The sequence below is a fragment of the Pseudomonas sp. IPO3774 genome, from assembly GCF_013386835.1.
Taxonomy (GTDB): Bacteria; Pseudomonadota; Gammaproteobacteria; order Pseudomonadales; family Pseudomonadaceae; genus Aquipseudomonas.
On record NZ_JACAQY010000067.1, the window covers coordinates 55,438 to 105,918 of the forward strand.

The 50,481-nt window shown below is 59.8% G+C and carries 51 protein-coding genes and 1 pseudogene (1 of these 52 only partly in view); 27 read left to right on the forward strand and 25 right to left on the reverse strand.

Translation table 11 applies throughout. The annotated features are described in order from the left end of the window. From HYE77_RS29770 to HYE77_RS29845, 16 genes are all read right to left on the reverse strand, one after another. Positions 1 to 76 carry the beginning of a phage tail protein gene (locus HYE77_RS29770; RefSeq protein WP_177028944.1) on the reverse strand. 308 nt of this gene lie to the left of the window's left edge, so 76 of the gene's 384 nt are visible here — the first part of the coding sequence; the start codon lies at positions 74 to 76; its stop codon lies beyond the left edge, outside the window. Continuing rightward, on the reverse strand, positions 76 to 2,274 hold the full coding sequence (locus HYE77_RS29775; RefSeq protein ID WP_177070245.1) for a phage tail tape measure protein: 2,199 nt from the start codon (positions 2,272 to 2,274) through the stop codon (positions 76 to 78). Before HYE77_RS29775 ends, HYE77_RS29770 begins: the two co-directional genes overlap by 1 nt. A gap of 127 nt (positions 2,275 to 2,401) precedes the next feature. Next, positions 2,402 to 2,983 (reverse strand): phage tail assembly protein, encoded by a 582-nt coding sequence (locus HYE77_RS29780; RefSeq protein ID WP_008433541.1) that lies wholly within the window; start codon positions 2,981 to 2,983, stop codon positions 2,402 to 2,404. Positions 2,984 to 3,034: 51 nt separating this feature from the next. Continuing rightward, positions 3,035 to 3,541: a phage major tail tube protein gene (locus tag HYE77_RS29785; RefSeq protein WP_003208662.1), complete on the reverse strand. Its 507-nt coding sequence runs from the start codon at positions 3,539 to 3,541 to the stop codon at positions 3,035 to 3,037. After that, entirely contained in the window at positions 3,541 to 4,707 is a 1,167-nt protein-coding gene (locus HYE77_RS29790; protein WP_003208663.1) for a tail protein, read from the reverse strand. Before HYE77_RS29790 ends, HYE77_RS29785 begins: the two co-directional genes overlap by 1 nt. Positions 4,708 to 4,709: 2 nt before the next feature. Beyond that, on the reverse strand, positions 4,710 to 4,883 hold the full coding sequence (locus HYE77_RS29795; RefSeq protein WP_003208665.1) for a hypothetical protein: 174 nt from the start codon (positions 4,881 to 4,883) through the stop codon (positions 4,710 to 4,712). A gap of 86 nt (positions 4,884 to 4,969) precedes the next feature. Continuing rightward, positions 4,970 to 5,272 (reverse strand): hypothetical protein, encoded by a 303-nt coding sequence (locus HYE77_RS29800; protein ID WP_256344671.1) that lies wholly within the window; start codon positions 5,270 to 5,272, stop codon positions 4,970 to 4,972. Positions 5,273 to 5,274: 2 nt separating this feature from the next. Beyond that, on the reverse strand, positions 5,275 to 6,057 hold the full coding sequence (locus HYE77_RS29805) for a phage tail protein (protein WP_087695289.1): 783 nt from the start codon (positions 6,055 to 6,057) through the stop codon (positions 5,275 to 5,277). Positions 6,058 to 6,103: 46 nt separating this feature from the next. Next, entirely contained in the window at positions 6,104 to 6,637 is a 534-nt protein-coding gene (locus HYE77_RS29810; protein ID WP_087695288.1) for a phage tail protein, read from the reverse strand. Then, positions 6,634 to 7,362, reverse strand: coding sequence for a phage tail protein I (locus HYE77_RS29815; protein ID WP_177009852.1), 729 nt, complete (start codon positions 7,360 to 7,362; stop codon positions 6,634 to 6,636). The genes HYE77_RS29810 and HYE77_RS29815 overlap by 4 nt, the downstream gene beginning before the upstream one ends. Continuing rightward, complete coding sequence (locus tag HYE77_RS29820; protein WP_102604886.1) at positions 7,359 to 8,354, reverse strand: baseplate J/gp47 family protein; 996 nt, start codon at positions 8,352 to 8,354, stop codon at positions 7,359 to 7,361. The genes HYE77_RS29815 and HYE77_RS29820 overlap by 4 nt, the downstream gene beginning before the upstream one ends. Beyond that, positions 8,351 to 8,683, reverse strand: coding sequence for a phage baseplate protein (locus HYE77_RS29825; RefSeq protein ID WP_003208675.1), 333 nt, complete (start codon positions 8,681 to 8,683; stop codon positions 8,351 to 8,353). Before HYE77_RS29825 ends, HYE77_RS29820 begins: the two co-directional genes overlap by 4 nt. A 12-nt stretch (positions 8,684 to 8,695) precedes the next feature. Then, the gene (locus HYE77_RS29830) at positions 8,696 to 9,304 is read right to left on the reverse strand and encodes a phage baseplate assembly protein V (RefSeq protein ID WP_102604888.1); all 609 of its coding nucleotides are present in this window, start codon (positions 9,302 to 9,304) and stop codon (positions 8,696 to 8,698) included. A gap of 3 nt (positions 9,305 to 9,307) precedes the next feature. Next, positions 9,308 to 9,823 (reverse strand): hypothetical protein, encoded by a 516-nt coding sequence (locus tag HYE77_RS29835; protein ID WP_177041851.1) that lies wholly within the window; start codon positions 9,821 to 9,823, stop codon positions 9,308 to 9,310. A 22-nt stretch (positions 9,824 to 9,845) separates the two neighbouring features. Then, positions 9,846 to 10,184 carry a phage holin family protein gene (locus HYE77_RS29840; protein WP_003208680.1) on the reverse strand — a complete coding sequence of 113 codons (339 nt, stop codon included), beginning with the start codon at positions 10,182 to 10,184 and terminating at the stop codon, positions 9,846 to 9,848. A 610-nt stretch (positions 10,185 to 10,794) separates the two neighbouring features. Next, entirely contained in the window at positions 10,795 to 11,529 is a 735-nt protein-coding gene (locus HYE77_RS29845; protein WP_023659216.1) for an XRE family transcriptional regulator, read from the reverse strand. A gap of 142 nt (positions 11,530 to 11,671) precedes the next feature. On the opposite strand from HYE77_RS29845, the gene HYE77_RS29850 reads away from it, so the two are divergent. From HYE77_RS29850 to fdxA, 4 genes are all read left to right on the forward strand, one after another. Then, positions 11,672 to 12,424: a zeta toxin family protein gene (locus HYE77_RS29850; RefSeq protein ID WP_256344341.1), complete on the forward strand. Its 753-nt coding sequence runs from the start codon at positions 11,672 to 11,674 to the stop codon at positions 12,422 to 12,424. A 2-nt stretch (positions 12,425 to 12,426) separates the two neighbouring features. Then, the gene (locus HYE77_RS29855; protein WP_177070247.1) at positions 12,427 to 12,594 is read left to right on the forward strand and encodes a hypothetical protein; all 168 of its coding nucleotides are present in this window, start codon (positions 12,427 to 12,429) and stop codon (positions 12,592 to 12,594) included. 232 nt (positions 12,595 to 12,826) lie between these two features. Next, complete coding sequence (mutS, locus tag HYE77_RS29860) at positions 12,827 to 15,406, forward strand: DNA mismatch repair protein MutS (protein WP_087695283.1); 2,580 nt, start codon at positions 12,827 to 12,829, stop codon at positions 15,404 to 15,406. A 142-nt stretch (positions 15,407 to 15,548) separates the two neighbouring features. Next, positions 15,549 to 15,872, forward strand: a complete 324-nt coding sequence (gene fdxA, locus HYE77_RS29865) for a ferredoxin FdxA (RefSeq protein ID WP_003208688.1) — start codon at positions 15,549 to 15,551, stop codon at positions 15,870 to 15,872. A 496-nt stretch (positions 15,873 to 16,368) separates the two neighbouring features. Here fdxA and apbC read toward each other — a convergent pair whose 3' ends face one another. Next, on the reverse strand, positions 16,369 to 17,463 hold the full coding sequence (gene apbC / locus HYE77_RS29870; RefSeq protein ID WP_087695282.1) for an iron-sulfur cluster carrier protein ApbC: 1,095 nt from the start codon (positions 17,461 to 17,463) through the stop codon (positions 16,369 to 16,371). Positions 17,464 to 17,635: 172 nt separating this feature from the next. On the opposite strand from apbC, the gene metG reads away from it, so the two are divergent. From metG to HYE77_RS29895, 5 genes and pseudogenes are all read left to right on the forward strand, one after another. Next, entirely contained in the window at positions 17,636 to 19,687 is a 2,052-nt protein-coding gene (gene metG / locus HYE77_RS29875) for a methionine--tRNA ligase (RefSeq protein ID WP_003208690.1), read from the forward strand. A gap of 121 nt (positions 19,688 to 19,808) precedes the next feature. Next, positions 19,809 to 20,222: pseudogene (gene rsxB, locus HYE77_RS33080) on the forward strand (electron transport complex subunit RsxB); the annotation flags it as partial. Between the two features lie 418 nt (positions 20,223 to 20,640). Continuing rightward, positions 20,641 to 20,784, forward strand: coding sequence for a hypothetical protein (locus HYE77_RS29885; RefSeq protein WP_177070251.1), 144 nt, complete (start codon positions 20,641 to 20,643; stop codon positions 20,782 to 20,784). After that, positions 20,781 to 21,419, forward strand: coding sequence for an endonuclease III (gene nth / locus HYE77_RS29890; RefSeq protein WP_010170146.1), 639 nt, complete (start codon positions 20,781 to 20,783; stop codon positions 21,417 to 21,419). The genes HYE77_RS29885 and nth overlap by 4 nt, the downstream gene beginning before the upstream one ends. Before the next feature lie 107 nt (positions 21,420 to 21,526). Next, positions 21,527 to 21,712 carry a PA3496 family putative envelope integrity protein gene (locus HYE77_RS29895; RefSeq protein ID WP_003208696.1) on the forward strand — a complete coding sequence of 62 codons (186 nt, stop codon included), beginning with the start codon at positions 21,527 to 21,529 and terminating at the stop codon, positions 21,710 to 21,712. 71 nt (positions 21,713 to 21,783) lie between these two features. Here the strand turns inward: HYE77_RS29895 and HYE77_RS29900 are convergent, their stop codons facing one another. From HYE77_RS29900 to HYE77_RS29910, 3 genes are all read right to left on the reverse strand, one after another. Continuing rightward, positions 21,784 to 22,416, reverse strand: coding sequence for a response regulator transcription factor (locus HYE77_RS29900; protein WP_003208698.1), 633 nt, complete (start codon positions 22,414 to 22,416; stop codon positions 21,784 to 21,786). Between the two features lie 656 nt (positions 22,417 to 23,072). Beyond that, a complete protein-coding gene (locus tag HYE77_RS29905; protein ID WP_003208700.1) occupies positions 23,073 to 24,290 on the reverse strand; it encodes an argininosuccinate synthase in 1,218 nt (405 codons plus the stop codon). A 129-nt stretch (positions 24,291 to 24,419) separates the two neighbouring features. Further along, the gene (locus HYE77_RS29910; RefSeq protein WP_177044498.1) at positions 24,420 to 25,328 is read right to left on the reverse strand and encodes an OmpA family protein; all 909 of its coding nucleotides are present in this window, start codon (positions 25,326 to 25,328) and stop codon (positions 24,420 to 24,422) included. A gap of 156 nt (positions 25,329 to 25,484) precedes the next feature. On the opposite strand from HYE77_RS29910, the gene pyrC reads away from it, so the two are divergent. Both pyrC and rnt read left to right on the forward strand, forming a co-directional pair. After that, the gene (gene pyrC, locus HYE77_RS29915) at positions 25,485 to 26,531 is read left to right on the forward strand and encodes a dihydroorotase (RefSeq protein WP_003208703.1); all 1,047 of its coding nucleotides are present in this window, start codon (positions 25,485 to 25,487) and stop codon (positions 26,529 to 26,531) included. After that, complete coding sequence (rnt, locus tag HYE77_RS29920; protein ID WP_003208704.1) at positions 26,528 to 27,205, forward strand: ribonuclease T; 678 nt, start codon at positions 26,528 to 26,530, stop codon at positions 27,203 to 27,205. The genes pyrC and rnt overlap by 4 nt, the downstream gene beginning before the upstream one ends. A 64-nt stretch (positions 27,206 to 27,269) precedes the next feature. On the opposite strand, the gene HYE77_RS29925 is transcribed toward rnt, so the two are convergent. Then, the gene (locus tag HYE77_RS29925) at positions 27,270 to 27,872 is read right to left on the reverse strand and encodes a peroxiredoxin (RefSeq protein ID WP_003172097.1); all 603 of its coding nucleotides are present in this window, start codon (positions 27,870 to 27,872) and stop codon (positions 27,270 to 27,272) included. Between the two features lie 237 nt (positions 27,873 to 28,109). On the opposite strand from HYE77_RS29925, the gene HYE77_RS29930 reads away from it, so the two are divergent. Continuing rightward, positions 28,110 to 28,328, forward strand: a complete 219-nt coding sequence (locus HYE77_RS29930; RefSeq protein WP_177070253.1) for a bacterioferritin-associated ferredoxin — start codon at positions 28,110 to 28,112, stop codon at positions 28,326 to 28,328. Between the two features lie 200 nt (positions 28,329 to 28,528). Further along, entirely contained in the window at positions 28,529 to 28,999 is a 471-nt protein-coding gene (gene bfr, locus HYE77_RS29935) for a bacterioferritin (RefSeq protein WP_008433502.1), read from the forward strand. A 78-nt stretch (positions 29,000 to 29,077) separates the two neighbouring features. Here the strand turns inward: bfr and grxD are convergent, their stop codons facing one another. Further along, positions 29,078 to 29,416 carry a Grx4 family monothiol glutaredoxin gene (grxD, locus tag HYE77_RS29940; RefSeq protein WP_003208710.1) on the reverse strand — a complete coding sequence of 113 codons (339 nt, stop codon included), beginning with the start codon at positions 29,414 to 29,416 and terminating at the stop codon, positions 29,078 to 29,080. A 99-nt stretch (positions 29,417 to 29,515) separates the two neighbouring features. Beyond that, positions 29,516 to 31,612, reverse strand: coding sequence for a molybdopterin oxidoreductase family protein (locus HYE77_RS29945; RefSeq protein ID WP_087695279.1), 2,097 nt, complete (start codon positions 31,610 to 31,612; stop codon positions 29,516 to 29,518). Between the two features lie 445 nt (positions 31,613 to 32,057). Between HYE77_RS29945 and argF the strand changes: the two genes are divergently transcribed. Then, complete coding sequence (argF, locus tag HYE77_RS29950) at positions 32,058 to 32,978, forward strand: ornithine carbamoyltransferase (RefSeq protein ID WP_177070255.1); 921 nt, start codon at positions 32,058 to 32,060, stop codon at positions 32,976 to 32,978. Beyond that, complete coding sequence (locus HYE77_RS29955) at positions 32,975 to 34,084, forward strand: ABC transporter ATP-binding protein (RefSeq protein ID WP_177070256.1); 1,110 nt, start codon at positions 32,975 to 32,977, stop codon at positions 34,082 to 34,084. The genes argF and HYE77_RS29955 overlap by 4 nt, the downstream gene beginning before the upstream one ends. Before the next feature lie 10 nt (positions 34,085 to 34,094). Here the strand turns inward: HYE77_RS29955 and ybaK are convergent, their stop codons facing one another. Next, positions 34,095 to 34,565: a Cys-tRNA(Pro) deacylase gene (gene ybaK / locus HYE77_RS29960; RefSeq protein WP_003208718.1), complete on the reverse strand. Its 471-nt coding sequence runs from the start codon at positions 34,563 to 34,565 to the stop codon at positions 34,095 to 34,097. 360 nt (positions 34,566 to 34,925) lie between these two features. Here ybaK and HYE77_RS29965 point away from each other — a divergent pair, with 360 nt between their 5' ends. The 4 genes from HYE77_RS29965 to glpD all read left to right on the forward strand — a co-directional run bounded on the left by HYE77_RS29965 (position 34,926) and on the right by glpD (position 39,928). After that, positions 34,926 to 35,780, forward strand: a complete 855-nt coding sequence (locus tag HYE77_RS29965) for an MIP/aquaporin family protein (RefSeq protein ID WP_008433490.1) — start codon at positions 34,926 to 34,928, stop codon at positions 35,778 to 35,780. An 80-nt stretch (positions 35,781 to 35,860) separates the two neighbouring features. Beyond that, a complete protein-coding gene (gene glpK, locus HYE77_RS29970) occupies positions 35,861 to 37,366 on the forward strand; it encodes a glycerol kinase GlpK (protein ID WP_003208721.1) in 1,506 nt (501 codons plus the stop codon). Positions 37,367 to 37,460: 94 nt separating this feature from the next. Further along, entirely contained in the window at positions 37,461 to 38,216 is a 756-nt protein-coding gene (locus tag HYE77_RS29975) for a DeoR/GlpR family transcriptional regulator (RefSeq protein ID WP_003208723.1), read from the forward strand. A gap of 173 nt (positions 38,217 to 38,389) precedes the next feature. Further along, positions 38,390 to 39,928, forward strand: a complete 1,539-nt coding sequence (gene glpD / locus HYE77_RS29980) for a glycerol-3-phosphate dehydrogenase (RefSeq protein WP_008433488.1) — start codon at positions 38,390 to 38,392, stop codon at positions 39,926 to 39,928. 48 nt (positions 39,929 to 39,976) lie between these two features. Here glpD and HYE77_RS29985 read toward each other — a convergent pair whose 3' ends face one another. Beyond that, positions 39,977 to 40,699, reverse strand: a complete 723-nt coding sequence (locus tag HYE77_RS29985; protein WP_003208726.1) for a tetratricopeptide repeat protein — start codon at positions 40,697 to 40,699, stop codon at positions 39,977 to 39,979. Positions 40,700 to 40,824: 125 nt separating this feature from the next. On the opposite strand from HYE77_RS29985, the gene HYE77_RS29990 reads away from it, so the two are divergent. The 8 genes from HYE77_RS29990 (at position 40,825) to HYE77_RS30025 (ending at position 50,410) form a co-directional block, all read left to right on the forward strand. Further along, positions 40,825 to 43,149 carry a TonB-dependent siderophore receptor gene (locus HYE77_RS29990; RefSeq protein ID WP_177028932.1) on the forward strand — a complete coding sequence of 775 codons (2,325 nt, stop codon included), beginning with the start codon at positions 40,825 to 40,827 and terminating at the stop codon, positions 43,147 to 43,149. 336 nt (positions 43,150 to 43,485) lie between these two features. Continuing rightward, positions 43,486 to 44,412, forward strand: a complete 927-nt coding sequence (locus HYE77_RS29995) for a glutamate/aspartate ABC transporter substrate-binding protein (RefSeq protein WP_008433481.1) — start codon at positions 43,486 to 43,488, stop codon at positions 44,410 to 44,412. A 195-nt stretch (positions 44,413 to 44,607) separates the two neighbouring features. Then, positions 44,608 to 45,354: an amino acid ABC transporter permease gene (locus HYE77_RS30000; protein WP_003208731.1), complete on the forward strand. Its 747-nt coding sequence runs from the start codon at positions 44,608 to 44,610 to the stop codon at positions 45,352 to 45,354. Further along, on the forward strand, positions 45,354 to 46,025 hold the full coding sequence (locus HYE77_RS30005; protein WP_003208733.1) for an amino acid ABC transporter permease: 672 nt from the start codon (positions 45,354 to 45,356) through the stop codon (positions 46,023 to 46,025). The genes HYE77_RS30000 and HYE77_RS30005 overlap by 1 nt, the downstream gene beginning before the upstream one ends. Next, positions 46,022 to 46,756 carry an amino acid ABC transporter ATP-binding protein gene (locus HYE77_RS30010; RefSeq protein WP_003208734.1) on the forward strand — a complete coding sequence of 245 codons (735 nt, stop codon included), beginning with the start codon at positions 46,022 to 46,024 and terminating at the stop codon, positions 46,754 to 46,756. Before HYE77_RS30005 ends, HYE77_RS30010 begins: the two co-directional genes overlap by 4 nt. A 67-nt stretch (positions 46,757 to 46,823) precedes the next feature. Then, the gene (locus tag HYE77_RS30015; protein ID WP_003208735.1) at positions 46,824 to 48,725 is read left to right on the forward strand and encodes a sensor histidine kinase; all 1,902 of its coding nucleotides are present in this window, start codon (positions 46,824 to 46,826) and stop codon (positions 48,723 to 48,725) included. Further along, positions 48,722 to 50,062, forward strand: a complete 1,341-nt coding sequence (locus HYE77_RS30020) for a sigma-54 dependent transcriptional regulator (RefSeq protein WP_003208736.1) — start codon at positions 48,722 to 48,724, stop codon at positions 50,060 to 50,062. Before HYE77_RS30015 ends, HYE77_RS30020 begins: the two co-directional genes overlap by 4 nt. An 18-nt stretch (positions 50,063 to 50,080) precedes the next feature. Further along, on the forward strand, positions 50,081 to 50,410 hold the full coding sequence (locus tag HYE77_RS30025) for a GlpM family protein (protein ID WP_172834602.1): 330 nt from the start codon (positions 50,081 to 50,083) through the stop codon (positions 50,408 to 50,410). Positions 50,411 to 50,481: the final 71 nt, after the last annotated feature.

Sequence of the window (50,481 nt, forward strand, 5' to 3'; positions counted from 1 at the left end):
TACGGTCGAGGGTCGCGTAGGCAAACCCGCGCGACAGCCCGAAAATAAAGCTGCCCAACACCATTTGTTGTCGCATTAAACCGCTCCATCGGTGAGTGCCGCGTCGCGTCGCGTCGCCAGCAGGTTGTCCATCGACAGCGGCGTGAACTGCGCCTCGATCTGTTGCACGACGAGCGCCGCCAGCGCCTGGTAACTGGTCTGCTCGGGTGCGGTAATGTTGATCTGCGGGGCGAAGTTGATTTGCCGGTTGTCTGTTTGAGCGTTGGGAAGGCTTTGGCTGACTTGTTCGGGTGGCGGGAGACGGTCGTCGCTGCTCATGACTTTCTCGCCCAGGCTCGCCCCGACGTCGCTGCCGACGAACGTGCCGACGACGCCGCCCACCACCTTACCGATTGCACCGCCGGCAAAGCCGCCGATCACACCGCCCAACACTGTGCCGGCGCCCGGAATAATCGAACCCAGCGCCGCCCCGGCGAGCGTGCCAACGGCTCGCCCAATGGCCAGCCCTGCAACCTCGCCGGCCACACCACCCGCGACGCCACCGCCTATCGACCCCACACTGGCGCCAACGGACTCTTTCAGGGTGCCATTGCTCGCGCCCTTGATGAGATTGATACCCGCGTCTGCCACCACCAACGCCAACGAACCGCGCTTCGCGATTCGGCTGGCTCTGTTGGTTTTCGTGGGCGCATCAGGGCCTGAGTTTTTGCCTGGCGTGCGCTCGCCCTGGCGTGTGTCGTTGCCTTGTGACTTCCCTTTGCTGCCGGACGGGTCGGGCTTGTTGCCACCGGCATCGCGGGGCGCGTCACCCTCGCCCAGGACTTTCCCGGCGACCTTGTCGAAGACTTTGTCCACGACAGTGCCGCCGAGCTTCTTCGCCAGCGGCACCATCACCACCGCGGCCAATGTGAGGGCGGCCGTGGCTTTGGGCAGCGATTCAGCCAGCCAGCCCAAGCCATTGACCACTGAGGTCAGCACCGTCAGTGCGCCGTTTTTCAGGGGGGCAATCGCCGTATCGGAAGCTGTCTCCAGGCGGGTGGTGCTGGCCTGGAAGGCTTGTTCATGAGCTTGTGTGGAGTCTGCCCGTCCGGTGGCCGAACGCATGACCGAGCCCTGGTCTCCCAGGACCGAAGTCGCGTAAGTCGACTTGTCGGCCACCGCCGTAAAGGCCTGCTTCAGCGTGTCGATCACCGGCACCAGGCTCAGAATCGAGCGGTTACCGTCGAACAACTGCGTGGCCAGTGCCGCCTGCCTTTCCTGGGGCTGCGCCTTGAGCGCCTCGAGGACCGTCAGCACTGTTTGCGGTGCATCCTGCTTCATGCCTGCCGCAAGCACCTTCGGGTCAAGCTTGAGCTCTGCCCAGGCAGCACGCTGCCCCTCGGACGCACCGTCACCCTTGGCCAGCGCGGCGCCGACTTTTTCCACCGCAAGCCCGGCAGACGCCCGGTTGTTACCAACCGTCAGCAACGCCGCCGAAAACGCCGCTACCTGCTCGGGGCTCATGCCCGACGTTCTCGCCGCAGTGCTCTGGCGCACAATCGAACCAATATCCACCGCATCGGCCTTGAGCGAAGCGTGGGAACCCAGCACGTTGGTGGCGTCAGCCAGATCCAGCGCCTGCGGGCGATCCAGCTTCATCGACCCACGCCAGCCGCCCATCATCTCGCCGGCCGTCTTGATATCGGTCTGAAAGGCCGCGGCGATGAGCGCGCTATCGCGGGCGAACTGCAGCAAATCAGCCTGGCGAGTTTCAAGGTCCTTGCCTACGCCGGACCGGGCCCCCACCTGCTCCACCCTTGCCAGGTCGACAGCATCTGCGCCACTCGCGGCAACCATCGGGTCGGACGCCAAGGCCAGGTTGGCTTCGCGCAGTTGTGTGCGCTCATACCCGGCAAACCCCACCACTTCATGCAGGTCGGTCATCGCCGTGTCCAGCGCCTGCGAGGGTTTGACGGTATCGGATGAGGCGCCGCCCGTGCTATTGCCCTTGCCGGTTTTCAGGGCACCCATCACATCGAGCAATGAGCCGTTGAACCTCTCCAGCGTGTCGATGAGCCGGGTCTGCCCCGTGACCAGTTGCGTCAGTTGCGCACCGACATTCGCCAGTTCCTGGCCCGGTACGTCCTTGGGTACGGCATCAAGCAAGGACGGGCCGGCAAGCATCGGCGCAATCGGCTGGATGCTGGCGCCTGCCCCGGCCGTTTCAAGCGAGCCGTAAATCGCCTCGCCGTCCCTGGCGATGAGCGACCTCAATCCAAATTTACTGTCTGCCATCCGCTCTACTCCTGTTTGACGCCAAGGCGAGTGATCGCGATGTCGTAGCGGCGCAATGCTTTTCCGGCGTCCCAGTCCAGGATTTCCGCTTCATTTACCGAGTAAATGAGCGGCACGATGTCGAGAATTACTTCGATGTCGCGCTCCGAAAGAAGTCCGCCGGTTTGTTTAAAAAATCGTCGATGCGCCCCTGCAGTTCGGTCCAGTCGGGCACGCTGAGGTCGGCGAGATCCGGGATCATCAGGCCGGTGCAGTGGGCAGTGATGAACTCGGCGCGCTCTTTGTTGGTGGCGAGTTTTTTCATCGCCTTGGTGGCGCGCAAGGCGGGCATTTCCAGGGTCAGGCTGGTGAGACGGCGGCCGCCGGTGTCAAGCGGCAACAGCAGCGAGACGTGCTCACTGGTCGCCGATTCGCGGGGCTGCTCGTCGGCGTCGAGGAAGTACGAGGCAGGCCGGGTCGACATGTCGTGCACGTACTGGGCGATGCTCACATAGTCCGGACGCTTGAGTTGGTCGAGTTCTTTTTCCGACAGGCCGGTGGCGAGTTTGGCCAGTTCGAAGAACTGATCGTCCTCGTCATCACCGGCCCGGGCCAGCGCGTCTTTTTGCGCGGCGTAGAACAACGGCTTGAGTTGAATCTGCTCGATCAGCGCGCCGGTATCAGCGGTGATCGGCGACAGCAGGATGTGCAGCGGAGGCATCCAGGCCATGAATCAATTCCTTGGTGAAGTATGGGAGCGGGAAAACCCGCTCCCGGGGGCTTAAGGCATCAGTACCGCGCGGCGGGCATCGCCGAGGATGTCGACGCCGTTGAGCACAAACTTCTGGGTACGCACGTCGATGTCGATCACCGGGATGCCGTTTTCCAGGCGGTTGTAGGTGCGGCAGGAGAACTCCAGGGTGATGGCGGGTTTATCGCCCATCTTCAGGGTTGTCTCGGTCAGGGTTTTCAGCTTGCCGCCGATGGTGTGGTAGGTGAAGTAAGTCTTGCCGTCCTGGTCCTGGCCGGCTTCACGCACGTTCAGCAAAATGTCATCGCCCAGGCGCACCCCCAAGGCAAGCATGATTTCCGGACCCGCGCCTTGCAGCTCCAATGTGGCGTTGAGCACTTTGGCGCTCTTGGCCATTTCTTCGGCGATGAAACGTCCGCCGGTCATCTGCTCCATGTCGAAGTCGATCTTCGGCGGTGCGAACGAGGTGACCGTCGCCGACAACGGCAGGCCTTGAAGGGTGGCCGCCATGGCCTGTCTGATTCGGTTGGTAAACATTAGAGAACGTCCTCCAGGAACTGCTCGATGATTTCATCGCGGGCGTTGAGTTGATAAATCATGTGTTCGTTCGGCGCGTAGCGGCCGTAGTCGATGACGATGAACCAGGTGCCGTTCTTGTATTTCTCGACACTGTTCAATTCCGGGTGCAGGTACACGCTGCCGCCGGGAATGGTCTCGTCGGCCACCAGGGTTTGCAGCCAGTCGTTGATGCGCTTGACCTCCTGGTCCATGAACGACTTGGTCAGGTTCTTGGCCATGGCTTTCTGGCCGGCCTTGACCAGCTTGCGGCTGATCGCATCTTCCAGGCCCACGTAGCTGATGAACTTGCCGGTGATGGAGCGGTTACCCAGCAGCGAGAAGCCGCCGAGGATGGTGCGGGCGTAGTAGCTCACACCGTAGCGGTTGAGCAGGTCGCCTTCGGTGGAGGTGTCGAGGATGTTGTACTCAACCACGCGGGACACGTCTTCGGCGAAGGTCACCTGATTGCCCGGGCTTTCCCATTGCTTGACCTTGGCCAGCGCGGCGATGGCCAGGGACGACGGCGCCAGGAACACGTTTTTCTTCGCGGCCTTGGAGTACACCGACGGCATGTTGTGCACCAGCAGGCAACGGTCGAAACCGAGATCGGCACCGCCCAGTTCGCCGCTGTAGGTCACCTGGTCGGCGACGGTTGCGTCCTTGCCGTCCAGCACCACACGGGCCTTGATGCGCTTGCCGAAGGAGGCGAATTCGCCGGCCACGGCCTTGGTGCCGGTGAAGCCCGGGGCGCCGATGATGGTCAGGTCTTCGGGGACGCTGGCCAGGGCGGCGAGGCCCAGTTTGCGGCCGGTGACCGGCTCTTCACCGCCGATTACGTTATTGATGGTGTCGGCCGGGGTGGTGCCCTCGTCGACGATCACAACGTAGACCGGCACCTTGACCACTTTGAGGATCTGGTAAACGGCGTGGAACAGCGTGCCGGTTTCAGCGCCGGTAGGGTCCAGCAGCGCCTGGGTGGTGAAGCTGTTGATGCGGAACGGGGCGTTTTTCGGAATCGACGCATGGGCGTTGGGGGCAGTGCCCACCAGGCCGATGACGTTATCGCCCAGGCCACCCATGGCCTCGGGGGATTCGGTGGCGTTCACGGTGATGCCGTTGTGTTCGAAGTTCAAAACCTCAGCCATGATCAGTCAGCCTTCTTCGGGGTGGAGTTGAGGACGCTGGTCAGTTCCAGGCGGCCAGCGGTGCGCAGGGCGGATGCTTCGACGTCCAGCAGTTCCAGTTCCTCGCCGGCGGTAGACCAGTGGCCGTTGCCGGTGGGGAATGGAATGAGGACGGTGTAGGTTTGGCGGTTAAACATGAGTGGGATTCTCCGGGTGGAAAACGCCAAAGCCCCTGCGAGAGGGGCTTTGGGCGGGCGAAAAAAAACCGCTTTCGCGGTGGGGTTCAGTCGCGGTCAGGCAAGGGATAAAGCGCCTTGATTTCGGCTACTTTGTCGCGCCAAGCCTTTTCCTTTTCAGGAGTTTCGTCGTATTGCCACTCGAGAAACAGCGGGTCAGCTTGAGTTTCATAAAGCGTGCGACGCGCAGCGATGGTGCTTTCCAACTTTTCAGCTCGTATCGTTTCTTCGCAGAGTTCGTCGGCGCGGGCTTCGCTGAACCCCAGTGAGATAAGTGTAGGGCGATCAGCCGGAACATTGATGAGCGTTTCGCCAGAGTCGAGCAGTAGTGTTTTAATAGACCCAACCATATTCATACTCCTTTAACTGCATAGCGCTGATCGTTATCCAACGTATACGCCATCCTACTTTCAGGGTAAGTAGCTCCCAGCTCTGACGCTGTGATTGCGAAAGGCTTGACCTTCCACGAAATTTCATACTCAGCTGTAACGGCTTGGCTCAATTCGACCTCGGCGTCTGAACGACTAAATTTAACAGGGGCTTCAAAGCTTTTGGTAATGATGTAACTCAACCCGCCCCGCAAGTAGCATCCCGACTCTTGTGGAGAACCAACCAAAGTGCCCACAGCCTGATTCAACCAAATAGGCTTCAGCCCAGTGACAGGACGAACATAAGAAAGCATCCCAAACTGCGCGCACCGAACAGTTTCTCGGTATGTTTGGGATATACGCTTGATTGTCAAAAAGTTCGCATCACCATTCCACGGAATCCCACACCCTTCCATTTGCAGGTTTAGGCCCGCAACGTGCGGTTCAAAATTATTATTGAACGGATTAAGCTCGGCATTCGTGGCGTAGTTTCTAGAAATCACGATCTCAGACATGCCTTGCTCGTTACCCGGCATGCGCCACCATACGGGATAAAAGATGTTGGTGGACAGCCCAGTCAGATCAATAGTCTGGGAGTAAGAGGCACGCCCGTTAATATCCTTGGCCTGTACACTGCCGCGCCACGCGTTGAACTGACCCAAGGCAACATCCATTCGAGAATCTATTTTGCCAACCTGATTCGTCACCGTATCCGTCAGTTTGTTACATGCGTCCACAACTTTTGTGATCGTCGTTTCAATCCCCATAATCAACTCCCTAGTAAAAATTATCTTTTCAGCACTTTTGCAAGCGCTATTGCTTAGCTTCTAATTGCATAACCCGAAACATCAAATCAACATGCCTCGACATATTGCCAACCGAAGCCGCCGCCATGATTGCGATTTCTTCAGCCATCAATACATTCAAATTCTCGCTCCCCACCACAATCGTCACGCTATCCGCCGGCAACGGCGAAATATCCAACGTGAACTTCTGCAGTACCCGAGCCGCCGCCGCTTTGTACGTGAGCAGCTTCCCCTCCACGGAATACACCGCCAACAACGTGCCACTGGCGAGGTAAAAACCAAACTCGCCGATCTCATACTCGGCCTCGCCATCAAACAGCGCGGCCATCCGGAGTTGCCGGTCGCCCAGATCCTCGTAGTCCACAATGGCGACCCGCTGGCGCTCGTCACGCAGGGCCACTTCGGTGCCGTCGGGGTTGTAGCGGCCAGTACCGGCGCCAATGTGGGTGATCTCGCCTTTCAAGCCCTGGTTCTTTGCCTGCAGCACTTCATCCAATCCCTTGGAGGTGAAGCGCACCAGGCGTGTAATTTCATCTGTCATGGCTGCGCCCTGAGGTCGTAGTCGTTAATGGTGTAGTGCCGGGCAACCCCGGCACTGTTTAGCCGGGCCGCCAGCCCGAGTTCAGGCAGTACGCCGCACAACTGCAACTCGCCATCGCTGAGCGGTGTGTGCGCCACGCTGCTGCAAGCAAGTACCCCGTGCAGCTTCACTTCGGGCAACGCCCCGGGCTGGCCCTCATCACCGATGCTCAACCCTGGATCAGCGGCTGCAGCAACACGTAAACCCTGGGAGGTCTCGTGCACGATGGTGATGGTGGCCAGGTCCCGCTCGCTCTTGGCCGCGTTGATGCGGCGGATCAAACGGTTGTGATCGCCACTGGACCAACTGCGACCGATGATTGCCTGCACATCAAAGGTGTAAGGCAGGCCGGTTGGCCGCTGTTGATACCAGGCACTGATATTGGGGGTGAATCCCAGGGATTCGACGGCGTAGCTCAGCGCCTTGGGCGTACCGGCCTGACGCTGGATTTGCCAGGACAAGGCCACGGTGAGGCGCTTCTCCGACTCGCTGGCAGCGGCGTCCCATTCACTGACGCCGCGATCAGCGGCCAGGTAGGGAAGGAATTCAGCCGGCGTCTGCAGCGGGTTCATCAAGGCCGGGAATGGCGGAGTGACCCGATCGAGCAATTGCCCGAAACCCAGGTCCAGCGCCTTCTCCAACGGCGAACTGTTGGCGGGCAGCAAACTGCCTTTTGGCTCACTCATAACGTGTGCACCTCCACCTCGACACCCGTGCAATACGGAGCCTGAAACGCCGTGGTGACGATCGGCTCCAGCGGCTCAAGGATCTGCAGTTGCGCAGCGCCTGCCGAGTGGATGGCGTAGTCGATCCAGCTCGGGTCCACCCGCCCTTCCAGGCGATGACAAGACTCGGCGTAGGTTTGCAGCAGTCGCTGCGCGGCTACCTGGGTCAATCCGGAATCCGGACCGGCGTTGATCTTGGCCACCACCCGAATTTTGTAGCGCAGGATCTGCGCCCCCTGCACCGTGACGAGATCCGTTTCCGGTCGCACGTCAGGCCGGGCGAAATGCCGGCGTACACCGTCGAGTAGATCCGCAGAAGGTGTACCATCCCCGTCTCGGGACAGGACCGTGACCATCACTTCGCCGGGCGCGGTTCGACGGCCGTTACCATCCTTGACCCGTGCCGCGTAGCCGTCCGGGTCGAAGGTATAAGTGACCGTCACCACACCCGGCGTAGCACTTTGCACTTTCACCGATGGACGCTCACCGAGGGTGAAAACCTCCCGCCGATACTGCATCCGCGAGCCTGCCGCCGGAGCGTGAGGCGCGAGGTAATAACGCAACCGGGCGTCATCGTCGCTCTCCAATGTTGGCGGTACCGGCGGGAAAGCCGCCGGGTCACCAGGGTCGAGCACCTGGCGCTCAAGGCCCATGTCCGCCAGGCGCGCATCGAGGTTGCTGCCGGTAGCCCACCACGCCAGCATCTGCTTGATGCGGGCGTTGTATTTGCGCTCGTGGGTTTGCAGGCGAACGCAAAAAGCTTCCAGCGCCAACGTCAGCAACTCGCTCTCGTTCTCCAGGCTGACCTTCAGCTTGGCGGCATTTTCTGGTGCACGAGTAGCGACGTAATCAACGACAAACGCCTTGAACTCCGCCAATAGTGGCTCGAACTCATCGACGGCAATGATCGCTGGCTCAGCCAACTGGTTCTGGCCGGGTATCAGCATGCTCATGTCACCACCTCGAAGGATTGCTTGCGGTTTTTCCAGGTGCCGGCGAAGCGCAGCAACAGGCCGGCGCCCTGGCGGTTGGCGACGATGACTTGCGGTTCGAAGTCGGCGATGCCGTTCTGCGGGTTATAGAACGCCTGGGCGGCATGGCTCTGGGCGAGAATCAGCAGGTCATCGCCGAGGTTTTGCCCGAGCAACTGCGGGATCATCGAGCCGTACAGCGGGCGCTTCTGGCGAGTGCCCAAGGGCGTGGTCAGCGCTCGGGTAGCGCGCTGCACAAATTGCAGCCAGTCATCGACCGCCGCCCCGGTGTTTCTATCGATTCCGATCATGGGATGTCCTTGTCAGGGGCTGATGACTCGACCCTGGTGGTCCACCACCGGGCCGCTGAAGTGCGCGCCGCCGGCGTCCAGCAACAGGCTGCTGCCGCCGACTTGCAGCGTGATGCCCTGGGCGCTCATCGTGAGGCTGGCGGCGCCGACCTTGATGTCGACCTGTTCGCGGGAACCTGTGAACGTGGTGGGGCCATTGACCCAGTTGAAGGTATGGCTGGCGTCGTCGTAGTCGCTCTGGGTACCGTCCTGATGGCGGCGCCGGGTCAGTGTCGAAGCGCTGGAGACCGGTGGAAAGCGGTCGCTGTTCAAGCCGAACAAGGCCACCGATTGCGCCCCGCCCTCCCCGGCACCGTAGTTGAGCAGCAAACATTGCTCGCCTACTGACGGGATGCGGGTTTCCGTCTGCGCTCCGGCGCTGGGGTTGAAAAAGCGGATCGCCGGGGTGAGCAGTTCGCCGTGGCTGACCTTGCAGGTATTGCTGGCGGCGTCGACCTCCTGGCACACGCCGATTCGGCAGAAACTTTCGGCGCGTCGATACAGGTCTTCGAGCTGGCTTTCCATTTCCGCCAGGCGCTCCACGATCGGCCCCAGCTGCATGCGTAACAGCGCGTCGAACATGGGCTACTCCGCCAGCGGCTTGTATTGGTCGGGGTCGTCGATGTTCGAGACGTCCCAGGTGCAGGCAAAAAGCGGCTTGCCTGTGGGATCGTTGAGCAACGGCGGCCCGATATAGAGGGTTTGGGTGAAGGTGACGGTCCAGGTGTCGTAGTCCGTCTCCGCGCTGGTGCGTATTGAAGGCGCAGCGACAATGCTGGTCGGCAGGTCGCACTGCGCCTGCGGCAGGTTCCAGCGGTTATCCAGCACCAGGTCCATCAGTTGGCTGGCCAGGTCGCAGGCATCAAAGGGCAAGGCACCCGGGGCCACCATGGCCTTGAGTGAAATCCCCAGGGCATGGGCCTTGCGCCCCTCGCGGGAGCGAAGGCCCGGCCCATTGCCTTCGACCGTGATCAACACGCCGGTGTCGTTCGCGGCGCCCTGAAAGTCCTGATGAGTGCCGACCTTAAGTTCCGGAAACGCCCTGCGCAGTGCCTCGCTGATGGCCTGGGGCAATTGGGAGGGTTTTTCGATAAGTGTCATTTAAGTAGCGTCCTTGCAACGGTTACTGCGGGTCCCGGCCAGGGCCTTCGTTGACGCCGATGCGCTTGGCCGCCCAGCGTTCATAAAGGCCGATGGCCACGTCGGCGCCGGCCATGGCGGTCAGGCACCCAATGGCGCCGGCCGTCCAGATCGACATGCCGGCGGCGTAGCACAGCATCAGGGCTGATACCCCGCACACCATGCAGGCCCCCGAACGCAGGGCCAGGCGCCGCATAAGCGACCAACCGCGGGCGCCTTCCTTGTCGGCGCGCCACATTTCTCCGGAAACCCCGCCAATCACCGCCAATACGATGACCAGCCAGATAGGCATTTCCGCCAACGCTTGCTGCTCGTTTGTCATGTCACGCCTCCTGGAATGAGTGATACCGGCAGGTCGCCGGTTGTAGGTGTTTGTTTCAATTTGAATGGGTTCTCTAGGTAGGCATTCCAAAAAGCCCGGTTGCCCGGGCTTTTCAGTAATGATGTCCTCGAACTTTCGGCGCTACTGGCGCGGTACGGTTCTTTCCTCAATGTTTTTCCGACCACGATCCCTGTCTGCCGGATAACTGCTTCTGGTGCTTTACGCTGCACACCCGGGCCAGTTGCCAACCCTCTGAACCGTTAAGGCCGGTTCATCGCTGCCTGTTCTTGAAGCGGTTTGAAACTAAAGAGCGTCGGCATCCTTGCCGGTATTGCCTGGCATCCTTGCCATCGCTTCGATGGCGTCCTTGCCGGTGTTGCGTAACGTCCTTGTCTTCCTTGGCAGCATCCTTGCCGCCTCCACCAGGCCTTCTTGGCTGGCTTGAGATGAAGAATATGCATGTATGCATATACAGTCAATGCACAAATGCATTTATTTTTGCACAAGAAATGCGCAGGTGCATTTATAGCCCCGCAGGCAAAGGGTTTGGTGGTTTTACGCAGGCGAAAAAAAGCCCGCTCACTGGCGGGCTTTGTCTTACACAGAAGGGTTAGCGGGCGTACATGCCCCACCAGAAAACGTGACCAAGGATGCTGATCTGTTCATCCTGGATTTCCTGGAAGCTGTAGTCCTCGTCCGGATGTTCATCGCGGTTGAAGCTACGCAGGCGAATCCCGGAAGGCAGGCGATAGAGCTGTTTCACCCGTAGCTGGCCGTTGTGATTGATGGCGTAAAGATCGCCATCGACGATGTCACCAATCCCGCATTTGCCCGCATTGACACCTACGGTGGCGCCGTCGCGCAGCACCGGCAACATACTGTTGCCGCGCACCGTCACGCACTTGGCCTGGTCGAACTGCACACCGTTATGCCGCAGGCTGCGCTTGCCGAATCGCAGGCTGGCCTTCTCGCTTTCCTCGATGACGAATCTTCCTGATCCAGCAGCCAATTCAACCTCGCGCAGAAAGGGGATCGACACCTCGTCATCATTAACGGGTGTTTCGTCGTCCCACAGGCTTATGTCCTTGAGTTCCGAATGCATCGGGTCACGCTCGTCCGACCGCGCCGGCACCAGCCCTGCGCGCCCGCGCAGCTGATCGGTGCTGACCTGGAAGTAATCGGCGATGCGCGAGATGTGCTTGTCCGACGGATCCACGATCTTGCCGCTGAGGATCCGGGACAGTGTGGATTGAGGCACGCCGGTACGCCGGTGAAGCTCCGTGGGGGAGATCCGGTCGCGGTCCAGCAGCTCTCTTAAGACGATAGAAACGTTGCGTTTTTGCATAACGCGGATAGTGCAGGCAGTTTTGATGCTTGGCAAATGCTTATTTGCATATTTAATGCATTGATTGCAGATTTTTACCTAACCATTTGTGGTCTGCCTCGCATGCTAACCTGCGCCTATCGGAAAAATGCTGGGTTTGTTGATGACGCACTTTGCAGATCCAATCAGAAAAGTCATGACGCAGTCAGAGCAAGAAGTCTCAGACGAAGCGCTGCGCTTTGCTCGCTCAAACAAGAAAATGATTGCCAGGCGTCTGACCGACAAAGCTATCTATCCTCCGGAAGAGGCGCCTGTATCGGTCTACATGGCCGGCTCACCGGGTGCAGGAAAAACCGAGGCATCAATCGCGCTCGTGAATCTTTTTGCCGACACCCCGATCCTTCGAATTGACCCCGATGAGCTTCGTAGCGAATTTGTTGCCTATACCGGCGGTAACTCCTGGTTATTCCAGAGAGGGGTTTCTATTTTGGTGGAGAAGATTCTGGATTTTGCGATGGACCAACAGCAGTCGTTCCTCCTTGACGGAACATTTTCAAACATTGATGTCGCCAGGCGGAATGTGGATCGTTCCTTAAGAAAAGGCAGGTTCGTACAGATTCTGTACGTCTACCAGGATCCGAGGCTCGCTTGGGACTTCGTCAAAGCTCGCGAAGAAGCAGAAGGAAGAAGGATTCGTAAAGAGCATTTCATCGACCAGTACTTTGCCGCACGTGACGTCGTCAACGCACTTAAGCTAGAGTACGGCGGCGATATCCACGTGGATTTGCTGCTCAAGCACATTGACAACTCGGGACGATTGTACAAAGCCGGTGTCGAAAAAATTGACTACCATATTCCTGAGCGACACACGCGGGCCGATCTTGAGGCCAGACTCGGGCAACCATCAGGAGCGTAATGATGCTTTCGATTAAGCTGGGCTTGACCAAAGGTGCAAAAAGCCCCTTTGCCGACTTTATTCGTAACGCTAAATCTGATCAAAAAAAGCGCGTATACAGCGAAGTGCTGACCGAAGCGACCAAACAGCAGAACCTTGTATTGATGGCAGCTGAGGCAAAACGAGCCTGACATCTACTAAGGCACTGCAATAAAGAACCCGACCCAGCGTCGGGTTTTTTTATTGATCAACCGAACCCGATCTGTCTTGGTTTCCATCGTAAGCCATAGGACAAACACATCGTTTATAAGGCTCGTAGCGAGAATTCAACATCGTATAGCCGCCCACAATGCATAAAAAATCAATGTACCATTAGCCTATTTACCCTTGCCAAAAATCGACAGGAAGAGCTGAACCCCGCGTATGACCGACCTCTCCAGCCACACCCCGATGATGCAGCAGTACTGGCGCCTGAAAAACCAGCACCCTGATCAGTTGATGTTCTACCGCATGGGCGACTTCTACGAGATCTTCTATGAAGACGCGAAGAAGGCGGCCAAGTTGCTGGACATCACCCTGACCGCGCGCGGGCAGTCGGCCGGGCAGTCAATTCCGATGTGCGGGATTCCATATCATTCGTTGGAAGGTTACCTGGTCAAGCTGGTGAAGCTGGGCGAGTCGGTGGTGATCTGTGAGCAGATCGGCGACCCGGCCACCAGCAAGGGCCCGGTGGAACGCCAGGTGGTGCGCATCATCACGCCGGGTACGGTGAGTGATGAGGCGCTGCTGGATGAGCGTCGCGATAACCTGATCGCGGCAGTACTGGGGGACGAACGCCTGTTCGGCCTGGCAGTCCTGGATATCACCAGTGGCAACTTCACGGTGCTGGAGATCAAGGGCTGGGAGAATCTGCTGGCGGAGCTTGAGCGCGTCAACCCGGTGGAGTTGATGATCCCGGACGACTGGCCAAAGGACCTGCCGGCGGAACGTCGCCGTGGGACCAAGCGTCGTGCGCCGTGGGATTTCGAGCGTGATTCGGCGCTGAAAAGCCTGTGCCAGCAATTCTCCGTGCAAGACCTCAAGGGCTTCGGTTGCGAAACCCTGACCCTGGCCATCGGCGCCGCCGGTTGCCTGCTCAGCTATGCCAAGGAAACCCAGCGCACTGCCCTGCCGCATTTGCGCAGCCTGCGTCATGAACGCCTGGACGACACCGTGGTGCTGGATGGCGCCAGCCGTCGCAACCTGGAACTGGACACCAACCTCGCCGGCGGGCGCGACAACACCCTGCAATCGGTGGTCGACCGTTGCCAGACCGCCATGGGCAGCCGCTTGCTGACCCGCTGGTTGAACCGCCCGCTGCGGGATTTGACCGTGCTGCAAGCCCGCCAGACCTCTATTACCTGCCTGCTCGACCGCTACCGCTTTGAAAAGCTGCAACCGCAGCTCAAGGAAATCGGCGATATCGAGCGGATCCTGGCGCGGATCGGCCTGCGTAACGCGCGGCCTCGCGACCTGGCACGCCTGCGCGATGCCCTCGGCGCCCTGCCGCAACTGCAAGCGGCGATGACCGAACTGGAAGCACCGCACCTGCAGCAGCTGGCAGTCACCACCGGCACCTACCCGGAGCTGGCGGCGCTGCTGGAAAAAGCCATCATCGACAACCCGCCCGCGATCATCCGTGACGGTGGCGTGTTGAAGACCGGTTACGACACCGAGCTGGATGAGCTGCAATCCCTGAGCGAGAACGCCGGGCAGTTCCTGATTGACCTGGAAGCCCGTGAAAAAGCCCGCACCGGCCTGGCCAACCTGAAAGTCGGCTACAACCGCGTGCACGGCTACTTTATCGAGTTGCCAAGCAAGCAGGCCGAGCAGGCGCCGATCGATTACCAGCGCCGCCAGACCCTCAAGGGTGCCGAGCGCTTTATCACTCCGGAGCTTAAAGAATTCGAAGACAAGGCGCTGTCGGCCAAAAGCCGCGCCCTGGCCCGGGAGAAAATGCTCTACGAAGCCTTGCTCGAAAGCCTGATCGACAAGCTTGCGCCGTTGCAGGACACCGCCGCCGCCCTGGCCGAGCTGGATGTACTGAGCAACCTGGCCGAGCGTGCCCTGAACCTTGACCTGAACTGCCCGCGCTTTGTCAGCGAGCCGTGCATGCGCATCGTGCAAGGTCGCCACCCGGTGGTGGAGCAGGTGTTGACCACGCCGTTCGTCGCCAACGACCTGTCGCTGGACGACGATACCCGGATGCTGGTGATCACCGGTCCGAACATGGGCGGTAAATCCACCTACATGCGTCAGACCGCGTTGATCGTGCTGCTGGCGCATATCGGCAGCTTCGTGCCGGCGGCAAGCTGCGAATTGTCACTGGTGGACCGCATCTTCACCCGGATCGGTTCCAGCGATGACCTGGCCGGCGGCCGTTCGACCTTTATGGTGGAAATGAGCGAAACCGCCAACATCCTGCACAACGCCACCGAACGCAGCCTGGTGCTGATGGACGAAGTGGGCCGCGGCACCAGCACCTTCGACGGGCTGTCCCTGGCGTGGGCGGCGGCCGAGCGTTTGGCGCACCTGCGGGCATATACGCTGTTCGCGACGCACTACTTCGAACTGACCGTGCTGCCGGAAAACGAGCCGTTGGTAGCCAACGTGCACCTCAATGCCACCGAGCACAACGAGCGCATCGTGTTCCTGCACCACGTGCTGCCCGGCCCGGCAAGCCAGAGTTACGGCCTGGCCGTGGCGCAACTGGCGGGGGTGCCGGCCGAGGTGATTACCCGTGCTCGCGAGCACCTGAGCCGCCTGGAAGAAACAGCGCTGCCCCATGAGATTCCCGTGGCCAGCCCGGCCAAGGCCAGCAACAAACCCAGCGCGCCGCACCAGAGCGACATGTTCGCCAGCCTGCCTCATCCGGTACTGGATGAGTTGGCTAAGCTTGACCTGGATGACGTGACGCCGCGAAAAGCGCTCGAAATGTTATATGCACTGAAGACTCGGATATAACGCAGACGCTTGCAAGCTGGTAGACTCTCGCGCGGTTTGGGATGCTGCGGGCTTTTAGCCTGGCCTGCAGACTATCGCTCCCGAACCTCGCGAGCCCTGCCACAAAGGGTTTCGCTGCCGCCGCCTGAGGAGAAAATTAGAAATGACCTTCGTCGTCACCGACAACTGCATCAAGTGCAAGTACACCGACTGCGTAGAAGTGTGTCCGGTGGACTGCTTCTACGAAGGCCCGAATTTCCTGGTCATCCACCCGGACGAGTGCATTGACTGCGCCCTGTGTGAACCAGAATGCCCGGCCGTCGCTATTTTCTCCGAGGACGAAGTCCCGGCAGAGATGCAGGAATTTATTCAGTTGAACGTTGAGCTGGCGGAAATCTGGCCGAATATCACTGAGCGCAAAGACCCGATGCCGGATGCGGCAGAGTGGGATGGCAAAAAAGGCAAGATTGCCGACCTCGAACGCTGATAGCGTCGATGCCCTCCAAAAGGCCCCTTGCGGGCCTTTTTGCATTTCTGCGGGGCGGGTTTCACTTTTCTACAGGCAAAAAAAAGGGGCGGTATGACCCGCCCACATTTTTTCCCTAGTCCCTGTGTTCCTTTTCATCGTCCTGATGAATCGCATCCTGCGAGGTTCCCTGAATCATCGTTCCTTGATGACTGTGTCAATCCGTGGACACAGGACTGATCTTAGAGAGTTCACGGGGAAGTTCAACGGGATCCAACCCGCCGGGTTTTCGATTCACGCGCTCAAACGCGAATAAATAATCGTTATATTTCAATAAGATAGAAATATAGGCAATCAATTCAAGACGCCCCCGCCGATGAAAAAACCCAAACGCTTACGAAAAAGTAAGTGAATGCTTACACCAGCAATTACGTAAAAGAGTAAAAAACGCCTCGTTGGTGTTCACCAGGCAAGAAAAAGCCCCGACAAGGTCGAGGCTTTTTTCCCATCCGGTGGATCAGTCGTCGCTGACAGTAATCGTCGGCATTGCCTGGGCCTCTGCTTCCTGCAGGACGATTCGCGCGCCTACGTGGCGCGCCAGCTCCTGGTAGACCATGGCAATCTGGCCATCGGGCTCGGCAACCACCGTCGGCTTGCCGCCATCAGCCTGCTCTCGAATCCCCATGGACAGCGGCAACGACGCCAGCAGTTCAACGCCGTACTGGGTCGCGAGCTTCTCGCCGCCGCCTTCACCGAACAGATGCTCGGCGTGGCCGCAGTTGGAGCAGATGTGCACCGCCATGTTTTCCACGACGCCCAGCACCGGGATGTTGACCTTGCGGAACATCTCCACACCCTTGCGGGCATCCAGCAGCGCAAGGTCCTGCGGTGTGGTGACGATCACCGCGCCGGCCACCGGCACTTTCTGCGCCAGGGTCAGCTGGATATCGCCGGTGCCTGGCGGCATATCGATCACCAGGTAGTCCAGGTTGCCCCAGTCGGTCTGCGTGACCAGTTGCAGCAACGCACCGGATACCATCGGGCCGCGCCAGACCATCGGTGTGTTGTCATCGGTCAGGAAGGCCATGGACATGACTTCCACGCCATGGGACTCGATCGGCACGAACCATTTCTGGTCCTTGATCTTCGGCCGGGTGCCTTCCGGGATGCCAAACATCACGCCCTGGCTCGGGCCATAGATGTCGGCGTCGAGAATCCCGACCCGCGCGCCTTCCCGGGCCAGGGCCAGGGCCAGGTTGGCGGCGGTGGTGGATTTGCCCACGCCGCCCTTGCCGGAAGCCACGGCCACCACGTTCTTGACGTTGGCCAGGCCCGGAATCTGCGCCTGGGCCTTGTGCGGGGCGATCACGCACTGGATGTCGACCCTGGCCGAGCTGACGCCGTCCAGGCCTTCGATGGCCATTTGCAGCATCTGCGCCCAGCCGCTCTTGAACAGGCCTGCGGCGTAGCCCAGCTCAAGCTGGACCGAAACCTTGTCACCCTGCACGTCGATGGCGCGTACGCACCCGGCGCTGACCGGGTCCTGGTTCAGGTAGGGGTCGGTGTACTGGCGAAGAACGGCTTCCACCGCTGCGCGATTGACGGCGCTCATGGGCTACTCCCGAAAAAAGACTGACTAAAACAGGCGGCTATCCTAACCGTTCCAGCGCCCCAGCGGCACGCTTTCGGCCTGCGGGAAAATCCGGAAACAGCCGCACGGGGTGAAATAAATTTCCCGGCGCTTTATAGTGGCCGACCTCCGTTTCATCAAGTAGCCGAGCCCCATGTCCGAGCCACGCAAGATCCTCGTCACCAGCGCCCTGCCCTATGCCAATGGTTCTATCCACCTTGGCCATATGCTTGAGTACATCCAGACCGATATGTGGGTGCGCTTCCAGAAGCATCGCGGCAATCAATGCATTTATGTCTGCGCGGACGACGCCCACGGTTCGGCCATCATGTTGCGCGCAGAGAAGGAAGGGATCACCCCGGAACAACTGATCGCCAACGTCCAGGCTGAACACAGCGCCGACTTTGCCGAGTTCCTGGTGGATTTCGATAACTTCCACTCGACCCACTCCGACGAAAACCGCGAGCTGTCGAGCCAGATCTACCTGCGCCTCAAGGACGCCGGGCACATTGCCACGCGTTCGATCACCCAGTATTTCGACCCGGAAAAGAAAATGTTCCTGGCCGACCGCTTCATCAAGGGCACCTGCCCGAAATGCGGCACTGAGGACCAGTACGGCGACAACTGCGAGAAATGCGGCGCCACTTACGCGCCCACCGACCTGAAGGATCCGAAGTCGGCCATCTCCGGCGCCACCCCGGTACTCAAGGATTCCCAGCACTTCTTCTTCAAGCTCCCGGATTTCCAGCAGATGCTGCAAACCTGGACCCGCAGCGGCACCCTGCAGGACGCCGTGGCGAACAAGATCGCCGAATGGCTGGACGCCGGCCTGCAACAGTGGGACATCTCCCGCGATGCGCCGTACTTCGGCTTTGAGATCCCGGGCGAGCCAGGCAAGTACTTCTACGTGTGGCTGGACGCGCCGATCGGCTACATGGCCAGCTTCAAGAACCTGTGCGACCGCACGCCGGAGCTGGACTTCGACGCGTTCTGGAACAAGGACTCCACGGCCGAGCTGTACCACTTCATCGGCAAGGACATCGTCAACTTCCACGCGCTGTTCTGGCCTGCAATGCTTGAAGGTTCGGGCTATCGCAAGCCAACCGGCATTGCCGTGCACGGTTACCTGACGGTCAACGGCCAGAAGATGTCCAAGTCCCGTGGCACCTTTATCAAGGCGCGCACCTACCTGGACCACCTGTCGCCGGAATACCTGCGCTACTACTACGCCTCCAAGCTGGGCCGTGGTGTCGACGACCTGGACCTGAACCTGGAAGACTTCGTACAGAAGGTCAACTCGGACCTGGTGGGCAAGGTCGTCAACATCGCCAGCCGTTGCGCCGGGTTTATCCACAAGGGCAACGCCGGGGTGCTGGTGGCTGAAAATGCCGCACCTGAGTTGACCGATGCATTCCTGGCCGCCGCGCCGAGCATCGCCGATGCCTATGAAGCTCGCGACTTTGCCCGGGCCATGCGCGAAATCATGGGCCTGGCCGACCGCGCCAACGCCTGGATCGCCGACAAGGCGCCGTGGTCGCTGAACAAGCAGGAAGGCAAGCAGGCTGAAGTCCAGGCGATCTGCGCCACGGGCGTCAACCTGTTCCGTCAGTTGGTGATCTTCCTCAAGCCGGTGTTGCCATTGCTGGCAGCCGACGCCGAGGCGTTCCTCAATGTGCCGCCGCTGACCTGGAATGACCACGCGACACTGCTCGGCAACCATCAGTTGAATGAGTTCAAGCCGCTGATGACCCGTATCGACCCGGTAAAAGTGCAGGCCATGACCGACGCATCGAAAGAAGACCTCGAGGCCAGCAAGACCGATACCGGCGACGCTGCACCTGCGGGCAATGGCGAACTGGCGAAAGATCCGTTGTCGCCGGAAATCGACTTCGACGCCTTCGCTGCGGTGGACTTGCGGGTGGCCCTGATCCTCAAGGCCGAAGCCGTGGAAGGCGCCGACAAGCTGCTGCGCCTGACCCTGGACATCGGTGATGAACAACGCAACGTGTTCTCGGGGATCAAGAGCGCCTATCCGGACCCATCCAAGCTCGATGGTCGCCTGACCATGATGATCGCCAACCTCAAGCCGCGGAAAATGAAGTTCGGTATCTCCGAAGGCATGGTGATGGCGGCCGGCCCTGGCGGTGAAGAGATCTACCTGTTGAGCCCGGACAGCGGCGCCAAGCCGGGTCAGCGCATCAAGTAACAATGGCTAACTGCCTCATGGTCTCGGCCATGGGGCGGTTTCAGCTAGTACCCCCTCCTCGCTTGCCGGATAATCGGATTCTGTTTGCTGTCGGCCCGCTGTTGGCTGTGGCTTTTCCGGGTTCCAACGCAATGATCAAACCATGAGCCTGATTCAACGTATCGACGCCCTGCTGCCGCAAACCCAGTGTGGCAAATGTGGGCATCCTGGCTGCAAGCCCTACGCAGAAGGCATTGCCCAAGGCGAGGCGATCAACAAGTGCCCTCCGGGCGGCCAGGAAACCATTGCAGCCCTGGCGCAGCTGTTGAAGCTCCCGGTGCTGGAGTTGGACACATCTCGAGGGGAAGCGCCCGCACAGATCGCGTTTATCCGTGAAGCGGAGTGCATCGGCTGTACCAAATGCATCCAGGCCTGCCCGGTGGACGCTATCGTCGGTGCTGCCAAATTGATGCACACGGTAATTGTCGACGAGTGCACGGGTTGCGACCTGTGTGTAGCACCCTGCCCGGTTGATTGCATCGAAATGCGTTCCTTGAGCACCGTGGTACCGATTGTCGGCGGGCTGGCCTCCAATGATCATGAACGTGAGGCACGCAGCCTCAAGCGCGACCGGGCCCGGCGACGGTTTGAACAGCGCAACGCGCGGCTGCAACGCGAAGAGGAACAGAAACTTGCCGAACGCCAGGCACGCTCCAAGCGCGCCGCCCCGGTAGCTGCGGCCACGGTCAACCCGGTCCAGGCGGCCATTGAGCGGGTTCGTGCACAAAAAGCCGCGGCCATGGACGCCGCCTTGAAGAAGGCCAAGATCAACCTGGCCATGAGCCGCGCCCAATTGCACAAATCCCTGAAAGCTTTCGGCCACCCGCCGACCTTTGAACAGCAGTCGCAGTTGATCATTCTGCAACAGCACTTCGAAACGGCAGAGCAGGCGCTTGCAGCACTGGTGGTGGCTGATGCCCGCACCTGAACCCCTTGAGCACCGGCCCCACGTGATGAAGCGTGTACTGCCGGTGCACGCCGCGTTTATCCTGCTCGGGTTATTGGGCCCGTTTTTCGTCACCACACTGACTGTCCGCAAGGAACCGCTCGCCCCATGAACGCCGCAAAACGCCTGGAAATTTTCCGCCGGCTTCACGAAGACAACCCGGAACCGAAAACCGAACTGGCCTACTCCTCGCCGTTCGAGTTGCTGATCGCCGTGATTCTCTCGGCCCAGTCCACAGACGTCGGCGTCAACAAGGCCACCGCCAAGTTGTATCCGGTGGCGAACACCCCGGAGGCGATCTACGCGCTGGGGGTTGAGGGCTTGTCCGAATACATCAAGACCATCGGCCTGTACAACAGCAAGGCGAAGAATGTCATCGAGACATGCCGGCTGCTGGTGGAACTGCACGGCAGCGAAGTACCGCAAACGCGCGAAGCCCTGGAAGCCCTTCCGGGTGTTGGCCGAAAAACCGCCAATGTGGTGCTCAATACGGCATTTCGCCAATTGACCATGGCGGTGGACACGCACATCTTTCGGGTCAGCAACCGAACCGGTATTGCCCGCGGAAAAAATGTGGTGGAGGTGGAAAAACAGCTGATGAAGTTCGTGCCCAAGCCGTATCTGCTGGACTCGCATCACTGGTTGATCCTTCACGGACGCTATGTCTGCCAGGCCCGCAAGCCGCGCTGTGGCAGCTGCCGCATCGAAGACCTGTGCGAATACAAGGAAAAGACTTCCGACGATTGAGCCATCATTGCTTTTATCGATGAGTCGATTGAAAAAATCTTTTTTACCAGGCCCGAGATTATCGTTATAAGGAGCGCCAACGGCAGTCTTAGCCTGGAGTTAACCTTATGAGCACTGGCAAAGAACAACTGGATGTAGAAGACGACGTTGTTGGCGCTGAATCCGACGATGATGCAGCAGAAGCACCGGTAGAGGTGGCCAAGACCAATTTGAGCAAACGCCGCACCATCGACAACCTGCTGGAAGAGCGGCGCTTGCAAAAACAGTTGGCCGATTACGACTTCGATCTCTAATCGATCCAACGATAAACAGAAGCCTCCCTTGCGGAGGCTTTTTTCTGACTGGATGTAAATGTGAGGCCGGCCTACACCAGGCCGTTTCGCTGGGCCAGCTCGATCAAGTCCACCAGCGAGCGGGCGTTGAGCTTGAGCAGCAAGCGGGTCTTGTAGGTGCTTACAGTCTTGTTGCTCAGGAACATGCCATCGGCGATCTCCTTGTTGGTCTTGCCGCGGGCCAACTGCTGCAACACCATCATCTCCCGGCCGGACAGGCGCTCGACCATGTCCGCTTCGCTGGCGTTGCCCATCGTAGAGCGCACCGAGTTCAACGCCTGGTTGGGGAAGTAGCTGTACCCGCACAGCACCGCCTTGACCGCGCTCAACAGCTCGGTGAGATCCTGTTGCTTGCACACGTAGCCGGCAGCACCCGCCTGCATGCACCGCATCGAGAAATGCCCGGGCGCCTGGGACGTCAGCACCAGCACCTTGAAGGGATGTGCCTGTTTGGTTGATGACAGCCGGCATATAACTTCCAGGCCATCGAGTTTGGGAATTCCAATATCCAGTATGACAATGTCCGGCATATGCTCGCGCGCAAGTTGCAAGGCATCGACACCGTTATCGGTCTCGGCAACGACCTCATAACTATGACGTTCCATTAGCATACGTACAGCAAGACGAATGACGGGATGATCATCCACGATCAGCACTTTATTCATGGGCAAGTCCAATTTCGCTGTTCGAATTATTAAGAGTAAGCACAATAGCCTAGTCGTTTCTCGCTTGGCATAGCGCTCCCCCCCAAGCAACAGCAAGCAGAGACCTAACCCACAAAGACATAGGATTTAACCTACAAAAAAACGCCAGATCGGAGCTATCCAGTTTTGTTGGGGCTTTCAGAACTTTCCGAGCACAAACATATTTTGAGTGAAAATTCCCAGGATTACGCGGGCCCGGGTAAACGCGCCGTACACAAGTTTCAGGAAATGCCCCTTGTGCGCTGTCAGAAGACCTGTGAACCCGGAGGGAAACCGGGTTTTTAAAAGTTCCATTCGACATAATTACTAACGCTCCATAAATCCTACAGGCATGTCAGCATCTGACATATTCGCGGTACATTTCTGAGTGAATTTTCTGTAGTACATAGTTCCTGCCTACAAGAAAACATCTCACTTTCAACAATGCATCACTTATCGAGCGAAATTAATAAACATTGCCCCCGTAAAAATATAAACACTCCAGATCATCTCCTGGAGTACCTGAACTTTTTCGAAGCGAACAATAAACACAGGCGCGCGCCCGATGATTCCGGATGTATTTTCAACCAAAAAAAATGGCCCCTTGAGGGGCCATTTTTCATTGCAACTTACAACACTCAGAACAACTTGCGACCTTTGTTGGCCGCAATGCGCATGCGCAACGCGTTCAGCTTGATGAAGCCTGCCGCGTCTGCCTGGTTGTAGGCGCCGCCATCTTCTTCAAAAGTGGCGATGTTGGCGTCGAACAACGACTCATCGGACTTGCGACCGGTCACGATCACGTTGCCCTTGTACAGCTTCAGGCGCACAACGCCGTTCACGTGGACCTGGGAAGCGTCGATCATCTGTTGCAGCATCAGACGCTCCGGGCTCCACCAGTAGCCGGTGTAGATCAGGCTGGCGTACTTGGGCATCAACTCGTCTTTGAGGTGAGCCACTTCACGGTCCAGGGTGATGGACTCAATGGCGCGGTGAGCGCGCAGCATGATGGTGCCGCCCGGGGTTTCGTAGCAACCACGGGACTTCATGCCCACGTAACGGTTCTCGACGATGTCGAGGCGGCCGATACCGTGTTCGCCACCGATACGGTTCAAGGTCGCCAGTACGGTGGCCGGGGTCATTTCGACGCCGTCCAGCGCGACGATGTCGCCGTTGCGGTAGGTCAGTTCCAGGTACTGGGCCTTGTCAGGAGCGTTCTCCGGGGAGACGGTCCATTTCCACATGTCTTCTTCGTGCTCGGTCCAGGTGTCTTCCAGCACGCCGCCTTCATAGGAGATGTGCAGCAAGTTGGCGTCCATCGAGTACGGGGACTTCTTCTTGCCGTGACGCTCGATCGGGATCGCGTGCTTTTCAGCGTAGTCCATCAGCTTTTCACGGGACAACAGGTCCCATTCACGCCACGGAGCAATCACTTTTACGCCTGGCTTCAAGGCGTAGGCGCCCAGTTCGAAACGCACCTGGTCGTTGCCCTTGCCGGTGGCGCCATGGGAAATGGCGTCGGCGCCGGTTTCGTTGGCGATTTCGATCAGGCGCTTGGCGATCAGCGGACGTGCGATGGAAGTACCCAGCAGGTACTCGCCTTCGTAGACAGTGTTGGCGCGAAACATCGGGAAAACGAAATCGCGGACGAACTCTTCGCGCAGGTCGTCAATGTAGATCTCTTTCACGCCCATGGCTTGCGCCTTGGCACGTGCAGGTTCGACCTCTTCGCCCTGACCCAGGTCAGCGGTGAAGGTCACCACTTCACAGTTATAAGTATCCTGCAGCCACTTGAGGATCACCGAAGTGTCCAGGCCGCCGGAATACGCGAGAACGACCTTGTTTACGTCGGCCATGCCATCACTCCACGGGGTTGTACGGAAAGGCGTCGATTCTACCGACCAAAACCGTGAAATTACAGAGGCGCGACAGCAAATGAAGATAAAGCGACAGATTATGTCGAGCGGGCGACGAAACGCCGCACCTTATGAGGTGGCGGCAGCGTTGCCTGGCGCCTTGGCCTGGGGCGCCGGTTTCTCGGGGGCTGCCACCCGTTCGAGCTGAATATTCACCCGGCGGTTTTTCGCCCGGTTGGCCGCGTTGGTGTTCGGCGCCAGCGGATAGCTTTCGCCATGAAAGCGCAGGGTAATCTGCGATTCCTGGATGCCATTGGCCTTGAAGTAGTCCATTACCGCCAATGCACGACGCCGCGAAACGTCGCGATTGGTCAGGCGATTGCCGCTGTTGTCGGAGTGGCCATTCAACTCGACGTGGTTAACCGTCGGGTCGGCTTTCATGAATTCGAGAATCACCGAGAGCTTTTTCCTGGCCGCCGCGTCCAGTTCGATGCCGCCACCCGGGAAACCCACCTCGGTCTGTCTGACCTGCTCGAAATTCATCGGCAGCAGCTTGGTGGTGCAGAGTTGATAGTCGTTGTAGGCCTTGCTGAATTTCGCCGGCAGCAGGCGGATCTCGGAGTAACCGCCGTCGCGGCTGTAGTGGCGCACCGTCGGGCTACGCCCTTCGAGCAGGCCGGTAAACAAACGCCCGGCCTGGGCCTGGGAGCTGTTGAACAGCACATCGCCACTGCCGACACGCACCGCCCCCAGGTTGATATCGCCACGCCCCGGCTGCCACGGCGCAGCCGCCGCCAACAGGGTTGCGGAACCGGCACCCAACGAGCCGTTAAAGGCTTTCAGGCGAAACGTCGCCTGCTCGCCGGCCCGGCGCACGAACTCGCCCGAGCCGAAATCGGTGATCGGCTGGGTCAAGCGGCACTCGAATTTATCGCCCTCCACTTTCCACTCAATATTCTCCAGACGTGTCTGGAACGTGAGGGCCATCGCGGGCAGGCTGGCGAACACACTGAGCAGGGCTAGATAATGCTGGCGCACGGGAGGCTCCACTGGTTTCTACAACACATCAAGGCGTCATACATCGTTAAGGCATACCCAGGGATATCGGTCGCATCCTGCAAAACTTGATAGCGAGTGCCTGCAAGAGTCTTTTCCGGTAGCATTCCCACCAGATTGACCCGCCTGGAATCCCCAATGTCCGACCGCCTGACCCTGCTGCGTCCCGACGACTGGCATATTCATCTTCGCGATGGTGCTGCGTTGCCCCAAACCGTGGCCGATGTAGCGCGCACGTTTGGCCGCGCCATCATCATGCCTAACCTGGTACCTCCGGTGCGTAACGCCGCGGAAGCCGACGCCTATCGCCAGCGCATTCTCGCTGCACGACCGGCCGGCAGCCGCTTCGAACCGTTGATGGTGCTGTACCTGACCGACCGCACCCAGCCCGAAGAAATCCGCCAGGCCAAGGCCAGTGGTTTCGTGCACGCCGCCAAGCTGTACCCGGCCGGCGCGACCACCAACTCCGATTCCGGCGTCACCAGTATCGACAAGATCCTGCCGGCCATCGAAGCCATGGCCGAAGTGGGCATGCCGTTGCTGATCCACGGTGAAGTCACCCGTGGCGATGTCGATGTGTTCGATCGTGAAAAGATCTTCATCGACGAGCACATGCGCCGAGTTGTCGAGCTGTTCCCGACCCTCAAGGTGGTGTTCGAGCACATCACCACCGCCGATGCCGTGCAGTTCGTCACCGAGGCTTCGGCCAACGTCGGCGCGACCATCACCGCGCATCACCTGCTGTACAACCGCAACCACATGCTGGTGGGCGGGATTCGGCCGCACTTCTATTGCCTGCCGATTCTCAAGCGCAACACGCACCAGGTAGCGCTGCTCGATGCCGCCACCAGTGGCAGCGAGAAATTTTTCCTCGGTACCGACTCTGCACCTCACGCCCAACACGCCAAGGAAGCCGCGTGTGGTTGTGCCGGGTGTTACACCGCCTATGCGGCGATCGAGTTGTATGCCGAAGCGTTCGAACAACGCAACGCCCTGGACAAGCTTGAAGGGTTCGCCAGCCTCAACGGCCCGCGTTTCTATGGCCTGCCGGCGAATACCGACCGCATTACCCTGGTCCGTGAAGACTGGACCGCCCCCACCAGCCTGCCGTTTGGCGAGCTGACCGTTATCCCGCTGCGCGCCGGTGAAACACTGCGCTGGCGCCTGCTGGAGGAACACCCGTGAGTGAAGACCATTACGACGACGACCAGGAACACGGCGGCGGTGGTGGCGGTTCCCGTCACCCGATGGCCGAGCGTTTCCGTGGCTACCTGCCGGTTGTCATCGACGTAGAAACCGGCGGTTTCAATTGCGCCACTGATGCGTTGCTGGAAATCGCCGCCACGACCATCGGCATGGATGAACAGGGTTTCGTGTTCCCGGAACACACCCACTTCTTCCGCGTCGAGCCGTTCGAAGGCGCCAACATCGAAGCGGCGGCCCTGGAGTTCACCGGGATCAAGCTTGATCACCCACTGCGCATGGCCGTCAGTGAAGAAGCGGCGCTGACCGACATCTTCCGTGGCGTACGCAAGGCCCTGAAGGCCAATGGCTGCAAACGCGCGATCCTGGTGGGCCACAACAGCAGCTTCGACCTGGGCTTCCTCAACGCCGCCGTGGCGCGCCTGGACATGAAACGCAACCCGTTTCACCCGTTCTCCAGCTTCGATACTGCGACCCTGGCCGGTTTGGCCTATGGCCAGACCGTGCTGGCGAAGGCCTGCCAGGCTGCCGGTATCGACTTCGACGGTCGTGAGGCCCACTCGGCCCGCTACGACACCGAGAAGACCGCCGAGCTGTTCTGCGGCATCGTCAACCGTTGGAAACAGATGGGCGGCTGGGAAGACTTCGGCGACTGAAGCCAAATCCCGCACATAAAAAAACCGGCCTTCTCAGGCCGGTTTTTTTTGCTTCGAACGTGGCTTACAGCTTGCCAGCGTTCTCGGTCAGGTAAGCCGCAACGCCTTCTGGCGAAGCGTTCATGCCCTTGTCGCCTTTTTTCCAGTTGGCAGGGCAGACTTCGCCGTGCTCTTCGTGGAATTGCAGGGCGTCGACCAGACGGATCAGCTCTTCCATGTTACGGCCCAGCGGCAGGTCGTTGATGATCTGCGAGCGTACAACGCCCTTGTCGTCGATCAGGAACGCGCCACGGAATGCCACGCCGCCTTCGGACTCAACGTCGTAGGCCTTGGCGATGTCGTGCTTCATGTCGGCAGCCATGGTGTATTTGACTTTGCCGATGCCGCCATCATTGATGGCGGTGTTGCGCCAGGCGTTGTGGGTGAAATGGGAGTCGATGGAAACGGCAACCACTTCAACATTACGCGCCTTGAAATCGTCCATGCGGTGATCCAGGGCGATCAGCTCCGATGGGCAGACGAAGGTGAAGTCCAGCGGGTAGAAGAACACCAGGCCGTATTTGCCTTTGATGGCTTCAGACAGTTTGAAGCTGTCTACGATTTCGCCATTGCCGAGGACGGCGGGTACGTCGAAATCCGGGGCTTGTTTGCCGACGAGTACGCTCATTGGGTATCTCCTGATGGTGGTGACTGAAGTAAAAGGATCCGTCCCAGTGTGCCGCAGCTAAACGACAGGCCTGTGACGTGATCACGCTTCGTGAAGACCGACCATCATACCGGAAAAAAGCCGTTCGTCAGTGAAGCCGCGTGCAAACACCAAGGCTTGAGAAACTACTTTGACAATCATTCTCGTTAACATTAAGATCCGTCGCACTTAAGCCTTAAACCGCGATGGTTCTCCCTTATGTATGTCTGCCTTTGCACTGGTGTCACCGACGGACAAATCCGCGAAGCAATCTACGAAGGTTGCTGCAGCTACAAGGAAGTACGTGAAACCACCGGCGTTGCCAGCCAATGCGGCAAATGCGCTTGCCTCGCCAAGCAAGTGGTACGGGAAACCCTGACGCAGCTGCAAACTGCCCAGGCTGCGATCCACTACTCAGCAGAATTTACACACGCTTAATCAGCGTGTTTTAAAGAACCGGACTTAGTGTCCGGTTTTTTTATGCCCGAAATTCAAACAGTTAGCGCCAAGACGCGGAACACAAACATTCTTATTTCGATTAATTTTCATTTATTATTCAATAACTTAGGTTTGACAGTAGTAAATGCGCAGCTCAAACTCCGCCTTATATACAGCGAATACAGGGCAGGACCCCAATCATGAAAGGCGACATCACAGTCATCCAGCAACTCAACAAAATCCTTGCCAATGAACTGGTCGCGATCAATCAGTACTTCCTGCATGCGCGCATGTATGACGATTGGGGCCTGGAAAAGCTGGGCAAGCGTGAATACAAAGAATCCATCAAAGCCATGAAGGACGCTGACGCGCTGATCAAGCGCATCCTGTTCCTGGAAGGCCTGCCGAACGTGCAGGACCTGGGCAAGCTGAACATCGGCGAGCACACCCAGGAAATGATCAACTGCGACCTGAACTTCGAGCGCAAGAGCCACACCGACCTGAAGGCCGCCATTGCCCATTGCGAATCCAAGGGCGACTTCGGCAGCCGTGAACTGCTGGAAGATATCCTTGAAGACCAGGAAGAACACATCGACTGGCTGGAAACCCAAATCGGCTTGATCGACAAAGTGACTATCGAGAATTACCTGCAATCGCAGATGGGTGAATAACCCTTCAATTCCCGGCCACTAAAAAGCCCCGCTCTCTTTCGAGAAGCGGGGCTTTTTATTGCCGCGGCCTAAAACAAATCAGGCTTCGGTCTTCGCAGCTGCTTTGGCCGCTGCGTCTTTGATCAGTGCCTGCAACGAACCATCAGCCGCCATTTCGGTGATGATGTCGCTACCGCCGACCAGCTCACCGGCAACCCACAGCTGCGGGAAGGTTGGCCAGTTGGCGTACTTCGGCAGGTTGGCGCGGATTTCCGGGTTCTGCAGGATATCCACGTAGGCGAACTTCTCGCCACATTGCATGATTGCCTGGGAAGCCTTTGCGGAGAAGCCACACTGGGGAGCGTTAGGGGCGCCCTTCATGTAAAGCAGAATAGTGTTGTTGGCAATCTGCTCTTTGATCGTTTCGATGATATCCATGGAACACCTCGGCTGGAACTTTCCGACTCATGGGTCGGCACGGTGGCGCATTGTAACGCAAACCCCAGCGTGACGCTCGGACTCCCCGACAGACAATGCTTACGCCGCCGCCACCTGCACCGGCACGCCGTTCAACGCTGCGTTGCCCGACAGCTCATCCAGTTGCCGCTCATCCGTCAGGTCATTCGCGCTCGCCCCCGGCTGCCCGCTGGCGATGGTCATCTGCACGCCAGGGCGGCCGTGGCCCCAACCGTGAGGCAGGCTGACCACGCCGGGCATCATGTCGAGACTGGCCAACACTTCCACCTCGATCATGCCGATCCGCGAGCTGACCCGTACCCGCTGCCCGTCAGTCAACTGGCGATGGGCAAGGTCATCCGGATGCATCAGCAGTTGATGGCGAGGCTTGCCCTTCACCAGCCGGTGGTAGTTATGCATCCAGGAGTTGTTGCTGCGCACATGCCGGCGGCCGATCAGCAGCAACTCATTCACCTCGGGCACCGGCTGCGCGGCAAAGCGCGCCAGGTCGGCAAGTATAACCGACGGTGCAGCCTGCAGATGGCCATTGGCGGTTTTCAGGCGGCCTGCGAGGTTGGGTTTCAGCGGCCCGAGGTCCAGGCCATGAGGGTGATCGGCCAGCGCGGCAATGGACAACCTGTCGCCATAAGGCCCGGCCCGCAGCCCGAAGTCGATCATCTGCGCAGGCGGCATCGTCGGTTTGAGTGTATTACCCGTCTTCTCGGCAAACGCCCGGGCCAGGCCGACGAAGATTTCCCAGTCATGCAACGCACCCTCGGGCTTCGGCAGGATGGCGCGATTGAAACGGGTGACGTTGCGCACCGCGAACATATTGAAGGTGGTGTCGTAGTGATCGTTTTCCAGGGCCGAGGTGGACGGCAGGATCAGGTCGGCGTAACGCGTGGTCTCGTTGATATACAGGTCGATGCTGACCATGAACTCCAGGCCATCCAGCGCCTGTTCCAACTGCCGGCCGTTAGGCGTGGAGAGCACCGGATTGCCCGCCACCGTCACCAGCGCACGGATTTGCCCTTCACCCTCGGTGAGCATTTCTTCGGCCAGTGCCGACACCGGCAGTTCGCCCCCGTACTCCGGTCGCCCGGAAACCCGGCTTTGCCAGCGATTGAAATGCCCACCGGAGGTGGAAGCTACCAGGTCGACTGCCGGCGTGGTGCACAAGGCCCCGCCGACTCGATCCAGATTACCGGTCACCAGGTTGATCAACTGCACCAGCCAATGGCACAGCGTGCCAAACGCCTGGGTCGATACGCCCATGCGGCCATAGCACACCGCCGCATCGGCCGCGGCGAAGTCCCGGGCCAACTGGCGGATCTGCTCGGCGGGTACCGCGCATTGACGGCTCATGGCCTCGGCGGTGAATCCGGCCACGGCGTGGCGCACGTCATCCAGGCCGTCCACCGGCAGGTGACTGTCACGGGTCAGGTTCTCGGCAAACAGTGTATTGAGCAATCCGAACAACAACGCCGCATCACCGCCCGGGCGCACGAACAGATGCTGGTCGGCCATCGCCGCCGTCTCGCTGCGGCGCGGATCAACCACCACGACTTTGCCGCCGCGAGCCTGGATGGCCTTCAGGCGTTTCTCCACATCAGGCACGGTCATGATGCTGCCGTTGGACGCCAACGGGTTGCCGCCGAGGATCAGCATGAAATCGGTATGGTCGATGTCCGGGATCGGCAGCAACAGGCCGTGGCCGTACATCAGGTGGCTGGTGAGGTGGTGGGGTAACTGGTCCACCGAGGTGGCGGAAAAACGATTGCGGGTCTTCAGCTGGCCAAGGAAGTAGTTGCTGTGGGTCATCAGGCCATAGTTGTGCACGCTCGGATTGCCCTGGTACACCGCCACAGCATTCTGCCCGTGACGCGCTTGAATCGCGGCCAGGCGCTCGGCTACAAGTACAAAGGCGTCTTCCCACGGGATCGGCTGCCATTCGCTGCCCACCCGCAACATGGGCTGGTGCAGGCGGTCCGGGTCATTCTGGATGTCTTGCAGGGCCACGGCCTTGGGGCAGATATGGCCACGGCTGAACGTATCCAGGGGGTCGCCCTTGATCGAGGTGATCGCCAGGCTTGCGTCTTCGCCCTGGGTAGTTTCCAGTGTGAGGCCGCAGATGGCTTCGCACAGATGGCAGGCACGGTGGTGGAGAGTCTTGGTCATGGCCAGTCTCTTTTATTGTGGGCTAGACACTTCGGACGAAAACTATGGCCCGCCGGGGGCAGCAGCGCCAGCAACGTTCGTCGTGTGAATCCAGGGGCATCAGGCCAGGCCATGAGGAAACATCAGGAAATGTTTCAGAAGCTTCCGGCAGCCCGCTGAAACCGACGCAGCCCGGCCTCAGCCCGCCCTCACGCATTGCAATGTGGCGCAGCGCCAGTGTACAAATGACCCGCTGCTGTCAGGAAACAGGCTTCAAAAGCGCCCTCCCCGCGTCCTTGAACTCCCCTAAAAACTGTAGCCCTATTGGTAAGACGCGACATTTAATTATAAGATCGCGCCTTCCCCTATTTCGTCGCCCCGTGCGGCTTTCGCCGCAGGTCTCGCCCGTTTTCAAAATAAACCAGGCTTTGAGTATCTGCGGTCTGTTGCAAAAAGGTAGTTAATGATGAGCGCAAGGCACTTTCTCTCCCTGATGGATTGCACGCCCGAAGAGCTGGTCAGCGTGCTCCGTCGAGGCATTGAGCTTAAAGACCTGCGTAACCGCGGCGTACTGTTCGAGCCTTTGAAAAACCGCGTGCTCGGGATGATTTTCGAGAAGTCGTCCACCCGCACCCGCGTGTCTTTCGAAGCCGGCATGATTCAGCTCGGCGGCCAGGCTATCTTCCTGTCACCTCGCGATACCCAACTGGGCCGTGGCGAGCCGATCAGCGATTGCGCGATCGTGATGTCGAGCATGCTGGATGCGGTGATGATCCGTACCTTCGCCCACAGCACCCTGACCGAATTTGCCGCCAACTCCCGAGTGCCCGTGATCAACGGCCTGTCCGATGACCTGCACCCCTGCCAGTTGCTGGCCGACATGCAAACCTTCCTCGAACAGCGCGGCTCGATCCAGGGCAAGACCGTGGCCTGGATCGGCGACGGCAACAACATGTGCAACAGCTATATAGAAGCGGCGATTCAGTTCGACTTCAAATTGCGCGTTGCCTGCCCTGAAGGCTACGAGCCGGATGCACGTTTCCTGGCCCAGGCCGGCGCCCGCGTGACCATCGTCCGCGACCCGCGTGAGGCGGTCATCGGCGCACACCTGGTGAGCACCGACGTGTGGACCTCCATGGGCCAGGAAGAGGAAACCGCCAAGCGCCTCAAGCTCTTCGCCCCGTTCCAGGTCACCCGCGCCCTGCTCGACCTGGCCGCGCCGGACGTGCTGTTCATGCACTGCCTGCCCGCCCACCGTGGCGAAGAAATCAGTCTCGACCTGCTGGACGATCAACGTTCAGTAGCCTGGGCCCAGGCGGAAAACCGCCTGCACGCACAAAAAGCCCTGCTCGAGTTTCTGGTTGCGCCGGCGTACCGTCCTGCATGAGCCAGCCACTACTGCTGAACCTGCGCAATCTGGCATGCGGCTATCAAGACCAACGGGTGGTGCAGAACCTCAATCTGCACCTCAACGCCGGCGACATCGGTTGCCTGCTGGGCTCCTCGGGCTGCGGCAAGACCACCACCCTGCGAGCGATTGCCGGGTTTGAGCCGGTGCATGAAGGCGAGATCAGCCTGGCAGGCGAAGTCATTTCCAGCGCCGGTTTCACACTGGCCCCGGAGAAACGTCGGATCGGCATGGTGTTCCAGGACTACGCGCTGTTTCCACACCTCAGCGTGGCCGACAACATCGCCTTCGGCATTCGCAAGCACCCGCAAAAAGAGCGTGTGGTCGCTGAATTGCTGGAACTGGTGAACCTGAAGAACCTCGGCAAGCGCTTCCCCCACGAACTCTCGGGCGGCCAGCAGCAACGCGTCGCCCTGGCTCGCGCCCTGGCGCCGGAACCGCAATTGTTGCTGCTGGACGAACCCTTCTCCAACCTCGACGGCGAACTGCGGCGCAAACTCAGCCACGAAGTACGCGATATCCTCAAGGCGCGGGGCACCAGTGCGATTCTGGTGACCCACGACCAGGAAGAAGCCTTCGCAGTGAGTGACCATGTCGGCGTGTTCAAGGAGGGTCGCCTGGAGCAGTGGGATACGCCCTACAACCTCTATCACGAACCGCTGACACCCTTTGTCGCCAGCTTCATTGGCCAGGGTTACTTCATTCGCGGGCAGTTGAACACGCCGGAATCGGTTACCACCGAACTGGGGGAGTTGCGCGGCAATCGTGCCTACACCTGGGCAACCGGCGGCGCGGTGGATGTGTTGCTGCGCCCGGACGACATCGTTTATGCACCGGACAGCGCCTTGAAGGCGCGGATTGTCGGCAAGACGTTCCTCGGCGCGTCGACCCTGTATCGCTTGCAGCTGCCGACAGGCGCTCAGCTGGAGTCGATCTTCCCCAGCCACGCCGATCACTTGGTCGGTGCCGACGTGGGCATTCGCGTGGCAGCCGAGCACCTGGTGTTGTTCCAGGCCCCAGGCAGCACCGCAGCACAAATCCCTCAGGCTGAGTCAGGCGTTCGCCGCTACAGCACCGCCTCCTGACGTCAACGCATCACGCCCGGCCAATTTCCGCGAACTTGGCCTGGGTGTGTTCGGCCAGCACTGTCGCTGCCAACTCCACCTCAAGCCCCCTTCTCCCCGCACTGATAAAAATTGTCGGAAACGACTGCGCCGTCACATCGATGAAGGTGCGCAGGCGTTTCTTCTGCCCCAGCGGGCTGATGCCGCCTAGCAAGTAACCGGTGGCCCGTTGCGCCGCTGCCGGGTCTGCCATCTCGACCTTTTTTACCCCCGCCGCCTGCGCCAACGCCTTTAAATCCAAACTTCCGACGACCGGCACAACCGCCACCAGCAGCTCGGCTTTTTCACTGCTGGCCAGCAGGGTCTTGAACACCTGCGCCGGGTCCAGGCCCAATTTTTCCGCGGCCTCCAGACCATAGGACGCTGCCTTGGGGTCATGTTCGTAACTGTGAATTCGATGTTCGGCGCGAACTTTTTTCAACAGGTCCAATGCGGGCGTCATGTGGGCTCCAGGCTTGGCAAAAAGGTGAAAAAACAGATGGCCAATTCTAGGCCAACAACAAGCAAAAGGCTCTAGTCCGAAGCCCTCTGCCACGCGCTCACGCGCACCTTCCCTGCCGCTTCCCGCGCCCACGGCACGATCATTCACCACACCAATAATTACAAAATGACCGATCGTTCACTTTCGACCTTTGACAGCCGTCATTCTTGTCTATATTTTTTCGTTTACGAATACTGTAGGAATGCACCTACGGATTCACAGCAGTAAGCCGCGAACAGGATGGGGATCCTCGCCACGGTGAAAATCGCAGCTTGCCCGTTGCGGCAAAACGCCAGACAACAACAAAAACAGAGGTTTTCCATGACAACTGCTCTTCAACAGCCTTCACTTTCAAGTCAATGCATGGCCGAATTCCTGGGCACTGCGTTGCTGATCTTCTTCGGTACCGGATGTGTTGCTGCGCTCAAGGTCGCGGGTGCCAGCTTTGGGTTGTGGGAAATCAGTATCATCTGGGGGATCGGCGTCAGCATGGCGATCTACCTGAGCGCCGGTATTTCCGGGGCTCACCTCAATCCGGCGGTCAGTATCGCGCTGTGCATCTTTGCCGATTTCGACAAGCGCAAACTGCCGTTCTACATCATCGCCCAGGTCGCCGGGGCCTTCTGTTCGGCCGCGTTGGTTTACACGCTCTACAGCAACCTGTTTTTCGATTACGAACAAACCCACCACATGATTCGCGGCACCCAGGCTAGCCTGGAATTGGCGTCGGTGTTCTCCACCTACCCGCATCCGCTGCTGGGCACGGCCCAGGCGTTCCTGGTGGAAATGGTCATCACCGCGATCCTGATGGGCGTGATCATGGCCCTGACCGATGACAACAACGGCCTGCCCCGCGGCCCGTTGGCGCCGCTGCTGATTGGTTTGCTGATTGCCGTGATCGGCAGTGCCATGGGCCCGCTGACCGGCTTTGCGATGAACCCGGCCCGTGACTTCGGCCCCAAGCTGATGACCTTTTTCGCCGGTTGGGGTGAAATGGCTTTCACTGGCGGGCGCGACATTCCTTACTTCCTGATTCCGATCTTTGCGCCGATTGTCGGCGCCTGCCTCGGTGCTGCCGCCTATCGCGGGCTGATTGCCCGTCACCTGCCCAGCGCCGCACCTGCTACAACTGATGCAACCGAAGCGGCTGCCACCGCCAAAACCCGTACTTCCTGATGCGATAGCCTGGACCGTACTGCCCTTTTGCGGCCCAGGCTGTTTACTGACTTCCCTATTCTCCGTCCAAGGCAATCGACATGACCGACATTCAGAATAAGAACTACATCATTGCCCTCGATCAGGGCACCACCAGTTCCCGGGCGATCATCTTCGATCGTGACGCCAACGTGGTCTGCACCGCCCAGCGTGAATTCACCCAGCATTACCCGCAAGCCGGCTGGGTCGAACATGACCCGATGGAGATTTTCGCCACCCAGAGCGCGGTGATGGTCGAGGCCCTGGCACAAGCCGGCCTGCACCATGACCAGGTCGCGGCCATCGGTATCACCAACCAGCGTGAAACCACCGTGGTATGGGACAAAATCACCGGCCGCCCGATCTACAACGCGATCGTCTGGCAATGCCGCCGCAGCACCGAGATCTGCCAGCAGCTCAAGCGCGACGGTCACGAGCAATACATCAACGACACCACCGGCCTGGTCACCGACCCGTACTTCTCCGGCACCAAGCTCAAGTGGATCCTCGACAACGTCGAAGGCAGTCGCGAACGTGCGCGTAACGGCGAGCTGCTGTTCGGCACCATCGACAGCTGGCTGATCTGGAAATTTACCGGCGGCAAGACCCACGTCACCGACTACACCAACGCCTCGCGCACCATGCTCTTCAACATCCACACGCTGGAGTGGGATGCGAAGATGCTGGAGATTCTCGACGTGCCGCGCGAAATGCTGCCGGAAGTGAAGTCTTCCTCGGAAATCTACGGTCGCACCAAAAGCGGTATCGCCATCGGCGGTATCGCCGGTGACCAGCAGGCGGCGCTGTTTGGCCAAATGTGCGTAGAACCGGGCCAGGCGAAAAACACCTACGGCACCGGCTGCTTCCTGCTGATGAACACCGGCGACAAGGCGGTGAAATCCAAGCACGGCATGCTCACCACCATCGCCTGCGGCCCGCGTGGCGAAGTGGCCTACGCCCTGGAAGGCGCCGTGTTCAACGGCGGTTCCACCGTGCAATGGCTGCGTGATGAGTTGAAGATCATCGCCGATGCCACCGACACCGAATACTTCGCCGGCAAGGTCAAGGACAGCAACGGCGTGTACCTGGTGCCAGCCTTCACCGGCCTGGGCGCTCCGTACTGGGACCCGTATGCCCGTGGTGCGCTGTTCGGCCTGACCCGTGGTGTACGCGTGGATCACATCATTCGTGCAGCCCTGGAGTCGATTGCCTACCAGACCCGCGACGTACTCGATGCCATGCAGCAGGATTCCGGCGAACGCCTCAAATCCCTGCGGGTAGACGGTGGCGCGGTCGCCAACAACTTCCTGATGCAGTTCCAGGCCGACATCCTCGGTACCCAGGTTGAACGCCCACAAATGCGCGAAACCACCGCGTTGGGCGCCGCCTACCTGGCCGGCCTGGCGTGCGGTTTCTGGGGCAGCCTGGACGAACTGCGTGGCAAGGCGGTAATCGAGCGTCAATTCGAACCGCAGCTGGAAGAAGCAGCGAAGGAAAAACTCTACGCCGGCTGGCAGAAAGCAGTCAGCCGCACCCGCGACTGGGAACCCCACGAAGGCGCTGAATAAGCCAAGCGCCGGACGCGCATAGGGTTGTAACTGGCAGGGAGCAGATTCCTGCGTCATCATGGGCCACTTTTTACGGCAGCCCAAAGGACGCACCATGAATCTGCCTCCCCGCCAGCAACAAATCCTCGAACTGGTTCGCGAACGCGGCTATGTGAGTATCGAGGAAATGGCGCAGCTCTTCGTTGTCACCCCGCAAACCATCCGCCGCGATATCAATCAACTGGCGGAAGCCAATCTGTTGCGCCGCTACCATGGCGGCGCAGCCTATGATTCCAGCGTTGAAAACACCGCGTACGCCATGCGTGCCGACCAGATGCGCGACGAAAAACAGCGCATCGGCGAAGCCATCGCCGCGCAAATCCCCGATCACGCCTCGCTGTTTATCAACATCGGTACCACCACCGAATCGATCGCGCGTGCGCTGCTTAACCACAGCCACCTGAAAATCATTACCAATAACCTCAACGTCGCCATGATGCTGAGTGCCAAAGACGACTTCGACGTACTCCTGACCGGCGGCAACGTGCGCCGGGATGGCGGTGTGGTAGGCCAGGCCAGCGTTGATTTCATCAACCAGTTCAAGGTCGATTTCGCCTTGGTGGGCATCAGCGGTATCGATGAAGACGGCAGCCTTCTGGACTTCGATTATCAGGAAGTACGGGTTTCCCAGGCGATCATTGCCAATGCGCGCAAGGTGATCCTGGCGGCGGACTCCAGCAAATTCGGGCGCAACGCCATGATTCGCCTGGGACCGATCAGTTTGATTGATTGCTTGGTTACCGATCAGCAGCCGGTCCCGGCACTGGTGCAGTTGCTGAATCAGCACAAGATTCGGCTGGAAGTGGTGTAAGCCTATACAGGGGGTGTCCTGCCCCCTGATGTTCACAAATTTTCCTTTCTTCGCCCTTCGATCAGTATTTTCAATCGAAGCGGGCTGGCTGTACCTGCGTTTATAAGCTACCATTTTCGCAAATGAACATTTATGTTCGAATTCCAATACGAAAAAGATTGCGAGGCCAGCCGATGAACCCTTCTACCTTGCCTGCCCCACCGCTTGCCGAAGTCTATGACGTCGCCGTTATCGGTGGCGGGATCAATGGCGTCGGGATTGCAGCAGACGCAGCCGGTCGCGGTTTGTCGGTATTCCTTTGCGAAAAGGACGACCTGGCCAGCCACACTTCCTCCGCGAGCAGCAAGCTGATCCACGGTGGCCTGCGCTACCTGGAGCATTACGAATTCCGCCTGGTGCGCGAAGCCCTGGCTGAACGTGAGGTGCTGTTGGCCAAGGCCCCGCACATCGTCAAGCAGATGCGCTTTGTATTGCCTCACCGCCCGCACCTGCGTCCGGCATGGATGATTCGCGCCGGCCTGTTCCTGTATGACCATCTGGGCAAGCGGGAAAAACTCGAAGGCTCCAAGAGCCTCAAGTTCGGCCCCGACAGTCCGCTGAAAAGCGAAATCACCAAAGGCTTCGAATACTCCGATTGCTGGGTCGACGACGCCCGCCTTGTAGTACTCAACGCCATGGCTGCGCGGGAAAAGGGTGCGCACATCCACACCCAGACCCGTTGCGTCAGCGCACACCGCAGCAAGGGCCTGTGGGAAATGAACATGGAACGTGCCGACGGCAGCCTGTTCTCGATCCGCGCCCGAGCGCTGGTGAACGCCGCCGGCCCGTGGGTGGCCAAGTTCATCAAGGATGACTTGAAGCTGGATTCGCCCTACGGCATCCGTCTGATCCAGGGCAGCCACCTGATCGTACCGAAGCTGTATGAAGGCGCCCACGCGCACATCCTGCAGAACGAAGACCAGCGTATCGTCTTCACCATTCCGTACCTGAATCACCTGACCATCATCGGCACCACCGACCGCGAATACACCGGCGACCCGGCGAAAGTGGCGATTACCGAAGGTGAAACCGACTACATGCTCAACGTGGTCAACGCGCACTTCAAGAAACAACTGAGCCGCGATGACATCGTGCACACCTATTCCGGCGTGCGCCCGCTGTGCAACGACGAGTCCGACAACCCGTCGGCCGTGACCCGCGACTACACCCTGGCGCTGTCCGGCACCTCGGGCGAGGCGCCGTTGCTGTCGGTGTTCGGCGGCAAGCTGACCACCTACCGCAAGCTGGCCGAATCGGCGATGGCACAACTGGCGCCTTACTTCACGCAGATGCGCCCAAGCTGGACGGCTACAGCCACCCTGCCCGGCGGCGAAAACATGAGCACGCCAGAAGCCCTGGCCGATGCAATCCGTAGCAAATACGACTGGGTGCCGAGCGAGATTGCCCGTCGCTGGTCCACCACTTACGGCAGCCGCACCTGGCGCCTGCTGGAAGGCGTGCAATCGCTGGCGGACATGGGTGACCACCTCGGTGGCGGCCTGTACACCCGCGAAGTCGATTACCTGTGCGCTGAAGAATGGGCCACTCAGCCCCAGGACATCCTGTGGCGCCGCAGCAAGCTAGGCCTGTTCACCACGCCGCAGGAGCAGGAGAACGTGCAGCGTTACCTGTCCAAGGTTGAGCACAACCGCGGCAAGATCGAAGCGGCCTGATCAGCCCGACGTAAAAAAGCCCCTGCACCGAAAGGTCCAGGGGCTTTTTCATGCCTGCAGATGACGCTGATAGCGCAGGCCCATTTCACGAATCCCGCTGAAGGCTGAGCCCAGCAACACGGGATAAGCCGCCTGCAAAAAGCCTGGCGTGGCCGTCGCGAGGGCCCGCTCCAACCATAGGCAGGCCTGCACTTCGTCGCCGTCGTGAGCCAGCTCCGCAGCATGGTTGTATTGCCCGCGGAAATCCCCGGCCTCGGCTGAGCGCTGATACCACTGGCGCGCCAGTTGAACATCCTTGGGCACCACCACGCCTTCATGGTGGAACCGACCCAACAGGTTCATCGACTTGGCGTGCCCCTTGGCCGCAGCCTGGCGGAACAGTTCATATGCCGCGACAAGGTCACGCTCCACACCACGGCCACGCGTCAGCAACTGGCCGTAGTTATACAAACCCCAATCCAGCCCCAGATCGGCGGCCTTGCGGTAATGCCGCGCACTGTCTTCCAAGTCGACCTCGCAGCCCCAGCCATTCTCCAGGCAGCGCCCGATCATGTTGATTGCCATGGGGTGACGCTGCCGCGCAGCGATGCGAAACCAGCTCAACCCCAGCGCCTCATCCTTCTGCACGCCACGACCGTCGAGCAGCAGCTGGGCCAGGGTCGCCTGTGCGTCGGCATCTCCCAGCTGTGCCGCATGCATCACCCAGCGCACATAGGCACGCGGGTTATCACCGATATCCGAGGGCTCGCTGCCTGGCTGTGCGCTCTGCATTCCTGCCCCGAGTAGCGATCAAGGACCGCAAAAAGTTTCATGATTTATTTGGTTACAAAGTATTACATTTGAGATCGCTTATCAATTACGATCGCATCTCACTAACACTAACAAGAGATTACTCAATGGCTACCGGCATCAGTTCTGCCCCCCTCTCATCGCGGCATTTGCTCGCGTCGGCAGTGGGCCTGGCAGTGGCTGCGCAAGGAGGATTCAGTTACGCGGCGGAGCCCGCACCAGAAGACAACACAGGGGTCATCCAACTCGGCGCGACCAGCATCGAAGGCCAGGCCCCAAGCCAGAGCGTCTACAACCCTGTGGCTCCTTCTTCCCCCAAGTACACCGAGCCATTGCGCGACACGCCGCAGACCATCACGGTGGTGCCCAAGGAAGTCATTCATGACCAGAACCTGCTGACCCTGCGCGACGTGCTCAGCACCGTGCCGGGGATCACCTTCGGGGCCGGCGAAGGTGGCAGCGGGTATGGCGACAGCATCAACCTGCGCGGCTTCTCCGCCAGCGGCGACATCTACGTGGACGGCGTGCGCGACAGCGCGCAGTACAGCCGCACCGACCCGTTCAACCTGGAGCAGGTCGAAGTCGTCAGCGGCGCAAGTTCGGTGTATTCCGGCTCCGGCGCGGTCGGTGGCACCATCAACCTGGTGAGCAAACAGCCGGAATTACGCGACAAAACCACCATCAGTGCGGGCATCGGCACCGATAACTACAAGCGCACCACCCTGGACACCAACCAGACGCTCAACGACACCACCGCGTTCCGCCTGAACCTGATGGCCCATGGTAACGACGTGCCTGGCCGCGATTATGAAGATTACGAACGCTGGGGCATCGCGCCCTCCATCGCGTTTGGCCTGGGCACGCCGACACGCGTCACCGTCAGTTACGAGCACCAGAAAGACAACAACACGCCGCAGTACGGCATCCCGATCTACAACGGCAAGCCCATGCCGGGCGTGGGTTGGAGTGACTACTACGGCTACCACAACATCAATGACCAGCAAATCACATCGGACTCGTTCAGCCTGAAGCTCGAACACGACTTCAACGACGCCGTCTCGGTGCGCAACTTCACCCGCGTCGAGCGGGTGCGCCAGGACCTGCGCGCCTCAGGCCCCGAAGGTGCATTGACCGGCTGCCTGGCCAGCGGCACCCAGATCACCGGCGCCCCTTGCGCCGCAGGCCTGCAGCCGGGCTACTTCCAGCCAAGCGGCGGCTCACTGGGTAACGAGCGCAACACCCAGAACAAGATGTTCACCAACCAGACCGACGTCACCAGCCACTTCAGCACCGGGTTCATCGACCACACGCTGGTGACCGGCATCGCCATCAGCCGCGAGGAATACGAGGCGGATACCGGTAAATGGCTGACCAACGCCAACGGCAGCACCATCGTCCCACCACCGGTCAGCTACAGCGACCCGAACTCCGAATGGTCCGGCCCCGTCAACTTCACCCGGGCCGCCCACATTGACGGCGCGCTGAACAACCGCGCCGCCTATGCCTTCGACACGCTCAAGCTCAACCCACAGTGGGAAATCAACGGCGGCCTGCGTTACGAGCACAACGCCGGCAGCTCGGTGACCAATGCCTATTCCAGCACTGGCGTGGAAACGCCCGGCACTCGCTACGGCCAGGCGGATGACCTGACCTCCTACCGCCTGGCGCTGGTCTACAAACCGGTGGAAAACGGCAGCTTCTATATCGCCTACGGCAACAGCAAGACGCCGTCCCAGGCCAGCGTCAATGGGGGTTGCTACACCCCGGCCAAAAGCTCAAGCATCGCCACCAACAACTGCGATGTTTCCCCGGAAACCGCCGTCAGCTATGAGATCGGCACCAAATGGGACCTGCTCGACAATGCCCTGTCGCTGACGGGCGCGATCTTCCGCAATGACCGCACCAACTATAAAGTCGCCGACAATGACCCGAGCAACCTGAGCGGCACCCAGACCCTCGACGGCAAGGCACGTGCAGACGGTGTGGCGCTGGGCCTGAGCGGCCAACTTACTGACCACTGGAAAGTCTTCGCCAACTACACCTACCTGAACACTCGTGTGCTGCGCAGCGCCAGCGATTACACCCTGGCGACCACCGGCATCGACGTGCAGAAAGGCGAGCCGCTGACCTTCACCCCCAAACATGCAGCCAGCATCTGGACGGTGTACGACCTGCCCTACGACTTCCAGGTGGGCTACGGCATCACGGCGCAAACCAAGCAGTACCTGGTCAGCGCCGCCAACTCGCCGACTTCCCCCGGCTATGCGGTGCAGCGTGCGATGCTCGGTTACAAGGTCAACAAACAGTTGAACCTGCAGCTGAACATCAACAACCTGTTCGACAAGGAGTACCTCACCCGTATCCGCAACAACGGTTGGGCAGTGCCCGGCGATGGCCGCGCGGCAGTGGTGTCGGCCGACTATACGTTCTGACAGAGCCACACCCAAAAGCCCCGGGAGCCACACTCCCGGGGCTTTTTCATGGGCGATACAGGCCCACGCCGCCATTCGGTTTTCCGAACGCCATAGCTCAACCTATTCGGTTTGCCGGACCAAAACAGGAGAAAAAACCCGTAACACAAAGTTAATCTCTATATAAATCATATGGTTAACCTTTTATTTCTGGTCTGGCACGACTCATGCTCTACACTCGTAGGCGATTGCCTGAGGCGCCTCAGGAGCCGTCACAGGCTTTCGCAGTACTGTTTATATAAAAACGTGGCCGTCCCAACCGGTCTCATAAAAAAAACAAATGTCGAGGAAGTATTGATGCGCATCGTTCCCCATATCCTGGGCGCAGCTATCGCTGCTGCTCTGATCAGCACTCCAGTTTTCGCCGCCGAACTCACCGGCACACTGAAGAAAATCAACGACTCCGGCACGATCACTCTCGCTCACCGCGACAGCTCCATTCCGTTTTCCTATATCGCGGATGGTTCGGGCAAACCCGTGGGCTACTCCCACGACATTCAGCTGGCTATCGTTGAAGCCCTGAAAAAAGACCTGAACAAACCCGACCTGAAGACCAAGTACAACCTGGTCACCTCGCAAACCCGTATCCCGCTGATCCAGAACGGCACCGCGGATATCGAGTGCGGCTCCACCACCAACAACGCCGAACGCGCCCAGCAGGTTGACTTCACCGTCAATATCTTCGAAATCGGCACCCGCCTGCTGGTCAAGAAAGACAAGGAAGGCAAGCCGTCCTACAGCGATTTCGCCGACCTGAAAGGCAAGAACGTCGTGACCACCGCCGGCACCACGTCCGAGCGCATCATCAAGGCGATGAACGCCGACAAGCAGATGGGCATGAACGTCATCTCCGCCAAGGACCACGGCGAATCCTTCCAGATGCTGGAAAGCGGCCGCGCCGTTGCCTTCATGATGGACGACGCGCTGCTGGCCGGTGAAGAAGCCAAGGCCAAGAAGCCGGACGACTGGGTCATCACCGGTACTCCACAGTCCTTCGAAGCCTACGCCTGCATGGTTCGCAAAGACGACCCAGCCTTCAAGAAGGCCGTGGATGATGCGATCGTCGGCCTGTACAAGTCCGGCGAGATCAACAAGATCTACAGCAAGTGGTTCGAGAGCCCGATTCCACCAAAAGGCCTGAACCTCAACTTCCCGATGAGCGACAAGGTCAAGGATCTGATCGCCAACCCAAGCGACAAGCCAGCGCCTGACGTAAAAATCTGATACCTGACTAAGCTTATGTCCTGAGGGAGCCAACCCTCCCTCAGGCGTCTGTTGCTACCTGCTGGCTTTAATTTTGGAACACTCGACCTGGCGGTTTTCGAGCCGATCGCGTGTGCCTGGCGTTCACCGTCGGGCGGGAAAGGATCTTCCCCAAGCGGGTGCTTGTACATCGATCGATCTCGAGGGGAGACCCTAATGAATTACAACTGGGACTGGGGCGTGTTCTTCAAGTCCACCGGCGTGGGCAGCGAGACTTATCTCGACTGGTACATCGCCGGCTTGGGCTGGACCATTGCCATCGCCGTCGTGGCATGGATCATCGCCTTGCTGCTGGGGTCCATTCTGGGCGTCATGCGCACCGTGCCAAACCGCATCGTATCGGGCATCGCGACCTGCTACGTGGAACTGTTTCGCAACGTACCGCTACTGGTTCAGCTGTTCATCTGGTATTTCCTGATACCCGACCTGCTGCCGCAGAACCTGCAGGACTGGTACAAACAAGACCTCAACCCGACCACCTCGGCCTACCTGAGCGTTGTCGTGTGCCTGGGCCTGTTCACCGCTGCCCGGGTGTGCGAACAAGTGCGTACCGGCATCCAGGCGCTGCCACGGGGCCAGGAATCCGCCGCACGCGCCATGGGCTTCAAGCTGCCGCAGATCTACTGGAACGTGCTGCTGCCCCAGGCCTACCGGATCATCATTCCGCCGCTTACCTCGGAATTCCTCAACGTCTTCAAGAACTCCTCCGTGGCGTCCCTGATCGGCTTGATGGAACTGCTGGCGCAAACCAAACAGACCGCCGAGTTCTCGGCCAACCTGTTCGAGGCCTTCACCCTGGCCACGCTGATCTATTTCACCCTGAACATGAGCCTGATGCTGCTGATGCGCGTGGTCGAGAAGAAAGTCGCCGTGCCCGGCCTGATCTCCGTGGGGGGTAAATAATGGACTTCGATTTCAGCGGCATCATCCCCGCCATCCCGGGCCTGTGGAACGGCATGGTCATGACCTTGCAGTTGATGGTCATGGGCGTGGTCGGCGGCATCATCCTGGGTACGATCCTCGCGCTGATGCGCCTGTCGTCCAGCAAACTGCTGTCGCGCCTGGCCGGCGCCTACGTGAACTACTTCCGCTCGATCCCGCTGCTGCTGGTGATCACCTGGTTCTACCTGGCGGTGCCGTTCGTGCTGCGCTGGATCACCGGCGAAGACACCCCGATCGGTGCGTTCACCTCCTGCGTCGTGGCCTTCATGATGTTCGAGGCGGCGTACTTCTGCGAAATCGTGCGGGCCGGCGTGCAGTCGATCCCCAAGGGCCAGATGGCCGCGGCGCAAGCGATGGGCATGACCTACGGCCAGACCATGCGCCTGATCATCCTGCCCCAGGCGTTCCGAAAGATGACCCCGTTGCTGCTGCAACAGTCGATCATCCTGTTCCAGGACACCTCGCTGGTCTACACCGTGGGCCTGGTGGACTTCCTCAACTCCGCCCGTTCCAACGGCGACATCATCGGCCGCTCCAATGAGTTCCTGATCTTCGCCGGTGTCGTCTACTTCATCATCAGCTTTTCCGCCTCGCTGCTGGTCAAGCGTCTGCAAAAAAGGTTTGCCGTATGATCTCTATCAAGAATATCAACAAGTGGTATGGCGACTTCCAGGTGCTGACCGATTGCAGCACCGAGGTTAAAAAAGGCGAAGTGATCGTGGTGTGCGGGCCGTCCGGCTCGGGCAAATCGACCCTGATCAAGTGCGTCAACGCCCTGGAACCGTTCCAGAAAGGCGACGTGGTGGTCGATGGCACCTCCATTGCCGACCCGAAGACCAACCTGCCGAAACTGCGCTCGCGCGTCGGCATGGTGTTCCAGCACTTCGAGCTGTTTCCGCACCTGACCATCACCGAAAACCTGACCATCGCGCAGATCAAGGTATTGGGCCGCAGCAAGGAAGAAGCCACCAAGAAGGGCCTGCAACTGCTGGAGCGCGTCGGTCTGTCGGCTCACGCCCACAAGCACCCGGGCCAGCTTTCCGGCGGCCAGCAACAGCGTGTGGCGATTGCCCGTGCGCTGGCGATGGACCCGATCGTCATGCTGTTCGACGAACCGACCTCGGCCCTCGACCCGGAAATGGTCAACGAAGTGCTCGACGTGATGGTGCAGTTGGCCCAGGAAGGCATGACCATGATGTGCGTGACCCACGAAATGGGTTTCGCCCGCAAGGTAGCCGACCGGGTGATCTTCATGGACGCCGGCAAGATCATCGAAGACTGCCCGAAAGAGGAATTCTTCGGCGACATCAGCGCCCGCTCCGAGCGTGCGCAGCACTTCCTCGAGAAAATCCTGCAGCACTAAGCACTGCCCTGTTGTGGTGGGTCGGGCAACCCCACTCACCACAACTGGTTGACCCAAGGCATCTGTGATGAAATGCGACCCCAACCTCTTTCGCGCCGCGCCGCCATCACTTGCCGTGAAGCCTCGTCTGATTCGCCAATTGTTCCTGCCGCCGCTGATCATCGCCCTGATGATCGGACTGGGTTACGTCGGCTTCTGGATCAGCGAGTTCTATGGGATCCGCACCCTCAGCGATACCGGCGAACGCCAACTGGAATTGCACGCCCGCACCGTCGAGAGCGAACTCAGCAAATACACCTACCTGCCCAGTCTCCTGGAGCTGGAATCCAGCGTCTCCAGGCTGTTGGCCGACCCGAATCAAGAAACCCGCAAAACCGTCAACGACTACCTCGAAGGCCTGAACCGGCGCAGTCGCAGCCGGGCGATCTACGTGATGGACACCACCGGCCGTGTGCTGGCGACCAGTAACTGGCGCGATGCCGACAGTTACCAGGGTGAAGACCTGTCCTTCCGTGCCTATTTCCAGAATGCCGTGCGCGGCCAGCCCGGCCGGTTCTACGGCATCGGCAGCACCAACGGCGAACCCGGCTATTACCTGGCCCATGGCCTGGAAGAACACGGCAAGATCATCGGCGTCGCCGTGGTCAAGGTACGCCTGGAAGCGCTGGAAGAGCGCTGGCAGCGGGCGCGCCTGGAGGCCTTCGTCAGTGACGAGAACGGCATCATCATTCTCTCCAGCGACCCGGCCCGTCGCCTCAAGTCCGTGCGGCCATTGAGCGATGACACCAAGGACCGCCTCGCCCACAGCCTGCAATACTACTGGGCGACGCTCAACGAGCTGGAACCACTGGCCCGCGAACGCCTCAACGAAGGCACCGAGAAATTGACCTTCCCGGCCAACAGCGAAGTGGTGGCCGACGAGCATGAGGTCAGCTACCTGGCCCAGACCCGCCCACTGAACGACACCCCCTGGAATTTCACCCTGCTCACCCCGCTGAACGACCTGCGCCGGGCCGCCATCAACCAGGGCATCCTGGTGGCCGTAGCCTTTGCGCTGGTGGCATTCCTGCTGATTGCCTGGAACGAGCGCCGCAAGGTGATTGCCACCCGCCTCGCCGCCCGGGAAGCCCTGCAGGAAGCCAATAACCAGCTGGAACGACGGATTGCCGAACGCACCACCGACCTGCGGGCCAGCAACGAGCGGCTCAAGAGCCAGATTCGCGAGCGGCGCCAGGCCGAGGAAACCTTGCGCCGGGCCCAGGACGAGCTGGTGCAGGCCGGCAAACTCGCGGCCATCGGCCAGATGTCCACCAGCATCGCCCATGAATTGAACCAGCCACTGGCCGCACTGCGTACCCTGTCGGGCAACACCGTGCGCTTCCTTGAGCGTGGGGCGCTGGACACCGCCAGTGCCAACCTCAAGACCATCAACGAACTGATCGACCGCATGGGTCGCATCACCGCCAGCCTGCGCTCCTTTGCCCGGCGTGGCGATGACCAGGGCGAAGCCAATCTGGGCAAGGCGGTGGACGCTACGTTCCAGATCCTCGGCAGTCGCCTGGAGACCCTGCCGCTGACGGTGCACCGCCACTTCAGCAGCGCGCAGTTGCAGATCGACCAGACACGCCTGGAGCAGATCCTGGTCAACCTGATGGGCAACGCCCTGGACGCGATGCAGGCGCAACCGGCCCCCGAACTGTGGCTGGAAGGCGACATCGCCGACGGCAAATATCGCCTGCGGGTACGCGATAACGGCCACGGGATTGATCCCGAGACCCGCAAGCATTTGTTCGAACCGTTCTTTACCACCAAACCCGGCGAACAAGGCCTGGGCCTCGGCCTGACGCTGTCGGCCAGCCTCGCGGCGGCGACCGGCGGCAACCTCGCCGTCGAGCATCCGGCCAGCGGTGGTACTGCCTTTGTCCTGAGTTTGCCGCTGGCGAGCCCTCAACAAGTCGAGTCGAAATGAACGCAGAAAAAACCACCGACCTGACCGTCCTGATCGTCGAAGACGACCCCCATGTATTGCTCGGCTGCCAACAGGCCCTGGCTCTGGAAGACATTCCCAGCGTGGGCGTGGGCAGTGCCGAAGAAGCCCTGACCCTCGTCGGTGAAAACTTCGCCGGCATCGTCATCAGCGATATTCGCCTGCCGGGCATCGACGGCCTGGAGTTGCTGACCCGGCTCAAGGCCCTGGATAAAAGCCTGCCGGTGGTGCTGATCACCGGCCACGGCGATATCTCCATGGCCGTGGGCGCGATGCGCAACGGCGCCTATGACTTCATGGAGAAACCCTTCTCTCCCGAGCGCCTGGTGGACGTAGCCCGCCGCGCCCTGGAACAACGCGGTTTGGCCCGGGAAGTCTGGTCGCTGCGCCGGCAACTGGCCGAGCGCGATTCGCTGGAAGGCCGGATCATCGGTCGCTCCCCGGCCATGCAGAACCTGCGGGAATTGATCGCCAACGTCGCCGACACCTCGGCCAACGTGTTGATCGAGGGCGAGACCGGCACCGGCAAGGAGCTGGTCGCGCGCTGCCTGCACGATTTCAGCCGGCGCCACTCCCACCAGTTCGTCGCCTTGAACTGCGGCGGCCTGCCGGAGAACCTGTTCGAAAGCGAAATCTTCGGCCACGAAGCCAACGCGTTCACCGGTGCCGGCAAGCGCCGCATCGGCAAGATCGAACACGCCCACGAAGGCACGCTGTTCCTCGACGAAGTGGAAAGCATGCCGATGAACCTGCAGATCAAGCTGCTGCGGGTGTTGCAGGAACGCACCCTGGAACGCCTGGGCTCGAACCAGAGCGTGGCGGTGGATTGCCGGGTGATCGCCGCGACCAAGTCCGACCTCGACGACCTGAGCCGCGCCAACCAGTTTCGCAGCGACCTGTACTACCGCCTCAACGTGGTGACCCTGGAACTGCCGCCGCTGCGTGAACGCCGCGAAGACATCCTGCAGTTGTTCGAACACTTCCTGCAGCAGTCGTCGCTGCGTTTCGACCGCACCGCGCCGGACCTCGACAACCAGACCCTGTCCAGCCTGATGAGCCATGACTGGCCGGGCAACGTGCGTGAACTGCGCAACGTGGCCGAGCGGTTTGCCCTCGGTTTGCCGGCGTTCAAGAAGAGCGGCGCCAGCAGCGGCAACCATGGGCTGGCCTTTACCGAAGCGGTGGAGGCGTTCGAGCGCAACCTGCTCAACGATGCCTTGCAACGCAGCGGCGGCAACCTGACCCAGGCCAGCCAGGAACTGGGGATGGCCAAGACCACGTTGTTCGATAAGGTCAAGAAGTACGGGCTGAGCCACTAGGAGCGCATTGTGGATTTATTGTTGAAGGCGGCATTGGGTGCGGGGGTGGTGTTGATTCTGGCGGCGCTGGCCAAGACCAAGAACTACTACATTGCAGGGTTGGTGCCGCTGTTTCCGACGTTCGCGTTGATTGCGCATTACATTGTCGGCAAGGGTCGGTCGGTGGAGGATTTGAAGACCACCATCGTGTTCGGGATGTGGTCGATCATTCCGTACTTTGTGTACCTGGCGACGTTGTATGTGATGGTTGACCGGATGCGCCTGGAGGCTTCGCTGGCGGTGGCGGCGGTGGCGTGGTTGATGGCAGCTACGATTTTGGTCAGCGTGTGGGTCCGGGTACACGCCTGACATACACCTATCAAAGATGCGGAGCCGGGTGGGTGTGTATATCCGTTATTTAGGTAACGGCCGCTATTGGT

Bases quoted from the DNA above. Each gene is read 5' to 3' on its own strand.
- HYE77_RS29775 (WP_177070245.1), bottom strand. From the start codon at position 2,274: ATGGCAGACAGTAAATTTGGATTGAGGTCGCTCATCGCCAGGGACGGC.
- HYE77_RS29780 (WP_008433541.1), bottom strand. From the start codon at position 2,983: ATGGCCTGGATGCCTCCGCTGCACATCCTGCTGTCGCCGATCACCGCT.
- HYE77_RS29785 (WP_003208662.1), bottom strand. From the start codon at position 3,541: ATGTTTACCAACCGAATCAGACAGGCCATGGCGGCCACCCTTCAAGGC.
- HYE77_RS29790 (WP_003208663.1), bottom strand. From the start codon at position 4,707: ATGGCTGAGGTTTTGAACTTCGAACACAACGGCATCACCGTGAACGCC.
- HYE77_RS29795 (WP_003208665.1), bottom strand. From the start codon at position 4,883: ATGTTTAACCGCCAAACCTACACCGTCCTCATTCCATTCCCCACCGGC.
- HYE77_RS29800 (WP_256344671.1), bottom strand. From the start codon at position 5,272: ATGGTTGGGTCTATTAAAACACTACTGCTCGACTCTGGCGAAACGCTC.
- HYE77_RS29805 (WP_087695289.1), bottom strand. From the start codon at position 6,057: ATGGGGATTGAAACGACGATCACAAAAGTTGTGGACGCATGTAACAAA.
- HYE77_RS29810 (WP_087695288.1), bottom strand. From the start codon at position 6,637: ATGACAGATGAAATTACACGCCTGGTGCGCTTCACCTCCAAGGGATTG.
- HYE77_RS29815 (WP_177009852.1), bottom strand. From the start codon at position 7,362: ATGAGTGAGCCAAAAGGCAGTTTGCTGCCCGCCAACAGTTCGCCGTTG.
- HYE77_RS29820 (WP_102604886.1), bottom strand. From the start codon at position 8,354: ATGAGCATGCTGATACCCGGCCAGAACCAGTTGGCTGAGCCAGCGATC.
- HYE77_RS29825 (WP_003208675.1), bottom strand. From the start codon at position 8,683: ATGATCGGAATCGATAGAAACACCGGGGCGGCGGTCGATGACTGGCTG.
- HYE77_RS29830 (WP_102604888.1), bottom strand. From the start codon at position 9,304: ATGTTCGACGCGCTGTTACGCATGCAGCTGGGGCCGATCGTGGAGCGC.
- HYE77_RS29835 (WP_177041851.1), bottom strand. From the start codon at position 9,823: ATGACACTTATCGAAAAACCCTCCCAATTGCCCCAGGCCATCAGCGAG.
- HYE77_RS29840 (WP_003208680.1), bottom strand. From the start codon at position 10,184: ATGACAAACGAGCAGCAAGCGTTGGCGGAAATGCCTATCTGGCTGGTC.
- HYE77_RS29845 (WP_023659216.1), bottom strand. From the start codon at position 11,529: ATGCAAAAACGCAACGTTTCTATCGTCTTAAGAGAGCTGCTGGACCGC.
- HYE77_RS29850 (WP_256344341.1), top strand. From the start codon at position 11,672: ATGACGCACTTTGCAGATCCAATCAGAAAAGTCATGACGCAGTCAGAG.
- HYE77_RS29855 (WP_177070247.1), top strand. From the start codon at position 12,427: ATGCTTTCGATTAAGCTGGGCTTGACCAAAGGTGCAAAAAGCCCCTTT.
- mutS (WP_087695283.1), top strand. From the start codon at position 12,827: ATGACCGACCTCTCCAGCCACACCCCGATGATGCAGCAGTACTGGCGC.
- fdxA (WP_003208688.1), top strand. From the start codon at position 15,549: ATGACCTTCGTCGTCACCGACAACTGCATCAAGTGCAAGTACACCGAC.
- apbC (WP_087695282.1), bottom strand. From the start codon at position 17,463: ATGAGCGCCGTCAATCGCGCAGCGGTGGAAGCCGTTCTTCGCCAGTAC.
- metG (WP_003208690.1), top strand. From the start codon at position 17,636: ATGTCCGAGCCACGCAAGATCCTCGTCACCAGCGCCCTGCCCTATGCC.
- HYE77_RS29885 (WP_177070251.1), top strand. From the start codon at position 20,641: ATGCCCGCACCTGAACCCCTTGAGCACCGGCCCCACGTGATGAAGCGT.
- nth (WP_010170146.1), top strand. From the start codon at position 20,781: ATGAACGCCGCAAAACGCCTGGAAATTTTCCGCCGGCTTCACGAAGAC.
- HYE77_RS29895 (WP_003208696.1), top strand. From the start codon at position 21,527: ATGAGCACTGGCAAAGAACAACTGGATGTAGAAGACGACGTTGTTGGC.
- HYE77_RS29900 (WP_003208698.1), bottom strand. From the start codon at position 22,416: ATGAATAAAGTGCTGATCGTGGATGATCATCCCGTCATTCGTCTTGCT.
- HYE77_RS29905 (WP_003208700.1), bottom strand. From the start codon at position 24,290: ATGGCCGACGTAAACAAGGTCGTTCTCGCGTATTCCGGCGGCCTGGAC.
- pyrC (WP_003208703.1), top strand. From the start codon at position 25,485: ATGTCCGACCGCCTGACCCTGCTGCGTCCCGACGACTGGCATATTCAT.
- HYE77_RS29925 (WP_003172097.1), bottom strand. From the start codon at position 27,872: ATGAGCGTACTCGTCGGCAAACAAGCCCCGGATTTCGACGTACCCGCC.
- HYE77_RS29930 (WP_177070253.1), top strand. From the start codon at position 28,110: ATGTATGTCTGCCTTTGCACTGGTGTCACCGACGGACAAATCCGCGAA.
- bfr (WP_008433502.1), top strand. From the start codon at position 28,529: ATGAAAGGCGACATCACAGTCATCCAGCAACTCAACAAAATCCTTGCC.
- grxD (WP_003208710.1), bottom strand. From the start codon at position 29,416: ATGGATATCATCGAAACGATCAAAGAGCAGATTGCCAACAACACTATT.
- HYE77_RS29945 (WP_087695279.1), bottom strand. From the start codon at position 31,612: ATGACCAAGACTCTCCACCACCGTGCCTGCCATCTGTGCGAAGCCATC.
- argF (WP_177070255.1), top strand. From the start codon at position 32,058: ATGAGCGCAAGGCACTTTCTCTCCCTGATGGATTGCACGCCCGAAGAG.
- HYE77_RS29955 (WP_177070256.1), top strand. From the start codon at position 32,975: ATGAGCCAGCCACTACTGCTGAACCTGCGCAATCTGGCATGCGGCTAT.
- ybaK (WP_003208718.1), bottom strand. From the start codon at position 34,565: ATGACGCCCGCATTGGACCTGTTGAAAAAAGTTCGCGCCGAACATCGA.
- HYE77_RS29965 (WP_008433490.1), top strand. From the start codon at position 34,926: ATGACAACTGCTCTTCAACAGCCTTCACTTTCAAGTCAATGCATGGCC.
- glpK (WP_003208721.1), top strand. From the start codon at position 35,861: ATGACCGACATTCAGAATAAGAACTACATCATTGCCCTCGATCAGGGC.
- HYE77_RS29975 (WP_003208723.1), top strand. From the start codon at position 37,461: ATGAATCTGCCTCCCCGCCAGCAACAAATCCTCGAACTGGTTCGCGAA.
- glpD (WP_008433488.1), top strand. From the start codon at position 38,390: ATGAACCCTTCTACCTTGCCTGCCCCACCGCTTGCCGAAGTCTATGAC.
- HYE77_RS29985 (WP_003208726.1), bottom strand. From the start codon at position 40,699: ATGCAGAGCGCACAGCCAGGCAGCGAGCCCTCGGATATCGGTGATAAC.
- HYE77_RS29990 (WP_177028932.1), top strand. From the start codon at position 40,825: ATGGCTACCGGCATCAGTTCTGCCCCCCTCTCATCGCGGCATTTGCTC.
- HYE77_RS29995 (WP_008433481.1), top strand. From the start codon at position 43,486: ATGCGCATCGTTCCCCATATCCTGGGCGCAGCTATCGCTGCTGCTCTG.
- HYE77_RS30000 (WP_003208731.1), top strand. From the start codon at position 44,608: ATGAATTACAACTGGGACTGGGGCGTGTTCTTCAAGTCCACCGGCGTG.
- HYE77_RS30005 (WP_003208733.1), top strand. From the start codon at position 45,354: ATGGACTTCGATTTCAGCGGCATCATCCCCGCCATCCCGGGCCTGTGG.
- HYE77_RS30010 (WP_003208734.1), top strand. From the start codon at position 46,022: ATGATCTCTATCAAGAATATCAACAAGTGGTATGGCGACTTCCAGGTG.
- HYE77_RS30015 (WP_003208735.1), top strand. From the start codon at position 46,824: ATGAAATGCGACCCCAACCTCTTTCGCGCCGCGCCGCCATCACTTGCC.
- HYE77_RS30020 (WP_003208736.1), top strand. From the start codon at position 48,722: ATGAACGCAGAAAAAACCACCGACCTGACCGTCCTGATCGTCGAAGAC.